The 45,442-nt window shown below is 66.2% G+C and carries 45 protein-coding genes; 26 read left to right on the forward strand and 19 right to left on the reverse strand.

The annotated features are described in order from the left end of the window. The 3 genes from BMZ69_RS28175 to xth all read left to right on the forward strand — a co-directional run. On the forward strand, nt 1–189 hold a 189-nt coding region (locus BMZ69_RS28175; protein WP_139219260.1), incomplete at its 5' end, for a DNA translocase FtsK. Nucleotides 190–346: 157 nt separating this feature from the next. Then, nucleotides 347–1,192: an outer-membrane lipoprotein carrier protein LolA gene (locus BMZ69_RS31925; protein WP_092163230.1), complete on the forward strand. Its 846-nt coding sequence runs from the start codon at nt 347–349 to the stop codon at nt 1,190–1,192. A gap of 205 nt (nt 1,193–1,397) precedes the next feature. Beyond that, nucleotides 1,398–2,213, forward strand: coding sequence for an exodeoxyribonuclease III (gene xth / locus BMZ69_RS28185; RefSeq protein ID WP_092163231.1), 816 nt, complete (start codon nt 1,398–1,400; stop codon nt 2,211–2,213). Nucleotides 2,214–2,237: 24 nt separating this feature from the next. Here the strand turns inward: xth and BMZ69_RS28190 are convergent, their stop codons facing one another. Further along, nucleotides 2,238–2,702, reverse strand: coding sequence for a cyclic nucleotide-binding domain-containing protein (locus tag BMZ69_RS28190; protein ID WP_092163232.1), 465 nt, complete (start codon nt 2,700–2,702; stop codon nt 2,238–2,240). Nucleotides 2,703–2,708: 6 nt separating this feature from the next. Continuing rightward, the gene (locus BMZ69_RS28195; RefSeq protein WP_092163233.1) at nt 2,709–3,395 is read right to left on the reverse strand and encodes a response regulator transcription factor; all 687 of its coding nucleotides are present in this window, start codon (nt 3,393–3,395) and stop codon (nt 2,709–2,711) included. 195 nt (nt 3,396–3,590) lie between these two features. Between BMZ69_RS28195 and BMZ69_RS28200 the strand changes: the two genes are divergently transcribed. The 3 genes from BMZ69_RS28200 to BMZ69_RS28210 all read left to right on the forward strand — a co-directional run bounded on the left by BMZ69_RS28200 (nt 3,591) and on the right by BMZ69_RS28210 (nt 6,559). Next, complete coding sequence (locus BMZ69_RS28200; RefSeq protein ID WP_092163234.1) at nt 3,591–4,145, forward strand: L,D-transpeptidase family protein; 555 nt, start codon at nt 3,591–3,593, stop codon at nt 4,143–4,145. Between the two features lie 130 nt (nt 4,146–4,275). After that, a complete protein-coding gene (locus BMZ69_RS28205; protein ID WP_092163235.1) occupies nt 4,276–4,653 on the forward strand; it encodes a VOC family protein in 378 nt (125 codons plus the stop codon). Nucleotides 4,654–4,789: 136 nt separating this feature from the next. Then, complete coding sequence (locus BMZ69_RS28210; protein WP_244543591.1) at nt 4,790–6,559, forward strand: sensor domain-containing diguanylate cyclase; 1,770 nt, start codon at nt 4,790–4,792, stop codon at nt 6,557–6,559. Nucleotides 6,560–6,567: 8 nt separating this feature from the next. On the opposite strand, the gene BMZ69_RS28215 is transcribed toward BMZ69_RS28210, so the two are convergent. Further along, complete coding sequence (locus tag BMZ69_RS28215; RefSeq protein ID WP_092163240.1) at nt 6,568–7,233, reverse strand: YggS family pyridoxal phosphate-dependent enzyme; 666 nt, start codon at nt 7,231–7,233, stop codon at nt 6,568–6,570. 115 nt (nt 7,234–7,348) lie between these two features. Here BMZ69_RS28215 and leuS point away from each other — a divergent pair, with 115 nt between their 5' ends. The 3 genes from leuS to holA are packed head-to-tail and all read left to right on the forward strand — an operon-like array spanning nt 7,349 to nt 11,526. After that, nucleotides 7,349–9,973, forward strand: coding sequence for a leucine--tRNA ligase (leuS, locus tag BMZ69_RS28220; protein ID WP_092163241.1), 2,625 nt, complete (start codon nt 7,349–7,351; stop codon nt 9,971–9,973). Continuing rightward, complete coding sequence (lptE, locus tag BMZ69_RS28225) at nt 9,960–10,499, forward strand: LPS assembly lipoprotein LptE (RefSeq protein ID WP_092163242.1); 540 nt, start codon at nt 9,960–9,962, stop codon at nt 10,497–10,499. Before leuS ends, lptE begins: the two co-directional genes overlap by 14 nt. A gap of 4 nt (nt 10,500–10,503) precedes the next feature. Then, entirely contained in the window at nt 10,504–11,526 is a 1,023-nt protein-coding gene (gene holA / locus BMZ69_RS28230; RefSeq protein ID WP_175507020.1) for a DNA polymerase III subunit delta, read from the forward strand. On the opposite strand, the gene BMZ69_RS28235 is transcribed toward holA, so the two are convergent. The 5 genes from BMZ69_RS28235 to mnmE are packed head-to-tail and all read right to left on the reverse strand — an operon-like array spanning nt 11,527 to nt 17,180. After that, nucleotides 11,527–12,411: a ParB/RepB/Spo0J family partition protein gene (locus BMZ69_RS28235; protein WP_092163244.1), complete on the reverse strand. Its 885-nt coding sequence runs from the start codon at nt 12,409–12,411 to the stop codon at nt 11,527–11,529. It abuts the gene before it with no gap. A gap of 31 nt (nt 12,412–12,442) precedes the next feature. Then, nucleotides 12,443–13,273, reverse strand: a complete 831-nt coding sequence (locus BMZ69_RS28240) for a ParA family protein (protein WP_092163245.1) — start codon at nt 13,271–13,273, stop codon at nt 12,443–12,445. Further along, a complete protein-coding gene (rsmG, locus tag BMZ69_RS28245) occupies nt 13,273–13,926 on the reverse strand; it encodes a 16S rRNA (guanine(527)-N(7))-methyltransferase RsmG (protein ID WP_092163252.1) in 654 nt (217 codons plus the stop codon). Before rsmG ends, BMZ69_RS28240 begins: the two co-directional genes overlap by 1 nt. A 4-nt stretch (nt 13,927–13,930) precedes the next feature. Next, complete coding sequence (gene mnmG / locus BMZ69_RS28250; RefSeq protein WP_092163254.1) at nt 13,931–15,826, reverse strand: tRNA uridine-5-carboxymethylaminomethyl(34) synthesis enzyme MnmG; 1,896 nt, start codon at nt 15,824–15,826, stop codon at nt 13,931–13,933. A gap of 46 nt (nt 15,827–15,872) precedes the next feature. Further along, nucleotides 15,873–17,180, reverse strand: a complete 1,308-nt coding sequence (gene mnmE, locus BMZ69_RS28255; protein ID WP_092163255.1) for a tRNA uridine-5-carboxymethylaminomethyl(34) synthesis GTPase MnmE — start codon at nt 17,178–17,180, stop codon at nt 15,873–15,875. 29 nt (nt 17,181–17,209) lie between these two features. On the opposite strand from mnmE, the gene BMZ69_RS28260 reads away from it, so the two are divergent. Then, a complete protein-coding gene (locus BMZ69_RS28260; RefSeq protein ID WP_092163257.1) occupies nt 17,210–19,207 on the forward strand; it encodes a thioredoxin domain-containing protein in 1,998 nt (665 codons plus the stop codon). A gap of 82 nt (nt 19,208–19,289) precedes the next feature. Here the strand turns inward: BMZ69_RS28260 and rho are convergent, their stop codons facing one another. From rho to hemE, 3 genes are all read right to left on the reverse strand, one after another. Further along, on the reverse strand, nt 19,290–20,555 hold the full coding sequence (rho, locus tag BMZ69_RS28265; protein WP_091835939.1) for a transcription termination factor Rho: 1,266 nt from the start codon (nt 20,553–20,555) through the stop codon (nt 19,290–19,292). 218 nt (nt 20,556–20,773) lie between these two features. Continuing rightward, on the reverse strand, nt 20,774–21,199 hold the full coding sequence (gene hemJ, locus BMZ69_RS28270; RefSeq protein ID WP_092163258.1) for a protoporphyrinogen oxidase HemJ: 426 nt from the start codon (nt 21,197–21,199) through the stop codon (nt 20,774–20,776). Nucleotides 21,200–21,211: 12 nt separating this feature from the next. After that, on the reverse strand, nt 21,212–22,237 hold the full coding sequence (gene hemE / locus BMZ69_RS28275; RefSeq protein WP_092163295.1) for a uroporphyrinogen decarboxylase: 1,026 nt from the start codon (nt 22,235–22,237) through the stop codon (nt 21,212–21,214). 469 nt (nt 22,238–22,706) lie between these two features. On the opposite strand from hemE, the gene BMZ69_RS28280 reads away from it, so the two are divergent. Genes BMZ69_RS28280 through dnaQ form a run of 5 tightly spaced genes read left to right on the forward strand, consistent with a single transcriptional unit; the run spans nt 22,707 to nt 26,350 of the window. After that, complete coding sequence (locus BMZ69_RS28280) at nt 22,707–23,537, forward strand: pyruvate, water dikinase regulatory protein (protein ID WP_092163259.1); 831 nt, start codon at nt 22,707–22,709, stop codon at nt 23,535–23,537. After that, the gene (locus BMZ69_RS28285; RefSeq protein ID WP_092163260.1) at nt 23,534–24,157 is read left to right on the forward strand and encodes a Maf family protein; all 624 of its coding nucleotides are present in this window, start codon (nt 23,534–23,536) and stop codon (nt 24,155–24,157) included. Before BMZ69_RS28280 ends, BMZ69_RS28285 begins: the two co-directional genes overlap by 4 nt. A 16-nt stretch (nt 24,158–24,173) precedes the next feature. Then, nucleotides 24,174–25,007 carry a shikimate dehydrogenase gene (locus BMZ69_RS28290; protein WP_092163267.1) on the forward strand — a complete coding sequence of 278 codons (834 nt, stop codon included), beginning with the start codon at nt 24,174–24,176 and terminating at the stop codon, nt 25,005–25,007. Nucleotides 25,008–25,029: 22 nt separating this feature from the next. Beyond that, the gene (gene coaE, locus BMZ69_RS28295) at nt 25,030–25,641 is read left to right on the forward strand and encodes a dephospho-CoA kinase (RefSeq protein WP_092163269.1); all 612 of its coding nucleotides are present in this window, start codon (nt 25,030–25,032) and stop codon (nt 25,639–25,641) included. Nucleotide 25,642: 1 nt separating this feature from the next. Further along, a complete protein-coding gene (gene dnaQ / locus BMZ69_RS28300; RefSeq protein WP_092163297.1) occupies nt 25,643–26,350 on the forward strand; it encodes a DNA polymerase III subunit epsilon in 708 nt (235 codons plus the stop codon). Nucleotides 26,351–26,443: 93 nt separating this feature from the next. On the opposite strand, the gene BMZ69_RS28305 is transcribed toward dnaQ, so the two are convergent. Then, complete coding sequence (locus BMZ69_RS28305; RefSeq protein ID WP_092163270.1) at nt 26,444–27,187, reverse strand: TerC family protein; 744 nt, start codon at nt 27,185–27,187, stop codon at nt 26,444–26,446. Between the two features lie 151 nt (nt 27,188–27,338). After that, on the reverse strand, nt 27,339–27,833 hold the full coding sequence (secB, locus tag BMZ69_RS28310) for a protein-export chaperone SecB (protein ID WP_244543593.1): 495 nt from the start codon (nt 27,831–27,833) through the stop codon (nt 27,339–27,341). 252 nt (nt 27,834–28,085) lie between these two features. On the opposite strand from secB, the gene BMZ69_RS28315 reads away from it, so the two are divergent. Genes BMZ69_RS28315 through BMZ69_RS28335 form a run of 5 tightly spaced genes read left to right on the forward strand, consistent with a single transcriptional unit; the run spans nt 28,086 to nt 31,958 of the window. Continuing rightward, complete coding sequence (locus BMZ69_RS28315) at nt 28,086–28,811, forward strand: Tim44/TimA family putative adaptor protein (protein ID WP_092163273.1); 726 nt, start codon at nt 28,086–28,088, stop codon at nt 28,809–28,811. Beyond that, nucleotides 28,808–29,968, forward strand: coding sequence for a murein transglycosylase A (locus BMZ69_RS28320; RefSeq protein ID WP_244543594.1), 1,161 nt, complete (start codon nt 28,808–28,810; stop codon nt 29,966–29,968). The genes BMZ69_RS28315 and BMZ69_RS28320 overlap by 4 nt, the downstream gene beginning before the upstream one ends. 3 nt (nt 29,969–29,971) lie before the next feature. Next, the gene (locus BMZ69_RS28325; RefSeq protein ID WP_092163275.1) at nt 29,972–30,529 is read left to right on the forward strand and encodes a Smr/MutS family protein; all 558 of its coding nucleotides are present in this window, start codon (nt 29,972–29,974) and stop codon (nt 30,527–30,529) included. Next, nucleotides 30,529–30,903 (forward strand): helix-turn-helix domain-containing protein, encoded by a 375-nt coding sequence (locus BMZ69_RS28330; RefSeq protein WP_092163276.1) that lies wholly within the window; start codon nt 30,529–30,531, stop codon nt 30,901–30,903. The genes BMZ69_RS28325 and BMZ69_RS28330 overlap by 1 nt, the downstream gene beginning before the upstream one ends. Before the next feature lie 56 nt (nt 30,904–30,959). Beyond that, a complete protein-coding gene (locus BMZ69_RS28335) occupies nt 30,960–31,958 on the forward strand; it encodes an adenosine kinase (protein ID WP_092163277.1) in 999 nt (332 codons plus the stop codon). An 18-nt stretch (nt 31,959–31,976) separates the two neighbouring features. Here the strand turns inward: BMZ69_RS28335 and hemA are convergent, their stop codons facing one another. Continuing rightward, nucleotides 31,977–33,188 carry a 5-aminolevulinate synthase gene (gene hemA / locus BMZ69_RS28340; protein ID WP_092163279.1) on the reverse strand — a complete coding sequence of 404 codons (1,212 nt, stop codon included), beginning with the start codon at nt 33,186–33,188 and terminating at the stop codon, nt 31,977–31,979. Between the two features lie 207 nt (nt 33,189–33,395). On the opposite strand from hemA, the gene BMZ69_RS28345 reads away from it, so the two are divergent. Beyond that, complete coding sequence (locus tag BMZ69_RS28345; RefSeq protein WP_092163280.1) at nt 33,396–35,027, forward strand: HAL/PAL/TAL family ammonia-lyase; 1,632 nt, start codon at nt 33,396–33,398, stop codon at nt 35,025–35,027. A gap of 134 nt (nt 35,028–35,161) precedes the next feature. Here the strand turns inward: BMZ69_RS28345 and BMZ69_RS28350 are convergent, their stop codons facing one another. The 3 genes from BMZ69_RS28350 to rpsO all read right to left on the reverse strand — a co-directional run bounded on the left by BMZ69_RS28350 (nt 35,162) and on the right by rpsO (nt 38,645). Next, on the reverse strand, nt 35,162–35,794 hold the full coding sequence (locus BMZ69_RS28350; protein WP_092163282.1) for a pyridoxamine 5'-phosphate oxidase family protein: 633 nt from the start codon (nt 35,792–35,794) through the stop codon (nt 35,162–35,164). A gap of 127 nt (nt 35,795–35,921) precedes the next feature. Beyond that, nucleotides 35,922–38,093, reverse strand: a complete 2,172-nt coding sequence (gene pnp / locus BMZ69_RS28355) for a polyribonucleotide nucleotidyltransferase (RefSeq protein WP_092163284.1) — start codon at nt 38,091–38,093, stop codon at nt 35,922–35,924. 282 nt (nt 38,094–38,375) lie between these two features. Then, nucleotides 38,376–38,645, reverse strand: coding sequence for a 30S ribosomal protein S15 (rpsO, locus tag BMZ69_RS28360; protein ID WP_092163299.1), 270 nt, complete (start codon nt 38,643–38,645; stop codon nt 38,376–38,378). A 253-nt stretch (nt 38,646–38,898) separates the two neighbouring features. Between rpsO and BMZ69_RS28365 the strand changes: the two genes are divergently transcribed. The 3 genes from BMZ69_RS28365 to ligD are packed head-to-tail and all read left to right on the forward strand — an operon-like array spanning nt 38,899 to nt 42,587. After that, nucleotides 38,899–39,141, forward strand: coding sequence for a hypothetical protein (locus tag BMZ69_RS28365; RefSeq protein WP_092163300.1), 243 nt, complete (start codon nt 38,899–38,901; stop codon nt 39,139–39,141). Continuing rightward, nucleotides 39,141–40,019, forward strand: coding sequence for a non-homologous end joining protein Ku (locus BMZ69_RS28370; protein WP_092163286.1), 879 nt, complete (start codon nt 39,141–39,143; stop codon nt 40,017–40,019). The genes BMZ69_RS28365 and BMZ69_RS28370 overlap by 1 nt, the downstream gene beginning before the upstream one ends. Before the next feature lie 18 nt (nt 40,020–40,037). Then, a complete protein-coding gene (gene ligD, locus BMZ69_RS28375; protein WP_092163288.1) occupies nt 40,038–42,587 on the forward strand; it encodes a DNA ligase D in 2,550 nt (849 codons plus the stop codon). Here the strand turns inward: ligD and BMZ69_RS28380 are convergent, their stop codons facing one another. After that, the gene (locus tag BMZ69_RS28380) at nt 42,588–42,959 is read right to left on the reverse strand and encodes a winged helix-turn-helix transcriptional regulator (protein ID WP_175507021.1); all 372 of its coding nucleotides are present in this window, start codon (nt 42,957–42,959) and stop codon (nt 42,588–42,590) included. It lies immediately after the preceding gene. Nucleotides 42,960–43,077: 118 nt separating this feature from the next. On the opposite strand from BMZ69_RS28380, the gene BMZ69_RS28385 reads away from it, so the two are divergent. Further along, nucleotides 43,078–43,689, forward strand: coding sequence for an NAD(P)-dependent oxidoreductase (locus BMZ69_RS28385; RefSeq protein ID WP_092163289.1), 612 nt, complete (start codon nt 43,078–43,080; stop codon nt 43,687–43,689). Nucleotides 43,690–43,726: 37 nt separating this feature from the next. On the opposite strand, the gene BMZ69_RS28390 is transcribed toward BMZ69_RS28385, so the two are convergent. Next, nucleotides 43,727–44,113 (reverse strand): Atu4866 domain-containing protein, encoded by a 387-nt coding sequence (locus tag BMZ69_RS28390; RefSeq protein ID WP_092163291.1) that lies wholly within the window; start codon nt 44,111–44,113, stop codon nt 43,727–43,729. 287 nt (nt 44,114–44,400) lie between these two features. Here BMZ69_RS28390 and BMZ69_RS28395 point away from each other — a divergent pair, with 287 nt between their 5' ends. After that, nucleotides 44,401–45,300 carry an AraC family transcriptional regulator gene (locus BMZ69_RS28395; RefSeq protein WP_092163292.1) on the forward strand — a complete coding sequence of 300 codons (900 nt, stop codon included), beginning with the start codon at nt 44,401–44,403 and terminating at the stop codon, nt 45,298–45,300. Nucleotides 45,301–45,442 lie beyond the last annotated feature (142 nt).

The raw sequence follows: 45,442 nt of genomic DNA on the forward strand, positions 1-45,442 counted from the left end.
GTCGCGGTCGTGCTGCGCGACAAGAAGGCCTCGACTTCTTATATCCAGCGCCGCCTGCAGATCGGCTACAACCGCGCCGCCTCGATCATGGAGCGCATGGAGAACGAGGGCATCGTCGGACCCGCCAACCACGCCGGAAAACGCGAGATCCTCGTCGAGACAGGTAGAGCCAGGGAAGACGAGGATTGAGGGCGACGGCCGCTGCGGCCTCATGGCGCGAAACCGGTCCTGAAAATGCCATCAGCCCGGTGCAACCTCGTCGCCGACTGACGCGTTGAACCCTTGCCGGCCAGCCTGGGCGGCACGATATTCCGCCAGAAGGCCGCCAACCGGACATCGGAGCCCCATGACCCATCTTTCGCCCATGCCAGCTCTCGCAGCCGCCGCCCTGGCGCTCGCGCTGGCCGCGGGCCAGGTCTCGGCCCAACCGCTTGACATCAAGCCCAGTGGCCAGCCGGCCGCTGCGGCTCGCCCGGCCCAGCGCGCGATTCCGCTGCCGCCGATCCGCCCGCCGGGTCTCGGCATGCCGCGCACCGACGCTGTGCAGGCTACCGCGACGAGCTCTGCGCCAGCCGCTCCGGCTCCCGCACCGGTCGTCACCGCCAACAATGAGCCGCGTGCAGCGACGCCTGCGAAATCAGCGCGCCCGAGCACGCCGTTGTCGAAGGCCGAGGCCGTCGAGCGGCTAAACGCCTATTTCAACGGCTTTTCGACCTTGCAAGGCGACTTCATCCAGTTCGCCGCCGATGGCCGCCGCTTCGAGGGCAAGCTCTATGTCCTGCGTCCAGGCAAGATGCGCTTCGAATATCGCCCGCCTGTGACCATGGAGGTCGTCGCCGACGGCACCTCGGTCGCGATCCGCGATCGCAAGCTCGCGACCCAGGACCTCTATTCGATCGGCCAGACCCCGCTGAAGTTCCTGCTCAAGGACCAGATCAGCCTGGAGCGCGACACCACCGTCACCGGCGTCAGCACCAAAGGGGACATCCTGTCGCTCAAGCTCGAGGACCGCTCGACGCTGGGCGGCACCTCGAAGATCACGCTGAACTTCGACCTCGCCGCCAACACGCTGCGGCAATGGGTGGTGATCGATCCGCAGGGTTACGAGACCTCGGTTTCGCTCTACAATCTCGACACCCAGCGCCGGCCCGACCAGAAGAACTTCGTGATCGACTATCAGCGCGTGCTTTGAGTTTCGTCATTGCGAGCCCCCGGGTCTTGCCGTCGGCAACCCCGAGGACTGGCTCCGCGAAGCAATCCAGGGGCGACAGCGCCCTGCACCCTTCTGGATTGCTTCGTCGCTTCGCTCCTCGCAATGACGGGCGGCTACCGCGGCGCTTGCTTTTCGCTGCCTGACGACCCAGTTTCCGGCTTCCCCTTCCGCCGGAATCCCCTGCGTGCAGCTCACCGTCACCACCTGGAACATCAATTCGGTGCGCCTGCGCATCGGCATGGTCACGCAGTTCCTCAGAGACCATCAGCCCGATGTCCTCTGCCTGCAGGAGACCAAGACGCCGGATGAGCAGTTCCCGGCCAAGGCCTTCAGCGAGGCCGGCTATGTCCACCACGCCTTCATCGGCAACAAGGGCTATAACGGCGTCGCCATCGTCTCGAAGCTGCCCTTCCAGGAGAAGGAAGCGATGGCGATGTGCGAGCGCAACGACGCCCGCCACATGACCGTCGTGCTCGACGAGGGCGCCGGCGCGGCAGCCGGCATCGCGATCCATAATTTCTACATCCCGGCCGGCGGCGACATCGCCGATCCCGAGGCCAATCCGAAATTCGCCCACAAGCTGCAGTTCCTCGACGCCGTCGGCGCCTGGGGCGTCGCGCGCAACCCAGCCGGGCGGCCGAGCATCCTGGTCGGCGATCTCAACATCGCTCCCTATGAGCACGATGTCTGGAGCCACAAGCAATTGCTCGACGTCGTCAGCCACACCCCGATCGAGACCACGACATTGGAGAAGCTGCGCAGCGAGCTCGGCTGGACCGACGCCGCCCGCACGCTGCGGCCGGAGCCCGAGAAGCTCTACAGCTGGTGGAGCTACCGCGCCGCCGACTGGCAGGCCTCGAATCGCGGCCGCCGGCTCGATCATATCTGGCTCTCGGACGCCCTGAAGCCGACGCTGCGCGACCTCACCTTCCTGAGCGAGGCGCGCGGCTGGGAGCGGCCTTCGGATCACGTCCCGGTGACAGTACAGCTGGAGCTGTGAGCCGCCCCGTCATGGTGAGAAGCGTCAGCGCACGTCGATCGCCCTGAGCGCCGCCCCGACCGCAGCCAGCTCGCTGTTGAACGCATGCAGCCGCTCCGCGACGGCCGCTGCGATCGCCTGCGCCGAATCGGGCGATTCACCGAGCACGCGCCGCATCACGCTGCGCGCCAGCCGCATCACCTGTGTCGGCTCGCGCGCGATCGCCGTCACCGGCCGCTCCAGCGCCGTGAACAAGGCGAGCTCGCCGAGCAGCGTGCCCGGCCCGACGACCTCGTCGGCCGGGCGGCCGTCATCCTCGCGCTTCAGCGCCACCGCGCCGGAAATGACGAGAAAAGCGCCGTCCGAGCCCTCGCCGCGCCGGAACAGCACGTCGCCGGCGCGCAGGGACCGCGTCTCTGCGGCGAAGGCGACGAGGCGCAGCGCATCGCGATCCATCAGGCCCAGCAGCGGCTGACGCGCCAGGAGGGCGATGTCGTCGTTGAGCGACATTCAGGACTACGGATTCAGCCGGTAGCCACCGGCATCGGTGACGAGCAGCCGCGCATTGGCGGGGTCCGGCTCGATCTTCTGGCGCAGGCGGTAGATATGGGTCTCGAGCGTGTGCGTCGTGACCTGCGAATTATAGCCCCAGACCTCCTGCAGCAGCGTCTCGCGCGCGATCGGCTTTCGGCCGGCGCGGTAGAGGAAGCGCAGGATCGCCGTCTCCTTCTCGGTGAGCTTGGTCTTCGAGCCCTTGGCGCTGACCAGCAGCTTGGAGCCGGGGTGGAAGGTGTAGGGCCCGACCTGGAAGATCGCGTCCTCGCTCGCCTCGTATTGCCTTAAGTGCGCGCGGATGCGCGCCAGCAGCACGGCGAATTTGAACGGCTTCACGACATAGTCGTTGGCGCCGGCTTCGAGCCCGAGCACGGTGTCGGCGTCCGAACCCTGCCCGGTCAGCATGACCACAGGGCCCTTGAAGCCGCCCTTGCGCATCAGCTTCACCGCTTCGCGGCCATCCATGTCGGGCAGGCCGACATCCATAACCACAAGGTCGATGCGCTCGGCCTGCACGGCCTTCAGGCTCGCCGTCGCGTTCGGCGCCGCCGAGACCTTGAATTCGTCATAGAGCGCGAGCTGCTCGGCGAGCGCGTCGCGCAGCATCTGGTCGTCATCGACCAGCAGGATATGGTGAGTTGCAGACATGAAGGCGAGTCAGCCCATTTGCGTTGATGCAATAGTAGAGCATGTTCGGCTGAAGTGGGAGCCACCTTTGCGAACGGCTCATGCTCCAACATATTGAGTTGAGCGCAGATTCTGACTGGACGGAGCAAGCCGGTCAAACGGAAAGCACGCCGGACGACAGCAAACGGACGGCAGATCACGCAAGATGGATGGCCTGTGAGAAAACGTGATGATCGCGCCGCGGCCGGCCGGCGGCTGACGAAGCTGGTGGTGGTGCGCTCGGTGAATGATCGCCGCAAGGGCTTCCTGATCGCCGGCTCCGCCGCCTTTCCCTGTGCGCTCGGCCGCTCCGGCATCATCGTCGCCAAGCGCGAGGGCGATGGCGGCACGCCGCGGGCGAAGCTGCCGCTGCGCCGGGTGTTCTATCGTGCCGACCGGCTGCCGCGCCCGTCGAGCCTCTTGCCGGTCCGCGCCATCACGCTGCGGGACGCCTGGTGCGACGACCAGACCGACCGGCGCTACAACCGACTGATCGACCGTCCGCCCGGCGAGGCCGAGGAGCGGCTCGCCCGCGCCGACAATCTCTATGACGTCATCGTCGAGCTCGGCTGGAACGATGCTCCGGTCCGTCGTGGCCGCGGCAGCGCGATCTTCTGGCATCTTGCGCGGCCCGGCTTCACGCCCACCGCCGGCTGCGTCGCCGTCACCGGCGGCATCTTCGCCAAGGTCCTGCCCAGACTGGCGCGGCGCTGCGCGATCATCGTGCGCTAAGGGCTTGTAGGCTGATCCGGGCTGGGGATACTGGCGCCCGAGCACCGTCTCGCCGATCGATATCAGGAGCGCCATGCTGCGCGGGCACCGCCCCGTTCAACGTGACCAGCTCCCAGCAAGAGACTGTGCCATGACTGATTCGCCTATGACCGAGATCGGCTTCGGCCGCGTCGCCGCGATGTTCCCTGTCAGGGATATGGAGCGCGCCTGCGCCTTCTATGTCGGCGTCCTCGGCTTCACGAAAACCTTCGAGAACGGCCAGCCGGTCGGCTTCATAATCCTCAAGAAGGGCAAGGCCGAAATCCACCTGACCCTGCAGAGGGACCATAAGGCAGCGCCGTTCAACATCGCCCATTTGATGGTCGATGATGTCGACGCTTTTCACGAGCTCTGCCGGTCGTATGGGCTGCGCATCGTCAAAGGGCTGCGCGACCAGGATTACGGCCTGCGCGCCTTCGTCTTCGAGGACCCTGACGGCAACCGCATCGACGTCGGCCAGCCGATCTAGGCGTCGCGCCGCAACCGAGCGCATTCGCCTCTCGCGGTTCACCGGATGAAAACCATCGTTCTCGGTGATTTTCATCCGTTAACAGACGATTCGGCCAGATTAACAATCCTCTCCGGCGGTCTTGCCGGAGAGGATCATGCAAAAGCGCCTGTCACTGGTCGGTCTCGCCGACCGCCTGACGCTGCGGGAGCAGACCGCAGCCATGGCCGGCCTGCTCTGCATCGTCGTCGTCGCCGTATCGGCAGCCGGCGCCGCCTGGCTGGCGCGGCGGGACGCCGTGCAGGAAGCCAATCTCGAGCTGGTCGCGCTCGCCCGAACCATGTCGGACCGGCTCGACCAGAACATGTTCGAGCGCTATCGCGAGATCAGGAATCTCGCCAGGCTGGAGCCGCTGCGCGGCCTTTGGCAGGACAATCCGGCTCGGGCCCGGGCCGTGCTCATGCAATTGCAGGACGGGCTAAGCGACTATGCCTGGCTCGGCCTCGCCGAGCTCAACGGCAATGTCCGCGCTGCGACGCGCAGCATGCTCGAAGGCGTTTCGGTCGCGCAACGACCTTGGTTCATCAATGGTCTCGCCGGCCCGACCGTGGAAGACGTCCATGACGCCAAGCTGCTCGACGGCCTGCTTCGCAAGAGCCCGGACGAGGCGCCCTTCCGCTTCGTCGACGTCGCCATGCCGGTCTTCGGGCCGACCGGCGCCAAGGTCGGCGTCCTCGGTGCGCATCTGAGCTGGAACTGGGCCGGCAATCTGCGCGACAACGTCCTGCGCAATCACGACCCCGCGCTCGCCTCGGAGCTCTGGATTATCGGCCGCGACGGCTCGGTTCTGCTCGGCCCGAAGGACGCCAAGCCCTTCGACGGCGCGCAGATCGCCGCCGCCCGCCACGGCATCTCCTTCGTCGACCGCTCCGGCGATCAGGCGATGTTGACTGCGCTCGCTGCGACCAAGGGCCAGGACGATTATCCAGGCCTGGGCTGGGTGGTCGCCGCCCGCCGTCCCCTCGATGTCGCCCTCGCGCCCGCCAATCGCCTCGCTACCGTCATCGCCCTGCTCGGTCTCGCGGTCGCCGCCATCGGCGCCGCCCTGGCCTGGTTCCTCGCCGGCACGGTGACCAGCCCGCTGATGCGGCTCTGCCGTTCGGTCGACCTCATCGGCCGCGATCCTGGTGCCGCCGGCATCCAGCGCCAGCATGGCTCGCGCGACATCCTCCATCTCTCTGCCGCGCTGCGCTCGCTGCTGCGCCGGCTGGGGAGCGCCGAGAAGGGCGCCCGCGACGCCGCCGCGGCCATCCGCGATGTCCAGGCCAAGGCCGACAAGCAGGCACGCGAGGCCGAGGAGAAGACCCGTCGCCTCGGCTCGGACCTGCATACCCTGCAAATCCTCGCCGATACCGATCCGCTCACCAGCCTGCTCAATCGCCGCGCCTTCCTGCCCTTCGCCGAGGACGCGATGAACTATTACAGGCGCTACCGGCGCAATCTCGGCGTCCTGATGTTCGACATCGATCATTTCAAGCGCATCAACGACAGCTTCGGCCATGCCGCCGGCGACGAGGTCATCCGCGCCGTCGCAAAGATCATCGCCGGCCAGATCCGCACGACCGACAAGGTTGCGCGCTTCGGCGGCGAGGAATTCGTCGTGCTGCTGCGCGAGACCGATGCGCAGGGAGCCGAGAACCTGGCCAACCGCATCCGCGAATCGGTCGGCGCGACCGTAGTGACGCAGGGGCTCGCCCAGATCGAGCTCACCATCAGCGTCGGCGCCGCGATCGTCCGCGAGCAGGACCGCGACATCGAGGATGTGATCGAGAGGGCCGACAAGGCGCTTTATGTGGCGAAGTCGTCCGGCCGCAACCGGGTCGTCTTGTCGGAAGCCGAGCGAACTCCCGCCCCGACCTCGACCTGAACGATCCCTCAGCCTCGCGCGCCAAAAATCGCGCTGCCGACCCTGACATGGGTGGCGCCGAGCTGGATCGCCGCCTCGTAATCGGCACTCATGCCCATCGACAGGATCGCAAGGCCATTGCGCCTCGCGATCTTGCCGAGCAGGGCGAAATGCGGCGAGGGCGGGTCCTCGGCCGGGGGAATGCACATCAGTCCCGAGATCGCGAGACCATAGCGGCTCCGGCACAGCTCCAGGAAGGCGTCGGCCTCGCCGGGCAGCACACCACCTTTCTGCGGCTCGGCCCCGGTGTTGACCTGAACGATCAGCTCGGGCGCCTTGCCGGCGCGCTCGATCTCGCGCGCCAATTCCCTGGCGAGGCTCTCGCGGTCGAGCGACTGGATCACGTCGAACAGCGTCACCGCATCGCGCGCCTTGTTCGACTGCAACGGCCCGATCATGTGCAGCCGAGCTTTCGGGAAGCGCTCGCGCAGGGCCGGCCACTTCTCCTTGGCCTCCTGGACATAGTTCTCGCCAAAGTCGACCTGGCCGGCTTCCAGCACCGGCACGATCATCTCCGCCGGCTTGGTCTTGGAAACCGCGACCAGCATCACGCTGTCCGGCTTGCGGCCGACATCGCGTGCGGCGCGGGCGATCGCATTCCGCGTTTCCTGAAGTCTCGCCACGACATCCGACATTTCGATCCGTCCTCGCCTCGTGCGCCCCTGCCAAGCCGTTCCGAACATTGACCCGGGGGCTGCGATGGTGTCCTAGTCCGGCCCAGTCCGCTCACGCAAGAATGACACGATCAGCATGGCCGTCGAACGCTACAATCCGAAGGAAGCCGAGCCGAAATGGCGCCAGGTCTGGAATGAGCGCAAGCTCTTCGAGACCCGCAACGACGATACGCGGCCGCCTTATTACGTGCTCGAGATGTTCCCCTATCCGTCGGGGCGCATCCATATGGGCCATGTCCGCAATTATGCGATGGGCGACGTCGTCGCGCGCTACAAGCGCGCCAAGGGTTTTTCGGTGCTCCACCCGATGGGCTGGGACGCCTTCGGCCTGCCGGCGGAGAACGCGGCCAAGGCCAACAAGGTCCATCCGCGCGACTGGACATACGCCAATATCGCGACCATGCGCGGCCAGCTGCAGTCGATGGGCCTGTCGCTCGACTGGAGCCGCGAACTCGCCACCTGCGACCCCAGCTACTACAAGCACCAGCAGAAGCTCTTCCTCGACTTCCTGAAGGCCGGGCTGGTCGACCGCAAGACCGCCAAGGTCAACTGGGACCCGGTCGACGAGACCGTGCTCGCCAATGAGCAGGTCATCGACGGCCGCGGCTGGCGCTCCGGCGCCCCCGTCGAGATCCGGGAGCTGACGCAGTGGTTCTTCAAGATCACCGCCTTCGGCCAGGAGCTGAACGACGCGCTGGAGGGCCTGACCCACTGGCCGGACAAGGTCCGGCTGATGCAGAAGAACTGGATCAGTCGTTCGGAGGGCCTGCTGGTTCGTTTCGCTCTCGAATCGAATGCCCTGGGCCAGAGCGAGGTCGAGGTTTACACGACCCGGCCCGACACGCTGTTCGGCGCCAAGTTTCTGGCTGTCGCGCCGGATCATCCGCTGGCCAAGGCCGCCGCCGAAACGAATCCGTCACTGCAGGACTTCATCGCCGAGTGCAAGAAGACCGGCACGGCGCAGGAGAACATCGACAAGGCCGAGAAACAGGGCTTCGACACCGGCCTGCGCGCCGCCCATCCCTTTGATCCCGCATGGACTTTGCCGGTCTATGTCGCGAACTTCATCCTGATGGAATACGGCACCGGCGCGATCTTCGGCTGCCCGGCGCATGACCAGCGCGATCTCGACTTCGTCAATAAATATGGCCTCGGCAACATCCCCGTGGTCTGCCCGGAAGGTGTCGACCCCGCGAGCTTCGTCATCACCGACACCGCCTATGATGGCGAGGGGCGGATGATCAATTCCCGCTTCCTCGACGGCATGACCATTCCGGAGGCGAAAGAAGAGGTCGCCAGGCGCCTGGAGGCCGAGAGCCTCGGCAATCGCCCGGTCGCCCAGCGCAAGGTCAATTTCCGCCTGCGCGACTGGGGCATCTCGCGCCAGCGCTATTGGGGCTGCCCGATCCCGATCGTGCATTGCCAGGATTGCGGCATCGTGCCGGTGCCGGAGCAGGACCTGCCGGTCAAGCTCCCGGACGACGTCTCCTTCGACAAGCCCGGCAATCCGCTCGACCATCATCCGAGCTGGAAGCATGTCGCCTGCCCGCAATGCGGCAAGCCGGCCCGGCGCGAAACCGACACCATGGACACCTTCGTCGATTCGAGCTGGTATTTCGCCCGCTTCACCGACCCGTGGCGGACGGACAGCCCGACGGACCGCAAGGCCGTCGACCGCTTCCTGCCGGTCGACCAGTATATCGGCGGCGTCGAGCATGCGATCCTGCACCTGCTCTATTCGCGCTTCTTCACCCGCGCGATGAAGGCGACCGGCCATACCGGGCTCGACGAGCCCTTCGACGGCATGTTCACGCAGGGCATGGTCGTGCACGAGACCTACCGGGCTGAAGACGGCGCCTGGGTCGAGCCCGGCAATGTCCGGATCGAGACGGTCGGCAACGAACGCCTCGGCTTCAACGTCGACACCGGAGCCCCGATCGAGATCGGCTCGATCGAGAAGATGTCGAAGTCGAAGAAGAATGTCGTGGATCCCGACGACATCATCGCCTCCTACGGCGCCGACACCGCCCGCTGGTTCATGCTCTCCGATTCGCCGCCCGATCGCGACGTGATCTGGAGCGACGAAGGCGTCCAGGGCGCAGCCCGCTTCGTGCAGCGGCTCTGGCGCCTCGTCGCCGAGATCGGCGAACGCACCGGCGGCCAGCCCGCACGCCCCGCAAGCTTCTCGGAGCCGGCCCTCACTTTGCGCAAGGCCAGTCACCGGGCCTTGCACGCTGTCGGCGCCGATATCGAGCGGCTCGCCTTCAACCGCTGCGTCGCCCATGTCTACACCTTGGCCAATGCCATCGGCAAAGCGCTCGACGGCGCCGCCGAGTCGGCCGATATCCCGGCCGACATGGCCTTCGCCCTGCATGAATCCGCCATGATCGCCACGCAGCTTGTCGCCCCGATGATGCCGCATCTGGCTGAGGAATGCTGGCAGGCGCTCGGGCTGCCGGGCCTCGCCGGCGAAGCCGACTGGCCGCAGACCGAAACGGATTTGTTACAGGACGACAGCAAGATCCTGCCGGTACAGGTCAACGGCAAGAAGCGGGCGGAGGTGACGGTGCCCGCCGATGCCGATACGGTGGCGGTCGAGGCGATCGTGCGCGCCTCCGAGGCTGTCGCCAAAGCTCTGGAGAACCGGCCGATCCGCAAGGTGATCGTGGTGCCGGGGAGGATCGTGAATGTCGTCGTCTGAGGCCATGACACGCCGCCGCCCGCTGGCGCTCGCAGCCGCGCTGGCGCTCGCTGCGCTCGCCGGCGGCTGCTTCCAGCCGCTCTATGGCGAGGGCACGGTCAGCAAGGTCGGCGGCAATGTCCGCAACGCGATGCTCGGCATCGATGTGCCTGAGATCAAGGGTCTGGTCGGACATTACCTGCGCAACGAGCTCGTGTTCGAATTCGACGGCGGTGGCGCCCCCGATCGACAGAAGATCCTGAAGCTCACCGCGAGCACCTCCGAATCGCTCGAGGTCATCACGGTCGACTATGCCAACGGCCGCGCCGATTCGGCCATTCTGGTTGCGACCGCCGACTGGCAGCTCGTCCGCGCCGGCTCGAACGAGGTCGTCGCCTCCGGTCAGAGCGTCGTCCGGGCGCCCTATGAGCGCTCGCAGCAGCGCTTCGCCGCGTTGCGCGCCGCACGCGACGCGCAAATTCGCGCTGCCAAGGAGCTTGCCCAGCAGATCAAAGCCCGGGTCGCAGCGGCGCTCGTCGCCGGCTGAAGCTATGGTGACGGTCAAGGCGCATGAGGCGGATCGCGCGCTTTCTCGCCCCGATCCTGCCTGGCGCCTGTTCCTGTTCTACGGCCCCGATGCAGGCCTGATCTCCGAGCGGGCCGCGGCCTTGGCCCGCGGCAGCGTCGACGATCCCCAGGACGCCTTCCAGCTGATCCGCATGGACGGTGACGAGATCGCCTCCGATCCGCTGAAGCTGGTCGACGAGGCCAACACCATCGGCCTGTTCGGCGGACGCCGCGCGATCCGCGTCTCGCCGACCTCTCGCCCCCTCGTCGCCGCCGTTGAGCCTTTGCTGGCGACGCCGTCGCAGGATGCGATCGTGATCGTCGAGGCCGGCGACCTGCAGAAGACGAACCCGCTGCGCACCGCCTGCGAGCGCGCCAGGTCGGCGGTCGCGGTGCCCTGTTACGGCGACGCGGCGCGCGATCTCGGCACCATCGTTGACGAAATGGCGCGGGCGGCGGGCAAGAGCATCGACCGAAGCACGCGTGACGTGTTGACCAGCCTGCTCGGCGGCGACCGCCGGACCTCGCGCCAGGAGATCGACAAGCTGATTCTCTATGCCGGCAGCGACGCCGCCCTCACCGCGGCGCATGTCGAGGCTGTTGTCGGCGACACCGCCCAGCGCGAGCAGGCGGGGGTGGTCGATGCCGTCTTCGCCGGGCGACTGCCGAGCCTTGACCTCGCCCTGACCAAGCTCGCCGGCGAGGGGCTCGACCAGGGCGTGCTGCTCGGCGCAGTCCTGCGCCACACTCTGGCCCTGCTGAAAGCAAAACTCGCCATAGAGGGCGGCAAGCCGATGCGCGAGGCGGTCGGCGCGATGCGCCTGCCCTATCCGCGCATCGCCGCTGCAGAAGCTGCCCTCAACGCCTGGCCCGCGGCCAAACTGCGCGACGCCGTGACCATCCTAGGCACGGCGATGCTGGCTGTTCGCCGCGACGGCGACATGGGCAAGCCGATCGCTGCCCGTGCGCTCTGGACCCTCAGCCGGATGGGCGGCGGGGGGCGCTGATCAGGCCTTCAGCCGCCGGCAGAGCGCATCGAGCTGCTCCAGCGTCTTGTAGCTGATCTTCATCTCGCCGCCGCCGCTGGCGCGATGCTGGATCGAGACCCCGAGGCCGAGCGCTTCCTCCAGCGCTTTCTCGACCGCACGCGTATCCGGATCCTTCTCCGGCTTCGGCACTGCTGCGGCTCTGACGGGCTTGTTTTCGCTACGCGCTTCGTCCTGGCCTAGCCGCTCGACGTCACGGACCGTAAGTCCTTGCTCTACAACGCGTTTCGCGACCTGTTCCGGGTCCGAAACAGCAAGCAGAGCGCGCGCATGCCCCGCCGAGACCGCGCCGTCGCTGACCAGTTGCTTGACCGGCTCCGGCAGCTTGCTCAGGCGCAACGTGTTCGCCACATGCGAGCGGCTCTTGCCGATCACCTTGGCGAGATCGTTTTGCGTATAGTCGAATTCGGCGATCAGCCGCTCATAGCCTGCCGCCTCTTCCATCGCGTTGAGATCGGCGCGCTGAACGTTTTCGACAATCGCGATCTCGAGCGCTTCGCGATCATTGGCCTCCACCAGGATGACCGGAACGTCATGCAATTCGGCGCGTTGCGCTGCCCGCCAGCGCCGCTCGCCGGCGATGATCTCATAGGCGTCGATCATGCCCGGAATCGCGCGCACGATGATCGGCTGCAGAATGCCGCGCTCGCGCACCGAGGCCGCCAGATCTTCCAGCTCGGCTTCGGCAAAGGCCTTGCGCGGGTTGCGCGCATTGGGACGCAGGAATTCGACCGGAACCTTGCGCTGCCCGCGCGCCCGCTCGATCGCGCCGATCTCCTCGCCGACATCGCCGATCAGCGCAGCCAGCCCGCGGCCAAGACGCGAACGCCCCTGTTCCTCGACCATTGCCATTCCTCTTGAACCTTTTCCTGTCTGATCAGGCGGCGCGCAGGGTGCGCTCGCGCTTGATCACCTCCGAGGCCAGCTTCAGATAGGCCTGCGAACCGGCGCAGCGCAGATCGTAGAGCAGCGCCGGTTTGCCATAGGACGGTGCCTCCGAGATCCGCACATTGCGCGGAATCACGGTCTCGTAGACCTTGTCGCCGAGAAAATGGCGGACATCGGCCATGACCTGGCCGGAGAGGTTGTTGCGCGGATCGTACATGGTCAGCACCACACCCTGGATGATCAGGCGCGGGTTGAGGCCGGCACGGACCTGCTCGACCGTCTTCAGCAGCTGGCTCAGACCCTCCAGCGCGAAGAACTCGCATTGCAGCGGCACCAGCACCGCATCCGCCGCCGTCATAGCGTTGATGGTGATCAGGCTGAGGGACGGTGGGCAATCGATCAGGATATAGGTCAGGTCGCTGCAGCGCTGGTCGTCGACCAGCTCGTCGATCGCCTTCTTCAGGCGTGCTGCGCGGTCCTTGGCGCTGGCGATCTCAAGCTCGACGCCAAGCAGGTCGAGCGTCGACGGCGCCAGGAACAGATTAGGAACAGCGGTGGCTTGCATCGCCATGCCGAGCCCAATATCGCCGCAGAGCACGTCATAAGTCGAGGCCTTGCGGCTCTTGCGGTCGACGCCGAGCCCGGTTGAAGCATTGCCCTGGGGGTCGAGATCGATGATCAGCACTTTCTCGCCGATGGCGGCGAGGGCAGTACCGAGATTGATCGCGGTCGTGGTCTTGCCGACCCCGCCCTTCTGATTAGCGAGCGCCAGCACACGCGGCCGCGCGGCAGGAAGTGTGATAGGACGAGAATCGGTCATCAATCCGCCCGTTTCTCGGCGCCGCTGATCACCAGGATGGCGGCCGCCGAATCCGTCAAGGATGGAAACGTTGTGGCCTGAATCTTCCAATATTTAGCCGCCGCGGTCAATTCCGCCTCTAGATGTTGTCCCTTGGGAAAGACTCCCGTCACCCCGGTTCTCAACAGCTCTTTGCACCAGTCCAGCAGCAGCGGCAGCGGCGCCAGCGCGCGGGCCGTAACCGCCTCAACTTTGCCGACGAAGCCGTCGACGACATCCTCGATCCGGGCATTGTGGACTGTGACGGGGGAGCCCGTCAGCCGCGCGGCATGGCGCAGGAAGGCGCATTTGCGGGCATTGCTCTCGACCAGATCGATATGACCGCCCAGTTCAGCAAGCCGAATGCCGAGCACCAGGCCCGGAAAGCCGCCGCCCGAGCCGAGATCGAGCCAGCGTCGCGCCTGCGGCGCATGGTTGAGCAATTGCAGGGAATCGGCGATATGCCGCGTCCAGACCGCGTCGAGGGTCGTGCCCGAGACCAGATTTTTTGCCTGCTGCCAGCGCTTGAGCTCCGCCACCAGGATTGCGAGGCGCTCCTCTGTTTCACGTGAAACAGGCGTCAAGCGAAAAGCACGCTGCCTATCGGGGTTATCCGCCTTATCAACAGAACTCACAGGGTCAAGCCTCGGCACCCGCCGCCATGCTTATGGCCTGATGCTTACGCGCATGCGCGGCCAGCAAGGTCAAGGCGGCTGGCGTCATGCCTTCGATCCGGCCGGCCTGCGCCAGATTGCTCGGCCACGCCGCGCGCAGCTTCAATCGCAATTCGTTCGACAGGCCGGAGATGCCGTCGAGATCGAGATCGACGGGGAGTACCAGTGCCTGGTCCCGCTGATAGGACTCGATCTCGGCCGCCTGCCGGTCGAGATAGACCGCATAGGTCGCGTCCGCAGCGACGCGAGCCCGCACCGTCTCGGAAAAGCCGGCGAGGTCAGGCCAGACCCGCACCAGGGCGTCGAAATCGACAGCCGGATAGGACAGGATCTGGAAAGCCGAGCGCCTGATCCCGTCGCGATTGAGCTCCAATCCTGCAGCCGCCGCTTGATTCGGCGACAGAGTTCGGTCGCGTAAGAGTTCGGTAAGCTTAACGATTTCTGACTGCCGCTGCTCGAAGCGCTCCTTCCGAGCCTTGCCGACGATGCCGAGCCCAATCCCGAGGGCGGTGAGCCGTTCGTCGGCATTGTCGACCCGCAGCGACAGCCGGAACTCGGCGCGCGAGGTGAACATTCGATACGGCTCCGTAACGCCGCGCGTCACCAGATCGTCGACCATCACGCCGATATAGGATTGCGTGCGATCGAGGCCGACCGGCTCGCTGCCTCCGGCCCGGCGCGCGGCGTTGAGACCGGCGAGCAGGCCTTGCGCCGCCGCCTCCTCATAGCCGGTCGTGCCGTTGATCTGGCCGGCCAGGAAGAGACCGCTGACGGCCCGGGTCTCCAGCGTCGACTTCAGCGCACGCGGATCGACATAATCATATTCGATCGCATAACCCGGCCGCAGCATGACGGCGTGTTCCAGGCCGGGAATCGTCTTGAGGAGGCCGAGCTGGACATCCTCCGGCAGCGAGGTCGAGATCCCGTTCGGATAGACCGTGGGATCGTCGAGGCCCTCAGGTTCCAGGAAGATCTGATGGCCGTCGCGATCGCCGAAACGGCCGACCTTGTCCTCGATCGACGGGCAATAGCGCGGTCCCCGCCCCTCGATCTGACCGGAGAACATCGGCGCCCGGTGCAAATTGGCGCGGATCAACTCATGCGTTGCCAATGTCGTCCGGGTCACGCCGCAGCTGATCTGAGGCGTGGTGATCGCCTCCGTCATCGCCGAGAACGGCTCCGGCGGCTCGTCGCCCGGCTGCATCTCCAGGCTGGCCCAGTCGATCGTGCGGCCGTCGAGACGCGGCGGCGTCCCGGTCTTCAGCCGGCCGAGGGGAAAGCCATGCCGTTCCAGCGTGGCGGAAAGGCCGAGCGACGGCGCCTCGCCGACACGGCCAGCCGGAATTTTCGTTTCGCCGATATGGATCAGGCCACGTAGGAAGGTGCCGGTGGTGAGCACCACCGTTCCGCAGGCGAATCGGCGTCCATCCGCCAGCACGAGGCCGGCGACCTGGCCGGCGACGACATCCAAGTCGAAGGCCTCGCCCTCGATCAAGGTGAGGCCGGCCTGGCCAGCAAGCGCAGCCTGTACCGCCTCGCGGTAGAGCTTGCGGTCGGCCTGGGCGCGCGGCCCGCGCACGGCCGGCCCCTTGCGCCGGTTGAGCATGCGGAACTGGATGCCGCCCTGATCGGCGCAGCGGGCCATGATCCCGTCGAGCGCGTCGATCTCGCGCACGAGATGGCCTTTGCCGAGCCCACCGATCGCCGGGTTGCACGACATCGCACCAACCGTGGCGATCTGTTGAGTGATCAAGGCAGTCCTGGCGCCGGCGCGCGCCGCCGCGGCCGCGGCTTCCGCCCCGGCATGGCCGCCGCCCACCACGACGACATCGTAGTGCCCGTTCGCCTGTGCATTCGACATGGCTAGTTCGCTAGCCAAGCCCAGCCGCGAGGTCAATGAAAACCGGCTATTTGCCGATGCAGAAGCCGGAGAACAGGCTGTCGAGCACATCCTCGACGTCGACCTTGCCGATCAGGCGCTCCAAGCCCCTGACCGCGAGCCGCAGCTCCTCTGCCATCAGTTCGGGGTGGTCATGCGACAGCAGCGCGGCACGTTCGATCGCAGCGGCTGCGTCAGCTAAGGCGACACGCTGGCGCTCCCGGGTGACGAGCGCCGGCTCCGTCTGGCCGAGTTTACCCAACCGAGACGCAATCAGCTCGATCAGTTCCGGTAGTCCTACCCCGGTCATCGCGGACACACCGATCTCTCCGGGACGAGCACGACCGCCAAGGTCGAGCTTCGTCGCGACACTGATCTCGGTAGCGCCGCTCTCCTCTCGTTCCGGTACCGAATCGGGCGGCCGCAGCCGCAGCACCAGGTCGGCCTGGGCTGCTTTCTGGCGGGCGCGCCGCACGCCTTCTGCCTCGATCTCGTCGACGCTGTCGCGCAACCCCGCTGTATCGACCAGCAGGACGGGAATACCGCCCAGATCCAGCCTGACCTCGATGGCATCCCGGGTCGTACCGGCGATCGGCGAGACGATCGCGACATCGCGCCGAGCCAGCGCATTGAGCAGGCTGGACTTACCCGCATTGGGCGGTCCGGCCAGCACCACGACGAAGCCCTCGCGAACCCGCTCGCCCGCCGAGAAACTACCGAGCGCTACCTGCAGACTGCCGAGGACGCCCTGCGCCCGGGCCACCGCTTCGACGATCAGTGGGCCGCTGACATCGCCTTCGTCGGAGAAATCGATCTCGGCCTCGAGCAGCATCATCGCCTCGATCAGCCCGCTGCGCCAGGCCGCGGCGGCCTGCCCGAGCGCGCCTTCCATCTGCCGCAGAGCCTGCTTGCGCTGCCATTCCGTCTCCGAATCGATCAGATCGGCGAGGCCTTCGACGACGGCGAGGTCGAGCTTTCCGGCTTCGAACGCCCGCCGGGTGAACTCGCCGGGCTCGGCCAGACGCAAACCGGGCAGGGCCGTGAGCACTGAGAGCAGCCGCGACAGCACCGCGCGGGAGCCGTGGATATGGAATTCGGCGACATCCTCGCCCGTAAAGCTCGCAGGCGCTGGAAAGAACAGGACCAGCCCATGATCGATGACCGCCCCTTCAGGATCACGCAGAGCGCGATAGGCAGCCTTGCGCGCCTCGGGCACCGATCCCGCAATCGTTTCGACAGCGAATCGGACACGCTCGCCGGAGACCCGGACGACCGCGACACCAGCCCGCCCGGCGCCGGAGGACAGCGCCACAATCGTCGGATAGGCTTTCGTCATATGTCGTCGCCAGGGCTGGAGTTCCGCCAATGAACCGCCTGAAACACGCCGCCAGTCCTTATTTGCTGCAGCACCAGGACAACCCCGTCGACTGGTGGGAATGGAGCGAGCAGGCCTTCGCGGAAGCACGCGCCAGCAATCGCCCGGTCCTGCTCTCCGTCGGCTATGCCGCCTGTCATTGGTGCCATGTCATGGCGCATGAAAGCTTCGAGAACCCTGCCATTGCCGCGGTGATGAACGAGCTCTTCGTGAACATCAAGGTCGATCGCGAGGAGCGGCCCGACATCGACCATGTCTATATGAGCGCTCTTCATACGCTGGGAGAGCAGGGCGGCTGGCCGCTGACCATGTTCCTCGACAGCGAGGGCGCACCGTTCTGGGGCGGCACCTATTTCCCGCCGACCTCGCGCTATGGCCGGCCAGGCTTCATCGACGTGCTCCGGCAAATTGCTGGCATCTATCGCAGTGACCGCGAGCGCGTCGGTCGCAATGCTCAGGCGATCGGCGACGCCCTGCAACAAAGCCTCCAGCGAATTGCCGAGGCTGACGAACCCGATCTCAGCCACCTCGCCAGCCAGATCGCTCGTCGCTTCGATCGCGACCATGGCGGGCTCGGCGGCGCGCCGAAATTCCCGAACCCAGGACTGATCGAACTGCTCTGGCGCCATGGCAGCCGCGCCGGCAATGATGCCTCGCGCGAAGCTGCAAATCGCACGCTGGTGCAGATGGCGCGCGGCGGCATCCATGATCATCTCGGCGGCGGCTTCGCTCGCTATGCCGTCGACGAGCGCTGGCTCGTGCCGCATTTCGAGAAGATGCTCTACGACAACGCTCAATTGCTGCCCCTCTATGCGCTCGAGGCGGCGCGGACCGGCGACCCCCTTCTGCTGGAAGCTGCAAACGGGATCGTCGCCTGGTTGAAGCGCGACATGCTCCTGCCTGACGGCGCCTTCGCCGCCAGCCTCGATGCCGACTCGGACGGCGAGGAGGGCAAGTTCTATGTCTGGACGCTGGCCGAGCTGGCGGCGGCTCTCGGGCCGGAAGGCGCCGCGCTCTTCGCCCGCCACTACGACGTGACCGCCGACGGCAATTGGGAAGGCCATGTCATCCTCAACCGGCTGGATACGCCCGATCCCACTCCGGAGATCGCCGACAGGCTGTCGGCGCTCCGCACGCAATTGCTGGCCGTGCGCAGCCGGCGCGTTCCGCCCGGCCGTGACGACAAGATCCTCGCCGACTGGAACGGGCTGATGATCTCCGGCCTCGCCCGAGCCGCAGGCCTTCTCGGCCGCGACGATTGGATTAAGCTCGCCGCCAACGCCTTTCGTTTCGTTACCGAATCAATGACTGATGACGGCGGCCTCGCCCATTCCTACCGCGCTGGTCGCCTGATCGCGCCGGGCTTCGCGCTCGATCACGCGGCCATGGCGGAAGCCGCGATCGCGTTGCACGATGCCACCGGCGAGCAGCACTACTTCGAGCTCGCCCGGCGCTGGAGCAATCATCTCGATCGGCACTACGGCGAGGCCGACTCGGGACTCCTGCGGATGACTCGGGCCGACTCGGCGGCGCTCCCTGTCATACCCAGACCGACTCACGACGATGCCGTGCCCAACGCCAACGGCCTGCATGCCGCCAACCTGCTGCGGATCGCAGCGCAGACCGGCCAGCCCGACGATCGCGCGCTGGCTGACCAATTTCTCGCAGTCGTACTCGCAGCAGCAGCCCATGCGCCGATGGCGCATGGCTCGGTCCTCAACGCCTATGATCTCGCCCGCAACGGCGTCGAGATCGTACTCGCTGGTCCTACTCGAGAATCCTTCAGGCGGACCGCTCTGGCACTACCTCATCTGACGACGATGCTGGTCGATTGTCCCGACCCGGACGGATTGCCGCCGCAGCACCCGGCTCATGCCTATGCCAAGCAAGCCGGAAACGGCGCCACTTTCGTCTGCCTGCACGGTCGCTGCCTGCCGCCCGTCACGGAGCCGAATCGATTGGCGGAAGCGGTCGCTGGAGCCGGCTGAATCCCGCGCAGGGCAGCGCCAAAGAAAAAGGCCTCGGCGCAATGCCGAGGCCCTTCCATCTCGCTGCGGCGGCGGTCGCTGCTCAGGTGTTCATCGAGTCGAAGAACTCGGAGTTCTGCTTGGTCTGGCGCAGCTTGTCCAAGAGGAACTCGATCGCATCCTGAGGGCCCATCGGATTGAGGATGCGGCGCAGCACATAGGTCTTCTGCAGGTCGGAGCGCGGCGTGATGAGCTCTTCCTTGCGGGTGCCGGACTTGATGATGTCGATCGCCGGGAAGATGCGCTTGTCGGCCACCTTGCGGTCAAGGATGATTTCCGAGTTACCGGTGCCCTTGAACTCTTCGAAGATGACTTCGTCCATGCGGCTGCCGGTATCGATCAGCGCGGTCGCGACGATGGTCAGCGAGCCGCCTTCCTCGATATTGCGGGCCGCACCGAAGAAGCGCTTCGGGCGCTGCAGGGCGTTGGCGTCGACACCGCCGGTCAGCACCTTGCCGGAGGACGGCACCACCGTGTTGTAGGCGCGGCCGAGGCGGGTGATCGAATCGAGCAGGATGACCACGTCGCGGCCATGCTCGACCAGGCGCTTGGCCTTCTCGATCACCATCTCGGCGACCTGGACGTGGCGGGTCGCCGGCTCGTCGAAGGTCGAGGACACCACCTCGCCCTTCACCGAGCGCTGCATGTCGGTGACCTCCTCGGGCCGCTCGTCGATCAGCAGCACGATCAGATAGCACTCGGGATGGTTGGTCGTGATCGACTGAGCGATGTTCTGCAGCAGCACGGTCTTGCCGGTGCGCGGCGGCGCCACGATCAAGGCACGCTGGCCCTTGCCGATCGGTGCGACGATGTCGATGACGCGCGGCGAGAAATCCTTCTTGGTCGGGTCCTGCACCTCGAGCCGGAGCCGCTCGTCGGGATAGAGCGGCGTCAGGTTGTCGAAGTGGATCTTGTGCTTGATCTTCTCCGGATCCTCGAAGTTGATCGTGTTGACCTTGAGCAGGGCGAAATAGCGCTCGCCATCCTTGGGGCCGCGGATCGGACCCTCGACGGTGTCGCCGGTGCGCAGGCCGAACTTCCGGATCTGCGAGGGCGAGACATAGATGTCGTCGGGGCCCGGCAGATAATTGGAATCGGAGGAGCGCAGGAAGCCGAAGCCGTCCTGCAGCACCTCGACGACCCCTTCCCCGAGGATTTCGGTTTCCTGGGAAGCAAGCTGCTTCAGGATCGCGAACATGAGCTCCTGCTTGCGCATGGTGCTCGCGTTCTCGACCTCCATGCCTTCGGCGAAGGTGAGCAGCTCGGTCGGCGACTTCGCCTTGAGTTCGTGGAGTTTGATTTCCCGCATGGGGTACCCGGAGTAACGGGCCCGCGATCAGGCAGGCCGGACGGCAGTGGAGGGATCGACGGGACGAAAGGCCTGAAGGCCCACTTGTCAGGACGTCGTGTCGGCCGAGAAAGCAGCCGCGGCACGAGCCGTCGACGATAAGGAAGGACGCGTACGAAAAGCGCAGAGGCTTGATAACCGCTTTCCCTGGATCGCTCAAGCGGGAAACCGCGGCGATATCAGAACGGCTTGACGATCACCAGGATGACGATGGCCGCCATCAGCAGCGCCGGAACCTCGTTGAGGATGCGATAGAACCGCGCCGGCTTGTCGTTGCGGTCCTCGGCGAAGGCCCTGACCCTGCCGCTGAGATAGCCATGGATGCCCGAAAGGACAAGTACCAGCGCGATCTTGCCGTGCAGCCAGCCGCCCTTGAAGCCGAAGCCGCTCCAGGCCAGGTAGAGCCCGAGCACCCAGGTTGCGATCATCGCGGGGTTGATGATCCCTTTGAGCAGCCGGCGCTCCATGATCTTGAAGGTCTCGGACTGGATCGAGCCGGCCTGCGCCTCGGCATGATAGACCATCAGCCGCGGCAGATAGAGCATCCCAGCCATCCAGGCGATCACCGCCATGACGTGGAAAGCCTTGATCCATTCGTAAGCCATGGCGGGAGTCCTTTAGGCACGCACCAGCTCGACCAGCCGCTCGACATGAGCGATCGGCGTGTCCGGCAGGATGCCATGCCCGAGATTGAAGACGAACGCCCTATCGCCGAATGCCGCACGGATGGCGGCGATCTCGCGGTCGAGCTCGATCCCACCCGCCCGCAGCAGCTCCGGATCGAGATGGCCCTGCACCGGGACCAATGGCTGGATCGCCTCGCGCACGAAACTCCGGTCGATCTCGGTCTCGAGCCCGACGGCGTCGATACCGGTCGCGCGAACATAATCCGGGATGCCGGCACCGGCTCCGCGCGGAAAACCGATGATCTTCGCCTGCGGGTGCCGCGCCCGGACCAAATCGACGATCCGCCTGGTCGGCTCGATGCACCAACGCCCGAAATCCTCCGGCCCGAGTGAACCCGCCCAGCTGTCGAAGATCTGCACGGCATCGACCCCGGCATCGATCTGCGCATTGAGATAGGCGGCGGAGTTGACGACCAGCCTGTCGATCAGCCTGGCGAACAGAGAGGGGTCGCGCCGGAACAGCTCCTTGGCCGGCCCCTTGTCCGGGGTCCCGCGCCCGGCCACCATGTAGGTTGCAACGGTCCAGGGCGCACCGCAGAAGCCGATCAGCGCAGTCTCCACGGGGAGGGCTGCCTTCACTCGCCGCACAGTCTCGTACACCGGCGCCAGCACATCTTGATCGATCTCTTCGCGGATCTCGCCGAACCGGGCTTCATCGGCAACCGGCTCAAGCCTCGGCCCTTCGCCCTGTGCAAACCAGAGCTTCTGGCCGAGCGCATGCGGGATCACCAGGATGTCGGAGAACAGGATCGCGGCATCAAACCCGAAGCGCCTGATCGGCTGCAAGGTAACCTCGGCTGCCCATTCCGGATTGTAGCAGAGATCGAGGAAGCCACCGGCCTTGGCGCGGAGCGCGCGATACTCCGGCAGATACCGGCCAGCCTGACGCATCAGCCAGAGCGGAGGCTTCGGGAGTGTCTCGCCGGAGAGAGCACGGAGGAAAAGGCTTTGGGTCATGAAGCGCACCGGGCTATCCGCCCATCGTCCTAAAAAGATTCTTCTCTAAGAGAGTCTTCTGTTTTGACTCTTGGATGGGGGCACATAGCCCGCCCCAAGATTGTCCACAACCGGTCCACAGGTCGCACTCCGGCCGGCTGGCAGCCTCTTATCGCGCCGATCGGCCCTTAAGAGTTTCTTAACGAATTGGATTTTGATCGTTGGCGCGGTTCGCCGCCGCATCCAAAAATGATTCACGTGAAACATCCCGATTCCGCCCACAGGTCGATGCCTGTTTAGTCCTGAGCTGGGTTGTCCCAGCCCGCCGGGACAGGCCTTCGGAAAAGCCGGTTTATCCCCAGCGGTCCCCGGCCCTGTGAATCGCCGCCCCTTCCCCCTCCCTCTCCATCGAATCGAAAAGGGATTCCCAGGCTGGCGGAACCACTCTAGAGCTGAATCAGAGAAAAGGCCGGCGGGGGCGACGGTAGCCGTGGCGCGCAATTATTTTCACCTGCACCTGGTCTCCGACGCGACCGGCGAGACCCTGATCGCGGTCAGCCGCGCCGCTGCGGCGCAATACGAAGCGGTCTCGGCGATCGAGCATGTCTATCCGCTGGTCCGGTCCGAGAACCAGCTCTCGCGGGTGCTCGCCGAGATCGAGACCTCTCCGGGTGTGGTGCTCTACACGCTGGTCGAGCCGGAATGGGCGGAGCGGCTCGAAGCCTTCTGCCGGGATATCGGCTGTCCGTGCCTGTCGGTGCTGCAGCCGGTGCTGTCGCTGTTCCAGTCCTATCTCGGCCAGGCCTCGGCCCCGCGCCCCGGCGCGCAGCATATGCTCAACGCCGAGTATTTTCGCCGCATCGACGCGATGAATTACACGCTGATGCATGATGATGGGCAGCTCGGCGGTGATCTCGAAAGCGCCGACGTCATTCTCGTCGGCATCAGTCGGACATCGAAGACGCCAACCAGCATTTATCTCGCCAACCGCGGCATCAAGACCGCCAACATCCCATTGGTGCCGAACGTGCCGTTGCCGGTTGAGCTCGATGGCCTGAAGAAACCCTTGGTCGTCGGCCTCGTCGCCAGTGCCGAGCGCATCATCCAGATCCGGCAGAACCGGCTTCTCTCGCTGAAGGCAGATGACGAGACGCCTTATGTCGATCCAGATGCGGTCGCCGAGGAGATCACCCAGTCGCGTCGTCTCTGCTCCCGCAGGGGCTGGCCGGTCATCGACGTCACTCGTCGTTCGATCGAGGAGACGGCGGCCGCGATCCTCGACCTGCTGCGCGATCATCGCATGAAGTTCATCGCGACGTGAGCGGGCAGGCGACATTCTGGCGCGGCGATGCGCCGCTCATCCTCGCCTCCGGGAGCGCGACGCGCTTGCAGCTGCTGGAGGCGGCAGGGCTCCCGGTCGAGGTGATCAGGCCCGATGTCGACGAGCGCGCGGTTGAAGCGGAATTTATCGCCATGGGCTGTCCGCCTGCCGGCGTTGCCGCGGCACTGGCGGAAGCCAAGGCCTTGTCGGTCTCGCCTCGCTATTCCGGTCGGATCGTCCTGGCCGCCGACCAGATGCTGATCTGCGAAGGCCGGCCGTTCCACAAGCCCGAGGACGCCGCTGCTGCCATCCGGCAGGTCGCCATGCTCGCGGGCCGCAGCCATGAGCTCACTTCGGCCTTTGCGTTGGCCCGCAATGGCCAGATCGTCGGTCGTGGGAGCAGCAGCGCGACGCTCGCCATGCGGCCGCTGACGCCGGAGTTCATCGAGGGCTATGTCACGGCGGCTGGTCCTGCCGCGACGAGCAGTGTCGGGGGGTATCAGCTCGAAGGCCTCGGCATCCATCTGTTCGAGGCGATAGAGGGTGACCATTCCACCATCCTCGGCCTGCCGATGCTGACTCTACTCGCCGCATTGCGCAGCCTCGACCTCGCGAGATGACCTTCGTTTCGAGATCATGACCAGACGCTGCTTCATCATCGGCCATCCGGTCGCGCATTCCCGTTCGCCGCTGATCCATGGTCACTGGCTCGTCGAGCATGGCCTTGCCGGCAGCTATGAGCGTGTCGATGTCGCGCCAGCCGAGATGGCGGGTTTCATCGCGAGGCTGCGCGCTGGAGAGTTCGTCGGCGGCAACGTCACGGTGCCGAACAAGGAAGTCGTGTTGCCCTTGCTCGACGAGATCAGCCAGACCGCGCGCGCGATGGGCGCGGCCAACACGCTGTGGCTGGAGGACGGTAGGCTGCACGGTGATAATACCGACGCCTATGGCTTCCTTGCTCATCTCGACGCCTGCGTACCAGGCTGGGCGCAGCAGAGCGTAGCGGCGCTGGTTCTCGGCGCCGGCGGCGCGGCGCGCGCTGTGATCCACGGCCTCGTCGCTCGCGGCCTGCGTCGCATCCTGCTGGTCAACCGTAGTCCCGAGCGCGCGCTCGAGCTGGCAGAGGCGTTTCCGAAGGTGGTCGAGGCGCGTGCTTGGCAAGAGGTCGCCGCGCTCGTCGGCGAGAGCAGTCTGATCGTCAACACGACCTCGCTCGGCATGCATGGCCAGCCGCAGCTGGAGATCGACCTCTCGGCCTTGCGCCCCGGCACGATCGTCGACGACATCGTCTATGTGCCGCTGGAGACATCGTTGCTCGCTGAGGCCAGGCGCCGCGGCGGTATTCCGGTCGATGGCCTCGGCATGCTGCTGCATCAGGCAGTACCCGGTTTCGAGCGTTGGTTCGGCGTCCGCCCGCAGGTGACGGCGGCGCTGCGCGCTAAGCTCGAAGCCGATATTCCCGGCGCATGAGCCCGATGGCGGAGACGCTGCGATGACCTTCCTGCTCGGCCTCACCGGCTCGATCGGCATGGGCAAATCGACGACATCGGCGATGTTCCGCGCCGCTGGCGTACCCGTCCATGACGCCGACCAGGCGGTGCATGACCTCTATGCCGGCGCTGCAGCACCGCAGATCGAGGCGGCCTTCCCAGGATCGACGACCAATGGCGTTGTCGACCGGGCCAGGCTTTCCGCCGCCGTGCTCGGCCGCCCCGAAGCGCTGACGAAGCTCGAGGCCATCGTCCATCCGCTGGTCCGTGCCAAGGAACAGGCCTTTTTGGCCGAGGCTCGCAGGAGTGGCGCGACCGTTGCGGTGCTCGACATACCGCTTCTGCTGGAGACCGGTGCGGAGGGGCGTTACGACGCGGTCGTCGTCGTCACCGCGCCGGCCGAGGTCCAGCGCAAGCGCGTCCTCGGCCGACCCGGCATGACGGAAGAGAAATTCGCAGCGATCCTCGCCCGCCAGATGCCTGACGCGGAGAAGCGGCGCCGGGCCCACTTCCTTGTGGACACCTCGCATGGGCTCATGGCCGCCGAGCGCCAGGTCCGCTCTATCCTCAATGCCGTCGCCGGCCGCTTCGGCCGGCCGCAAAGGGCGGGCTGACATGCGCGAGATCGTTCTCGATACCGAGACCACCGGCGTCGAAGCCCTGAAAGGCGATCGCATCGTCGAAATCGGTTGCGTCGAGCTGCTCAACCATTGCCCGACGGGCCGCAATTATCACGTCTACATCAATCCTGAGCGGGACATGCCGGAGGGCGCCTTCAAGGTGCACGGGCTGTCCGAAGCCTTCCTCTCCGACAAGCCGGTCTTCGCCGCGATCGCCAGCGACTTCGCCGCCTTCATCGCCGATGCCAAGCTCGTCATCCACAACGCGGCCTTCGATGTCGGCTTCATCAACATGGAGTTCGGCCGGCTCGGCTTGCCGCCGATCGTGCCGGCGCTGGTGGTCGACACGCTCGCCCTGGCCCGGCGCAAGCACCCCGGCGCCAGCAACAGCCTCGACGCGCTCTGCTCGCGCTATGGCATCGACAACAGCCGTCGCACCAAGCACGGCGCGCTGCTCGACTCCGAGATCCTGGCCGAGGTCTATATCGAGCTGATCGGCGGCAAGCAGACCAGCCTCGGCTTCGGCAGCGCCGTCGCCGGCAAGGCGGGCGCGGGGCTTGCGGCGGCAATCGAACGTCCGGTCCGCCAGCGCCCGCTCGCGGCGCGGCTGACGGCGGAAGAGCGAGCGGCCCATGAGGCCTTCGTGCTGAAGCTCAAGGGGCCGCTCTGGCGTGGCTATCTCGGGGTACCCGAGGAGGCGTAGCTTCAAGCGTCATTCTCGGGCGACTCGCAGCGACGACCCGAGAATCTCCTGGTTGAGATGCTCGGGACAAGCCCGAGCATGACCGGCGGATTACTACCCGCCCCGCTTCCGGCTCGCCCGGCGCGACATCATGTTCAGCCCCTCGATCAGGGCCGAGAACGCCATGGCGGCATAGATGTAGCCCTTCGGGATATGCGCGCCGAAGCCCTCGCCGATCAGCGTGCCGCCGATCATCAGGAGGAAACCGAGCGCCAGCATCACGATCGTCGGGTTCTTGTCGATGAAGCGCGCCAGCGGGTCGGCCGCGAGCAGCATCACCAGCACGGCGACGATGACGGCGATCACCATCACCGGGATGTGCTCGGTCATACCGACGGCGGTGATGATGCTGTCGATCGAGAAGACGAGGTCGAGCAACAGGATCTGGAAGATCACGCCGCCGAAGGTCACGGCTGCGGCTGCGCCGCCGTCGAACATGTCGGGCCCGTGATCGGGATCGACCTTGTGATGGATCTCCTTGGTCGCCTTCCAGACCAGGAACAGGCCGCCGGCGATCAGGATGAGATCACGCCAGGAGAAGGCTTTTCCGAAGACCGAGAACACCGGCGCGGTGAGCTGCACGATGAAGGCGACGGTCGAGAGCAGGCCGAGGCGCAGGATCAGCGCCAGGCCGATGCCGATCCGCCGGCCGCGCGCGCGCTGGTGCTCGGGCAGCTTGTTGGTCAGGATCGAGATGAAGATGAGGTTGTCGATACCGAGGACGACCTCCATGGCGATCAGGGCGCCGAGCGCCGCCCAGACTGCCGGGTCGGCGGCGAGCGTCATAAGGGCATCCATGGAGTCGTGAACCTCGCGGGTACGGCGCGCCGGTATGGCGGCCTCTGGCCCGCGGGAGATGGAAACGCTCCGGCGATTTACAACCGCCTCGCCAACAAAAAAGAGCCCCGAAGGGCTCTTGATCTGTCGCATTCGCGATGTCGGTCGCCGATCAGGCGTTAGGCACGCCCTGCTGCGCCTGCATCTCTTCGACGCGCTGGCGGTAGAGCGAAGCGAAGTCGATCGGGTCGATATAGAGCGGCGGGAAGCCGCCATTGCGCACGGCTTCGGCCACGATCGCACGAGCGAAGGGGAAAAGCAGGCGCGGGCAGTCGATCATCACGACAGCGTGCATCTGCTCCGGCGGCACGCCGAGGATGCGGAAGACGCCGGCATAGCTCAGCTCGAAGGCGAACAGCGTCTCGTCGTTCAGCGTCGCCTTGCCTTCGAGCGTCAGGATCGTCTCGACGTCGTTGTCGCCGAGCGCATTGGCGTGGACGTTGACCTGGAGGCCGATCTGCGGCCCGCTCTGTTGCTGCTGCTGGATCAGCGAGCGCGGGGCGTTAGGGTTCTCGAAGGAGAAATCCTTGATGTACTGGACCAGCGTGTTGAGGCTGGGCCCCTGCTGGTCGGCGGCGCCGGCGCCGTTGCCGTTTTCGTTGGCCATCGGTCCCATCATGTCTTCTAGAAAATCCTCGGGAAATTCCGTGCCGTGGCCGGAATTGCCCGGCGAGGCAGCGACGCCGGGCCCGCGTCGGCTATCATGGCGGCGGGGCCGGCACAAGCGAAGCGCGCTTTAGCGCCCTTGTCGCGCCCCGGGGGTGGATGTTACGAGCCTTCCACACCATATCCGTTCGATGACGGGCCGCAGCAGCGCGCCCGCGCGGGAACGAGTTTTCGAGGTTCGGATCAGCCGGCGATGCAGAATTTCGATATGACGACCCTGGTCTTCCTGGCCCTGGCCGTTTTCGTCGCCTGGAAACTGCGCTCCGTGCTGGGCCAGAAGACCGGGCACGAGAAGCCGCCTGCGGACCCGTTTGCGCGGCGCGAGACGCCGCCGCTGCGGCCCGATCAGCCGTCGAATGGCGAGCGACGCGACAATGTCGTCCGCCTGCCCGGTGCCGCCAACGATGCCGCGGCTGCCCCGGCGGCCGATGCCGAGCGCTGGAAGGATATCGCGGAGCCCGGCTCGCCGATCGCCGTCGGTCTCGATGCCATCGTCCGTCAGGAGCCGCGTTTCGAGCCCCAGGGTTTCCTCGTCGGCGCGAAATCGGCCTATGAGACCATCGTCACCGCCTTTGCCCGCGGCGACCGCAAGACCCTGAAGGGCCTGCTCGCCAAGGAAGTCTATGACGGTTTCGAGCAGGCGATCGCCGAGCGCGAGAAGCGCGGCGAGAAGGCCGAGTCCAATTTCGTCTCGATCGACAAGGCTGAGATCGTCGCCGTCGACGTCAAGGGCAAGGTCGGGCAAGTCACGATCGCCTTCGTCTCGCAGCTGATCAGCGCGGTCCGCGACGCGCAGGGCAACGTCGTCGATGGCAGCGCCGATGCGGTCTCGGAGGTCAACGACGTCTGGACCTTCTCGCGACAGCTCGGCAGCCGCGACCCGAACTGGCTGCTGGTCGCCACCGAATCGGCCGCGTGATCCGTGCGACCGGTCTCGTTCTGGGGCTGCTGGCCGCAGCGATCTCGATGACCGGCGCGGACGCTTCCCCTCCACCTCTACCGACGGGCGCCCGGGCTGAACCCGTGGCGCCCGCTGCGCTCGCCGGCTGGAGCACCGACGATCAGCTCGCGGTTTTGCGCCTGTTCGCACAGGGCTGCGAGACCGATCCGCCGCTGCGGCAAGGCGCCGTTCCGCCACCGGCCCTGCCGGCCTTATGCGCGAAGGCGGCAGCTCTGCTCGCTGCCGATGCATCCGCCGCTGCGGCCCGCCGCTTCTTCGCCGACAATTTCGCCTTCTGGCGCATCCGTCCGGCCGGTGCCGAACGTGGCTTCATGACCGGTTATTTCGAGCCGGAATTCGAGGGCTCGCTGACCCGCTCCGATGCCTTCCCGACGCCGCTCTATGGCCGCCCGGCCGACCTCGTGACCAAGATGCCGGGTGACGACTGGCCCGGCCTCGACCCGGCCCTGACCTCGGCGCGCCGGACGGCGAAGGGGCTGGAGGCCTTCCCGGATCGCGCGGCGATCGAGCAGGGCGCGCTCGCCGGCCAGGAGCTCGAGATCCTCTGGATGCGCGATCCCGTCGATCGCTTCGTGCTGCAGGTCCAGGGTTCCGGTCGCATCCGCCTGCCGGACGGCAAGGTGACGCGCCTCGTCTATTCCGGCCGCAACGGCCACCCCTATACCTCGCTCGGGCGCGAGCTCAGCCGGCGCGAGAACATTCCGCCCGAGCAGATGACGATGGACAAGCTGATCGCCCGGCTGAAGGCCGATGCCGGCTTCGCCCGTGACCTCATCCGGCTCAACCGCTCCTTCGTTTTCTTCGCCCGGAATGACGATCTTCCGCCTGAGTCCGGTCCGATAGGCGGGGCCGGTCTGCCGCTGACCCCGCTCCGGAGCGTCGCGGTCGACCGTTCGCTCTGGCCCTATGGCATGCCGGCCTGGATCGAGACCGAGATCCCGGACGGCAAGGGCGGCAGCGAGAAGCTCGCCAGGCTGATGCTGGCCCAGGATACCGGCACCGCGATCGTCGGCCCGGCCCGGATCGACCTCTTCGTCGGCTCGGGCGCGGAAGCCGGCCATCGTGCTGGCCTGATCCGGCATCCCGTCGATTTCGTCGTGCTCTGGCCGCGCTGAGCCATGCGCCGGCGCGGCAAGCTCCTCTCCGAGGCGGAACTCGCGCTCTGGCGCCAGGTCGCGCGCACAGTGAAGCCGTTACCGGGCCGTTCGCCGGTCGAGCCTGAACCGGAAGCAGCACAGGCCAAGCCCGCCCCGATTGTGGAGAACGCTTCGCCTCCAGCCATGTTGGCACCAGCCCGGCCCACCAAGCCCGTGCCGCCGCCTTTGGTGCCGCTGGAGCGGCGCATGCGCACGCAATTGCGCCGCGGCCAGCAGGGCGTCGAGGCGGTAATCGACCTGCACGGCCTGCGTCAGGAGGAGGCGCATTCGGCGCTGCGCGGCTTCCTGCGCCTGCAGCAGCAGCGTGGCGCCAAGCTCGTGCTGGTGGTGACCGGCAAGGGCATCGCCGGCGATGTTCCTTACGGCGAGGAACGCGGCATCCTGCGCCGCAACGTGCCGCATTGGCTGCGCCTGCCCGATCTGCGGCCGCTGGTGCTCGGTTTCGACGAGGCCGAGCAGCGCCATGGCGGCGCCGGGGCGCTCTATATTCGCCTGCGCCGCAGCCGGGAGACAGGCTGATGACGCCCTTCGGCCGCCGCGTCCGCGAATTGCGCGCCGCCCGCGGCGTCACCCTGGCGCAGATGGCGCAGGCGCTCGGTGTCACTCCGGCCTATCTCTCGGCTCTGGAGCACGGCAAGCGCGGCCAGCCGACCTTCACCCTGATCCAGGGCGCTATCCATCATCTCGGCGTGATCTGGGACGAGGCCGATGAACTGATCCGCCTCGCCGAACTCTCGCATCCGCGCATCGTGATCGACACCGCCGGCCTCGAACCGGAGGCGACCTTGTTCGCCAACCGCCTCGCCCATGAGGTGCAATGGCTCGGCCCGTCCGACCTCGCGGCGCTGACCTCGATCCTTGATGGCGCAGCCCGGCGCCGCGGCAGCGCTTGACCTGACCTGTCGTCAATGCAACACGCCGCCATCCTCCCGCCATCACGGATCGTTTCATGACCTCCAAGCGCTATGACGTGCTCGCCTTGGGCAATGCCATCGTCGACGTCTTCGCCTCGGCGGAGGAAGATTTTCTGGCGAAATACGAGCTGGTCAAAGGCTCGATGGCGCTGATCGACGAGCCACGGGCCGAGCTGCTCTATGGCGCGATGGGCCCGGGCAAGGTGGTCTCGGGCGGCTCGGCCGCCAACACCATCGCCGGCCTCGCCTCCTTCGGCGGCAAGGGCGCCTTCATCGGCAAGGTCAAGGCCGACGAGCTCGGCCAGCTCTACCGCCACGACCTGACCTCGCTCGGCGTCGCCTTCGACACCGCGGCGGCGACCGGAGGGCCGGCGACGGCGCGCTCCTTCATCATCGTCACGCCCGATGGCGAGCGCACGATGAACACCTATCTCGGCGCCTGCCAGGGCCTGTCGCCGGCCGATGTCGATCCCGCCACGGTCGAGAACGCCGATATCGTCTATCTAGAAGGCTATCTCTGGGATCCGCCGGCGGCCAAGGACGCCTTCCGCAAGGCCTCCGAGATCGCCCACAAGGCCGGCGGCCGCGTCGCCATCACCCTCTCGGATTCCTTCTGCGTCGACCGCTATCGCGACGAGTTCCTCGGCCTGATTCGCAATGGCCTGGTGGACCTCGTCTTCGCCAATGAGCACGAGCTGAAGAGCCTCTACCAGAGCGCGGATTTCGACACGGCGCTGGCAGCGATGCGGGCGGAGAACATCCTCGCGGTCATCACCCGCTCCGAGAACGGCGCGCTCGCGCTGACGCCGGACGGCATCGTCGCCGAGCCGGTCTTCCCGATCGAGCGCGTCGTCGATGCGACCGGCGCCGGCGATCTCTTCGCCGCCGGCTTCCTGCACGGCCTGACCTCGGGCCGAGAAGCCCGCGACTGCCTGCGGCTCGGCGCGCTCGCTGCCGCCGAGGTCATCAGCCATGTCGGCGCGCGCCCGGACGTCAGCCTGAAGACGCTCGCCGGCAATAACGGCCTGCTCTGAGGAAAAGGGTCGGGCGGCTCAGGCCGCCCGCTTCAATCCCGTAGCGCTCCAGATCTCGCTGAGCGCGACGACCAGGGTGGCGATATCCTCGTCGCCATGCAGCGGCGTCGGCGTGATCCGCAGGCGCTCGGTACCGCGTGCCACGGTCGGGTAGTTGATCGGCTGGACGTAGATCGCAAAGCGCTCCAGCAACTCGTCGCTGATCCGCTTGCACAGCCCGGCATCGCCGACCATCACCGGCACGATATGGCTGGGGTTGGCCAGATGCGGGATGCCGGCCTGATCGAGCTGGCCACGGAGCTTGCGCACCCGGTCCTGCTGGCCCTCGCGCTCGGCCGAGCTCGTCTTGAGATGTCGGATCGCGGCGAGCGCGCCGGCGGCGAGCGCCGGCGGCAGCGAGCTCGAGAAGATGAAGCCGGAGGCGAAGCTGCGGATGAAGTCGCAGAGATCAGCCGAGCCGGTGACATAGCCGCCCATCACGCCGAAGGATTTGGCCAGCGTGCCCTCGATCAGATCGAGCCGGTGGCTCAAGCCTTCGCGCTCGCTGACGCCGCCGCCGCGCGGTCCGTAGAGCCCGACGGCATGGACCTCGTCGATATAGGTCAAGGCCCCGAATTCCTCGGCGAGATCGCAGAATTCGGCGATCGGCGCGATGTCGCCATCCATTGAATAGACCGATTCGAAGGCGATCAGCTTCGGCCGGGCAGGATTGATGCTCGCGAGCTTGCGGCGCAGATCCTGCGGGTCGTTATGGGCGAAGATCAGCTTCTCGGCCCGCGAATGCCGGATGCCCTCGATCATCGAGGCATGGTTGGCGGCGTCGGTCAGTACGACGCAGCCGGGAATGCGCGCGGCCAGCGTCGAGAGCGAGGCCCAGTTCGACATATAGCCGGAGTTGAACAGCAGCGCGGCGTCCTTGCCGTGCAGGTCGGCGAGCTCGCGCTCCAGCAGGACATGGTAGTGGTTGGTGCCGGCGATGTTGCGGGTGCCGCCGGCGCCGGCACCGCAAGCATCGAGTGCTTCGCGCATCGCGGCGAGCACGGCCGGGTGCTGGCCCATGCCGAGATAGTCGTTCGAGCACCACACGGTGACCTCGCGCGGCCCGTTCGGACCGTGGAAGGCGGCGCGCGGAAAGCGGCCGGCACGGCGCTCGAGATCGGCAAAGACGCGGTAGCGACCTTCGGCCTTGAGGCCGTCGAGCTCGCTGCGGAAAAAGGCTTCGAAATCCATGAGTGACGCTCCTGGCGGCACCTTTGAGGGATTCCAGGCACGCGGTAAAGGCGCGCCAATGTCGCGCCGCAGCAAGGCCACGGTGGCCTATTCTAGCGCAAGCTGCGGCGCATCGTACAAGGTGCTTTTCGTTTCGCGGCGGGAATGGGCCTTTCCCTTTGGCGTGCCGGCCAGTTAGATCGGCGGCAAAGCTGGGAAGGACAGGCCATGGCGGTAACGATCGACGGACGGACCCTGAAGGGCAAGCAGGTGCTGCGTGTGGCCCGGCCCGGGCCCTCCGGCCGCTATGAGAAGGCGACGCTGGCCAGGTCCGCCCGTGACGCGATCGCGGCGACACGGGCTCATATCGACGCCAATTTCATGAACGACGAAGCTCCGTTCATGTACTCCTTCAACACCGGCGTCGGCCTGTTCAAGGACCAGCGCGTGCTGATGTCGGAGATGGCCGAGTATCAGCGCAAGAGCGTCTACGCCCATGCCACCGGCATCGGCGAGCCCTTTCCGGAGGATGTGACGCGCGCCACCATGCTGCTGCGCGCCAATGCCTTCGCCTCGAACTATTCCGGCCCGCAGGTCGCCTTGGTCGAGCGCTTGCTCGCCTGCCTCAATGCCGGCGTCCATCCGGTGATCCCGCAAAAGGGCTCGGTCGGCGCCTCCGGCGATCTTGCGCCGCTCGCGCATATGTCGGCGGCGGTCTGCGGCTTCGAGGAGGGCGAAGCGGTCTACAAGGGCAAGCGGATGAAGGCCCGCGAGGCCCTCGCCAGGGCTGGGCTGGAGCCGGACTTCAAGCTCGGCGCCAAGGATGCCTCGGCCCTGATCAACGGCTCGACGGTGTCGCTGGCGCTCGGCGTGCTCGCCACCGAGGACGCCAGGCGCCTGATCAAGGCCGCCGATATCGGCCTTGCGCTTTCTCTCGAAGCTATGCGCGGCGAGCTCGCCGCTTTCGATCCGCGCGTCCATGCCGCCCGCCCTCATCCCGGTCAGGCGCTGGTGGCGCGCAATCTTCTGAAGATCACGCAGGGCTCGAAGCGCTGCTCGGCCTCGGCCCGCGAGACGATCTATCCCGACGAGATCGGCCGCACGCCGGGCAAGCCGCCGGCGCCGCGCGTGCAGGACGTCTATTCGCTGCGCTGCGCCCCGCAGGTGCATGGTCCCGCCCGCGAGGCGCTGGATTATGTCAGCCGCATCATCGCGACCGAGACCAATTCGGCGACCGACAATCCGCTGATCTTCCCCGAGGATGACGGCTACCGCGTCATCTCCGGCGGCCATTTCCACGGTCAGTATGTCGCGCAGGCGATGGACCTGCTCGCCATCGCCATGACCGATCTCGGCTCGATCTGCGAGCGCCGCCTCGCCCGCCTCGTCGATCCGACGCTGAGCTACGGCCTGCCGCGCAACCTGCTCGCCGGCAAGCGCGGCCTCAACACCGGCTTTGCCACGGTGCAGTGCTCGATGTCGGCGCTGGTGATGGAGAACCGTACGCTGTCCTCGCCGGGTTCGGTCGATTCGATCCCCGGCAAGTCCAACGCCGAGGACCATGTCTCGAACTCGACCTGGTGCGGCCGCAAGGCGCGCACCGTGGTCGAGAATGTCGAGATGATCATTGCCGCCGAGATACTGATGGCCTGCCAGGCGCTCTCGCTGATCGCCGAGACGGCCAAGGCCCACCCGCTCGGCAAGGGCACGCAGGCGGCGCTGGATGCGCTGCGCGAGACGATCCCGCCGGCGCTGGACGGCGACCGCTGGTACGCCGCCGAGATGAACCAGGCGACGGCTTTGGTCCGCTCCGGCGCGATCGTCGACGCGGTCGAGGCCGCGGTGGGAGCGTTGGAGTAGGGCGGAAGCATCGCCTTCCTCGTCATGGTCGGGCTTGTCCCGACCATCCACGTCTTCCTTCGGGCAGGACGGTGTTCAAGACGTGGATGCTCGCGACAAGGGCGAGCATGACGGTTGAGCGTGTCAGACGCCTCTCAATATAACGTCGCCCTGACCCGCTCCGGCAGCGCCTTGTCATAGGCCTCGCCATCGAACGCTTCCGTCGCCGCCCGCGCCGAGATCTCGCGCAGGATCGTGCCGGCGCTCGGCAGCGAGCGCTTGTCAATCTGCGCCGCCGGGTTCCAGAGGTCGGCGCGCACCACCGCCCGCGAGCACTGGAAGTAGGCGGCCTCGACGGTGACCACGATCACGCAGGCCGGCAGTTTTCCGGCCATCTCGAAGCGCGCGCACAGCTCCGGGTCGGTCGAGAGCACCGCGGTGCCGTTCACACGCAGCGTTTCGCCGTAACCGGGGATCAAAAAGAGCATTCCGATTCGACTGTCGGACAGAAGATTCTTCAATGAATCCAGTCTGTTATTGCCTCTTCGGTCCGGAATCAGCAGCGTTTTCGCGTCGCTGACCGTGACAAAGCCCGGCAAATCTCCGCGCGGTGAGCAATCCAGCCCGTCCGGACCATTGGTCGCCAGCACGAAAAACGGCGAGGCGGCGATCAGCGCGCCGTAATTGGCGTCGATGTGATCGATCTCCTTGATGACCGAAGCCGGCGCGATCGGGTTGGGATAGAGCGCCGCGAGCTGATCAAGCGACGTAATCTGGTGCGCGGTCATGCTGGCCTCCAAAGGAATAAGTCTAGACTATTCGACTTCGTTGCAGCGCACCAGAGGGTGGTCAAAAGAAAACGCCCCGCACCTTTCGATGCGGGGCGTCGGATTCACGTGAAACGCTGATAGCGTATCAGTCGTCGGCGTTCTGGCGCTCGCGGGACTTCTCGGCCTCGCGCTCGGCTTTCAGCTTCTCGGTGATGTCCTCGCCTGTGGCCTGGTCGACCACCTTCATCGACAGCCGCACCTTGCCGCGCTCGTCCATGCCGAGGAACTTGACCTTGACCTTGTCGCCTTCCTTGACGACGTCCTGCACCTTCTGGACCCGCTTGGGAGCGAGCTCGGAGATGTGGACGAGGCCGTCCTTCGCGCCAAAGAAGTTCACGAAGGCGCCGAACTCCATGACCTTCACGACGGTGCCGTCATAGATCATGCCCGGCTCCGCCTCGGAGACGATCGACTTGATCCACTTGATCGCCGCTTCGATCGACTTGCCGTCGGCCGAGGCGATCTTGATGGTGCCGTCGTCCTCGATGTTGACCTTGGCGCCGGTCTTCTCGACGATCTCGCGGATCACCTTGCCGCCCGAACCGATGACTTCGCGGATCTTGTCGACCGGGATCTTCATCGTCTCGATGCGCGGCGCATATTCGCCGAGCTGGCTGCGCGAGGCGGACAGCGCCTTGCTCATCTCGCCCAAAATGTGCTCGCGACCGCCCTTGGCCTGGCCGAGGGCGACCTTCATGATCTCCTCGGTGATGCCGGCGATCTTGATGTCCATCTGCAGCGAGGTGATGCCCGCGGCGGTGCCGGCCACCTTGAAGTCCATGTCGCCGAGATGGTCCTCGTCGCCGAGGATGTCGGAGAGCACGGCGAAGCGCTCACCCTCGAGGATCAGGCCCATAGCGATGCCGGCGACCGGCGACTTCAGCGGCACGCCCGCATCCATCAGCGCCAGCGAGGTGCCGCAGACGGTGGCCATCGAGGAGGAGCCGTTCGACTCGGTGATCTCCGAGACGACGCGGATCGTGTAGGGGAACTCCGACTTCGCCGGCAGCATCGGGCGGATGGCGCGCCAGGCGAGCTTGCCGTGGCCGATCTCGCGGCGGCCGGGCGAACCCATGCGGCCGGTCTCGCCGACCGAATAGGGCGGGAAGTTGTAGTGCAGCAGGAAGGTCTCCTTGTAGGTGCCTTCCAGCGAGTCGATGAACTGCTCGTCATCGCCGGTGCCGAGCGTGGTCACGACCAGCGCCTGGGTCTCGCCGCGGGTGAACAGCGAGGAGCCGTGGGTGCGCGGCAGGATGCCCGCTTCCGCCACGATCTTGCGGACCGTCTTGACGTCGCGGCCGTCGATGCGGACGCCGTCGTCGAGGATGGTCCAGCGCACGACCTTGGCCTGGGCTTCCTTGAACTGGCCGGCGACCTGCTCCTTGGTGAAGGTGGTCTTGCCGTCCGGCTCGGCCGAGACCAGCGCCTGGACCTTGGCCTTGGCGGCGTCGATCGCCTTGTAGCGCTCGGCCTTGGTGGTGATCTTGTAGGCGGCGCGGAGATCCGCATCGACCAGCTTGAGAACGGCGTCGAGCACGACCGAGTTGTCGGCCGGCACGTAGTCGCGCGGCTCCTTGGCGGCCTTCTCGGCGAGGCGGATGATCGCGTCGATCACCGGCTGGAAGTGCTTGTGGCCGAACATCACGGCGCCGAGCATGACCTCCTCGGTCAGCTCCTTGGCCTCGGACTCGACCATCAGCACGGCGTCCTGGGTGCCGGCGACGACGAGATCGAGCGCCGATTCCTTCACTTCGTCGATCAGCGGGTTGAGCTTGTAGGCGCCGTCGATATAGCCGACGCGGGCCGCGCCGACCGGGCCCATGAAGGGCACGCCCGAGAGCGTCAGGGCGGCGGAGGCGGCGACCATGGCGACGATGTCGGGATCATTCTCGAGATCGTGCTGCAGCACGGTCACGATCACCTGGGTGTCGTTCTTGTAGCCTTCGGCGAAGAGCGGACGGATCGGCCGGTCGATCAGGCGCGAGACCAGCGTCTCCTTCTCGGTCGGGCGTCCCTCGCGCTTGAAATAGCCGCCAGGAATGCGGCCGGCGGCGAAGGTCTTCTCCTGGTAATTCACGGTCAGGGGGAAGAAGTCGAAGCCCGGCTTCGGCTCCTTGGCCGAGACGATGGTGGCGAGCACGACGGTCTCGCCATAGGTGGCGAGCACGGCGCCATCGGCCTGGCGGGCGATCTTGCCGGTTTCGAGCACGAGCTTGCGCCCGCCCCAGATCAGCTCTTCGGTTTGAACATCGAACATAGGATTGTCTTTCGGTCGGATGCGATCCGTCCGGCGTCGATCGTGCCCATGGGCAAGACGGCTAAACGTCCGGGGTGAGCTTGCAGGAAGCGCGCCCGGGCGCTCGGCGATCCTGCCATGGACGTCACTGACGCCGGCGGATCATGCGGAAAGCCGCCCCATGCGGTTGCCGCATTGAAGGGGGAACGTCGCCTCATTGCGGCGCTCCCGGAGCGAGGCCATAGGCTGGCCCCTCGTAGAACCGCCCGGAGCAGCGAGGCACCGGGCGGGAATTCGGTCCGATCAGCGGCGGATGCCGAGCTTCTCGATCAGGGTCTTGTAGCGCGCTTCTTCCTTGCCCTTCAGGTAGTCGAGCAGAGAGCGGCGCTGCGAGACCAGCTTGAGCAGGCCGCGACGCGAATGGTTGTCCTTGGTGTGGGACTTGAAGTGGCCGGTCAGGTTGTTGATGCGCTCGGTGAGGATCGCGACCTGGACTTCCGGCGAGCCGGTGTCGTTCGGCTTGGTGGCATGTTCCTTGATGAGCGCGTTCTTGCGCTCGGCAGTGATCGACATCGTCATGTCCTTTGGTTCGGTGTTGATCTGGCGGGCCAGGCCGGGATGTCGTCCAGCAAGGTCCGAAGCCCGCATCCGCCTCATCGCGGAAGGGATGCGCAGCCGGCTGTGCGGCCGGTTGACCGGGCATATACACGAAATCCAAGGAAACGCTAGGGTGCTGCGTTGCAGCATGGAGAAAGCGCAGCTCCCGGAACCTCTGACGGCTCCGCAGGTTGACTTGCCGCAGGTTTCCAAACCGGGGTCGCGTATCATGCCCGCCATGCCGAAGGACCGCCTCATCGCCGCGCTCGGCGCCCAGCTTCGGGCCGAGCGCGAGACCCGCGATGCACTCGCCGAGGTGATCGCCAATGGTCAGCTCGACCGCGAGGTCCTGCTGGCGATCCTGTCCGATCCCGTACCCGTCGTGACCCGCGACGAGATCGTGCGGGCCGAGGCCTGGCTGCGCGGGTTGCCGCCGGCCTTCCCGGCCCGGCCGAAGCTGAGGGCAGCCTGATGGCGCCCCGGCCGGCCTGGAAGGGCTATCTCAAGCTCTCGCTGGTCTCCTGCGCCGTCGAATTGACCTCGGCGACCGACCATAGCGAGAAGGTTTCCTTCCGCGTCATCAACCGCAAGACCGGCAATACCGTCCGGCGCCAATATATCGACAGCGTCAGCGGCAAGCCGGTCGATCCCGACGACGAGGTCAAGGGCTACGAGATCGGCGGCGACGAATACCTGCTGATCGAGGAGGACGAGATCGACGCGGTCCAGATCGAGAGCTCGCACACGCTCTCGATCGAGCAGTTCGTCGACCGCGCCGCGATCCCGCAGATCTATTTCGACCAGCCCTATTATCTCAGCCCCTCCGATGAAGTTTCTGAGGAGGCCTTCGCCGTGATCCGCGAGGCGATGGCGAAGCAGAAGAAGGCCGGCATCGCACGCATCGTGCTCTATCGCCGCGAGCGGCCGGTAATGATCGAGCCCTTCGACAAGGGCTTGCTCCTGACGACGTTGCGCTATGACAAGACCGTGCGCCAGCCGGACGAAATCTTCGACGGCCTGAAGAAGGGCAAGCTCGACGCGGAACTGGTCGAGCTCGCTACCCATATCATCGACAAGAAGGAGGCGAAGTTCGATCCGAGCGGCTTCGAGGACCGTTACGAGGAGGCGCTGCTCGAGCTGATCGCGGCCAAGCGCAAGGGCAAGAAGCCGCCGGTCGCCAAACCGGCCGAGCGCCCGTCCAATGTCGTCAACCTGTTCGAGGCCCTGAAGAAGAGCCTGGGTGAGGAGAGTGGTTCATCGGGAAAATCCTCATCCGGCGGCAAGAAGCCTGCGAGCGCGCGCAAGCCGACGAAGAAGACCACTGCCGGCAAGGCCAGGACGAGCGCCTGACGCGCGTCGGAGGGCGCCATGGCTAATCTCGACCTCTATCGCTCGAAGCGCGATTTCTCCCGCACAAGTGAGCCGAAAGGCGCTGCTGCACGCCGTCGGAAGGCCGCAGCGGCCGGCGGCGCCTTCGTGATCCACAAGCATGCCGCCCGCCGGCTGCATTACGATCTCAGGCTCGAGCATGACGGCGTGCTCTGGTCCTGGGCAGTGACGCGGGGCCCAAGCCTCGATCCGGCTGAGAAGCGGCTCGCCGTCCATGTCGAGGACCACCCGCTCGAATACGGCGCCTTCGAAGGCACCATTCCCGAGGGCGAGTACGGCGCCGGCTCGGTCGTCATCTGGGACGAGGGCAAGTGGATTCCAGAGGGCGATCCCGCGCGCGGCATGGAGAAGGGTCATCTCGCTTTCGCGCTCGAAGGCCACAAGCTCGGCGGCCGCTGGCATCTGGTCAGGCTGAAGCCCCGCCGCGGCGAGAAGCGTGACAATTGGCTGCTGATCAAGGTCGACGACGATTTCGCCCGAGACGACGAGGACATTCTGGAGGCCGCGCCGGATTCGGTGAAATCCGGAAAAAGCGTTGAGGAAGTCGGCGAAGACCCCGCAGGTGACGTCTGGTCGACTGACGAAAAGCCCGCGACAGGTCGCAAGCCCAAGGCGGCCAAGGCCAAAGCTGCCGCTGCAAAGCCAGCGAAGACCAAGCCGGCCAGACGCTCGGCGAAGACAGACAGCGAGCCGCTGCCGCGCTTTGTCGAGCCTTGCCTTGCGACCCTGCAGGAGAAACCGCCGGCGGGCGATGCCTGGCTGCACGAAGTCAAGTTCGACGGCTACCGGCTGCAAGCGCGGATCTCCGCCGGCAAGGTCAAGCTGCTGACCCGGACCGGGCTTGACTGGACCGAGCGCTTCGGCGACCGGATCGGCGATGCGCTCGCGGCGCTGCCTTGCGAGGCGGCCTTGATCGACGGCGAAGTGGTGGCGCTGGGCGAGAACGGCATCTCCTCCTTCTCGGCGCTCCAGGCGGCGCTGTCGGAGGGGAAGACCGAGAATCTCGTCTTCTATGCCTTCGACCTGCTCCATCTCGACGGCGAGAACCTGCAGCCGGAGCCGCTGCTGGCCCGCAAGGAGCGGCTGGAGGATCTGCTGAGTTCCGCAGGTCAGGATACGCCCCTGCGCTATTCCGAGCATTTCATCGAGCCGGGCCAGACCATGCTGCGCCATGCCTGCCGCATGGGGCTGGAAGGCGTGATCTCCAAGCGCGCCGGGGCGCCCTATCGCAGTGGCCGCGGCCGCGACTGGATCAAGTCGAAATGCACGCAGCGCCAGGAATTCGTCATCGCCGGCTATGTCCCGTCGAAAGCCGCGCGCAACCAGCTCGGCTCGCTCGTCCTGGGCTATCACGAGGGCGATGAGCTGAAGCCGGCCGGCCGCGTCGGTACCGGTTTCACCCGCAACTCCGCCACGGCGCTGAAGAAGACGCTCGACACCATCGCCACAAAGGCCTCGCCGTTCAGCGGCGAAGCCGGGCGTGAGCGTGGTATCGTCTGGGTGAGGCCCGAGCTCGTCGCCGAGATCGCCTTCGGCTCCTGGACGGCTTCGAAGACGTTGCGGCACGCGTCCTTCCTCGGCCTGCGTGAGGACAAGCCGGCTGAAGCGGTCGTCGAGGAGAAGCCGGCCAAGCCCGAAACGAAGAAGGTTCAGCGCACAACGAAGGCCCGGCGCAAGGCCGGCCCGGAGACGACCGTGACGCTCAGCAATCCCGACAAGCCGCTCTGGCCCGATATCGGTTTCACCAAGCAGGACCTGCTCGACTACTACGCCAGCGTCTGGGAGCGCATGGCGCCTTTCGTAACCGAGCGTCCCCTGAGCCTGTTGCGGGCGCCCGATGGCGTCGGCGGGCAGGTCTTCTTCCAGAAGCATGCCGGCGCCGGCCTGCACAAATCCGTCTTGCGGATGAAGGACAAGGATGGCGAGGAACTGCTCTTCATCCGCGATTTCGACGGGCTCGCCGCCCTCGTCCAGCTCGGCACGGTCGAAGTCCATGTCTGGGGGGCCAAAGTCGACGCGATCGAGACACCCGATCAGGTCATCTTCGATCTCGATCCTGATCCGGGCGTGCCGGTCGAACGCGTGCGCGAGGCGGCGCTGACGGTCCGCCAGCGGCTGGAGGAGCTCGGCTTCGAGAGTTTCCTCAAGACCTCCGGCGGCAAGGGCTTCCATGTCGTGCTGCCGCTGAAGCCGAAGGCGGATTGGGACGAGGTCAAGGGTTTCGCCCGCGACTTCGCCAAGGCGATGGAGCAGGCCGAGCCGAAGCTTTACACCGCGACCTTGTCGAAGAAGGCGCGCAAGGGCCGCATTTTCATCGACTATCTCAGGAACGGGCGCGGCTCGACCGCGATCGCCCCGTTCTCGACGCGGGCCCGTCCCGGCGCCGCGGTCGCCATGCCGGTCGCCTGGGAGCTGCTGGAGAAGGATCTGGCGCCGGACGCCTTCAGGGCGCCTGAGATCACGAAAAAGGGCCCTCCTGACGATGCCTGGCACGCCTTCTTCAAGCCGAAGCGAGCGCTGAAACGCTGATCAGGCGGCGACCTCGCCACGGTCATAGCGGCGCTGGGCTTCCTCGACCTCGCCGATATGGGCCTCGGCCCATTGCGTCAGCGCCGCGACCGTGCCGGCAAGCGTGCGCCCGAGCGGCGTCAGCGAATATTCGACCGTGACGGGAACGGTCGGGAAAGCACGGCGGGAGATGAGCCCGTCGCGCTCCAGGCTCTTCAGCGTCTGCGACAGCATTTTTTGCGAGATGCTGTCGATGCGCCGGCGCAGTTCGTTGAAGCGCAAAGTCTCCTGCTCGAGCAGGATCAGCACCAGCACCGCCCATTTGTCGCCGATGCGGTCGAGCACCTGCCGCGTCGGGCACCGGGCATTGAACGGGTCGGGGCGATGCAGCATGGCGGTTTCCGGCAGGTGACCTTGTGGCGTGAAAGTGCCTTCTTGAGAGAAAATCGCATGACTGCCATCTGGTGTCCATTGGGATGTTGGTTCCCAACAGATACCAGGGATAATCACCATGAAGATTGCTCTCATCGGCGCCACCGGCTTCATCGGCTCGCGCCTGCTCGCCGAACTCATCAGCCGCGGCCATCAGGTCATCGCCATCGTCCGCAATCCCGAGAAGGTGCCGCCGGGCGCGGGGATCACTGCACTGAAAGGCGATGTCTACGACAAGGACGGGCTCGCCGCCTTGCTCGCCGGTCATGATGCGGTAATCAGCGCCGTGCACTTCACCGCCAGCGATCCGGCGACGCTGCTGGCGGCGGTGAAGCAGTCCGGCGTGAAGCGCTATCTGGTGGTCGGCGGCGCCGGCAGCCTCGAGGTCGCGCCCGGCGTGAAGCTGTTTGACACCAAGGAATTCCCGGCGATCTATCTCGACGAAGCCCGGAAGGGCGGCGCCTTCCTCGATCTGCTGAAGGGCGAGGGTGGCCTCGACTGGACCTTCCTCTCGCCTTCCGCCTTGATCGAGCCGGGCGAGCGCACAGGCACTTTCCGCCTCGGCCAGGACCAGCTTCTGGTCGACGATAACGGCCAAAGCCGGATCTCGGCCGAGGACTACGCCATTGCCCTGGTCGACGAACTGGAAAAGCCGGCGCATTCGCGCCAGCGTTTTACAATCGGCTATTGAGGCGGAGCACGAGGCTCCGCCGCAACGCTGTTGGTCTTTACCGGTCGGATCGGATCAATCCGACCGGATCCAGCTGCAGGGTCCGGCGAAAACGCTTCTCGCCAAAGGCGAGCTGGCCGCGGCGCAATTCGCCGCTCCAGACATGGCCGGCGTCGCTCTCGAAATAGAGCTGCGACGCATCGACCTCGTAGCGGCCGCCATGGCCCGGCGCCTGGTCGCGCTGCTTGCCGAAGCGGCCATTGGGCCGAAGATCAAGCCGGATGGCGCCGTCTTCGCTGACCCAGCGGCCGAGCACCGCGAGCTCGGCCTTGGTCAGCGGCTCGGGAAGCTCGAGATCGATCTCGAGCGGGCGAACCGACGGCTTGGCCGGGACAATGATCGACGCGATCGCGCCAAGCGACTGGAAGACCTGGCTGAAGGGCATGATGATCTCCTTTCGTTCAGGTTGTTGGGCGGTGCAGATAGCGCCGCCTTTGACAGGAATATGTCAGTAGCAACCGGCTCGGGGCGCCAGGGCGCTTCGCCCTTGGGTCCGTTGGTCGACGACGCTGCCGGTATGGCGGGACAATGCACCGGCGGGAGCTGGGAGTGGTAGATCGATCCGCCGCGATCATTGCCTGATCCTCCAGCGCGTCAGCTCGATGCTCGCAAAACCCCGGTCTTTCCTTATATGAAAGTCCGAAGCCGAAGCTGTCCGCAAAGGAGATCAGCATGCGTCAGATCGAGGAACTCGCTGCGCTGATCGCGCGCTTCGCGCCGACCGACGGCGTCCACGAGACAGCGATCCCACGCTTGAAGGTAGTGCGCCTGTCGCAGCCGAGCGAGCCGATGCACGGCCTGCACGAGCCGGCGCTCTGCATCATCGCCCAGGGTGCCAAGCAGGTGATTTTGGGCGACCAGATCTATCGCTATGACGCGGCTCATTGCCTGATCGTTTCCCTCGACCTGCCGGTCATCGGCCAGGTGATCGAGGCGACGCCGGACAAGCCCTATCTCTGCGTCAAGCTCGAACTCGACCCTGCCGCCATCGGCGCGCTGATGCTGGAAGCCGCGTCGCTCGCCGAGCCGGAACCAATGACGGGTCCCGGGATGGCGGTCAGTCCGATGACGCCGGCCTTGCTCGATGCCGCGATACGCCTGACGGGCCTGCTCGCCACTCCCGCCGACATCTCGGTGCTCGCGCCGCTGGCCGAGCGTGAGATTCTCTATCGGCTGCTCACCGGGGAGCAGGCGGCGCGCCTGCGCCAGATCGCGGTGGCTGAGAGCAAGCTGCAGCAGGTCAATCGCGCCATCGGCTGGATCAAGCGCAATTACCGCAAGCCCTTCAGCGTCGAGATCGTCGCGGCGGAGGCTCGGATGAGCCCGTCGGCGCTGCACCAGCATTTCAAGGCGGTGACGGCGATGAGCCCGCTGCAATACCAGAAGCAACTGCGCCTGCAGGAGGCGCGCCGGCTGATCCTGGCCAAGGCGCATGACGCTGCCTCGGCCGGATTCCAGGTTGGCTATGAGAGCCCCTCGCAGTTCAGCCGCGAATATAGCCGCCTGTTCGGAGCCCCGCCCCTGCGCGACGTCGCGCGCTTGCGCGGCGGTGAGTCGGCCTATAGCGGCTGACCAGCTTTCCTCAGAACTCCTCCCAGCCCGCATCGTCCGCGCGGCCGTTGGCGGCCTTGCGGGCTGGTGCAGGCGCGGCCTTGCTCTGGGCGAAGGCGGCCTCGGCGAGCTGGCGCAGGCGCTCCGGCTCGGAGTCGCGACC

The organism is Allobosea sp. CRIB-10 (genome assembly GCF_900112185.1).
Classification (GTDB): Bacteria; Pseudomonadota; Alphaproteobacteria; order Rhizobiales; family Beijerinckiaceae; genus Allobosea.

What these genes read in the sequence shown, in the direction of transcription:
- BMZ69_RS31925 (WP_092163230.1), top strand. Translation starts at nt 347, where the DNA reads ATGACCCATCTTTCGCCCATGCCAGCTCTCGCAGCCGCCGCCCTGGCG.
- BMZ69_RS28210 (WP_244543591.1), top strand. Translation starts at nt 4,790, where the DNA reads ATGCAAAAGCGCCTGTCACTGGTCGGTCTCGCCGACCGCCTGACGCTG.
- BMZ69_RS28385 (WP_092163289.1), top strand. Translation starts at nt 43,078, where the DNA reads ATGAAGATTGCTCTCATCGGCGCCACCGGCTTCATCGGCTCGCGCCTG.
- BMZ69_RS28305 (WP_092163270.1), bottom strand. Translation starts at nt 27,187, where the DNA reads ATGGATGCCCTTATGACGCTCGCCGCCGACCCGGCAGTCTGGGCGGCG.
- BMZ69_RS28330 (WP_092163276.1), top strand. Translation starts at nt 30,529, where the DNA reads ATGACGCCCTTCGGCCGCCGCGTCCGCGAATTGCGCGCCGCCCGCGGC.
- lptE (WP_092163242.1), top strand. Translation starts at nt 9,960, where the DNA reads ATGTCGTCGTCTGAGGCCATGACACGCCGCCGCCCGCTGGCGCTCGCA.
- BMZ69_RS28325 (WP_092163275.1), top strand. Translation starts at nt 29,972, where the DNA reads ATGCGCCGGCGCGGCAAGCTCCTCTCCGAGGCGGAACTCGCGCTCTGG.
- BMZ69_RS28190 (WP_092163232.1), bottom strand. Translation starts at nt 2,702, where the DNA reads ATGTCGCTCAACGACGACATCGCCCTCCTGGCGCGTCAGCCGCTGCTG.
- secB (WP_244543593.1), bottom strand. Translation starts at nt 27,833, where the DNA reads ATGGCCAACGAAAACGGCAACGGCGCCGGCGCCGCCGACCAGCAGGGG.
- BMZ69_RS28205 (WP_092163235.1), top strand. Translation starts at nt 4,276, where the DNA reads ATGACTGATTCGCCTATGACCGAGATCGGCTTCGGCCGCGTCGCCGCG.
- BMZ69_RS28380 (WP_175507021.1), bottom strand. Translation starts at nt 42,959, where the DNA reads ATGCTGCATCGCCCCGACCCGTTCAATGCCCGGTGCCCGACGCGGCAG.
- holA (WP_175507020.1), top strand. Translation starts at nt 10,504, where the DNA reads ATGGTGACGGTCAAGGCGCATGAGGCGGATCGCGCGCTTTCTCGCCCC.
- BMZ69_RS28345 (WP_092163280.1), top strand. Translation starts at nt 33,396, where the DNA reads ATGGCGGTAACGATCGACGGACGGACCCTGAAGGGCAAGCAGGTGCTG.
- BMZ69_RS28370 (WP_092163286.1), top strand. Translation starts at nt 39,141, where the DNA reads ATGGCGCCCCGGCCGGCCTGGAAGGGCTATCTCAAGCTCTCGCTGGTC.
- ligD (WP_092163288.1), top strand. Translation starts at nt 40,038, where the DNA reads ATGGCTAATCTCGACCTCTATCGCTCGAAGCGCGATTTCTCCCGCACA.
- coaE (WP_092163269.1), top strand. Translation starts at nt 25,030, where the DNA reads ATGACCTTCCTGCTCGGCCTCACCGGCTCGATCGGCATGGGCAAATCG.
- hemA (WP_092163279.1), bottom strand. Translation starts at nt 33,188, where the DNA reads ATGGATTTCGAAGCCTTTTTCCGCAGCGAGCTCGACGGCCTCAAGGCC.
- BMZ69_RS28260 (WP_092163257.1), top strand. Translation starts at nt 17,210, where the DNA reads ATGAACCGCCTGAAACACGCCGCCAGTCCTTATTTGCTGCAGCACCAG.
- leuS (WP_092163241.1), top strand. Translation starts at nt 7,349, where the DNA reads ATGGCCGTCGAACGCTACAATCCGAAGGAAGCCGAGCCGAAATGGCGC.
- BMZ69_RS28195 (WP_092163233.1), bottom strand. Translation starts at nt 3,395, where the DNA reads ATGTCTGCAACTCACCATATCCTGCTGGTCGATGACGACCAGATGCTG.
- BMZ69_RS28395 (WP_092163292.1), top strand. Translation starts at nt 44,401, where the DNA reads ATGCGTCAGATCGAGGAACTCGCTGCGCTGATCGCGCGCTTCGCGCCG.
- BMZ69_RS28335 (WP_092163277.1), top strand. Translation starts at nt 30,960, where the DNA reads ATGACCTCCAAGCGCTATGACGTGCTCGCCTTGGGCAATGCCATCGTC.
- BMZ69_RS28315 (WP_092163273.1), top strand. Translation starts at nt 28,086, where the DNA reads ATGCAGAATTTCGATATGACGACCCTGGTCTTCCTGGCCCTGGCCGTT.
- pnp (WP_092163284.1), bottom strand. Translation starts at nt 38,093, where the DNA reads ATGTTCGATGTTCAAACCGAAGAGCTGATCTGGGGCGGGCGCAAGCTC.
- BMZ69_RS28350 (WP_092163282.1), bottom strand. Translation starts at nt 35,794, where the DNA reads ATGACCGCGCACCAGATTACGTCGCTTGATCAGCTCGCGGCGCTCTAT.
- BMZ69_RS28390 (WP_092163291.1), bottom strand. Translation starts at nt 44,113, where the DNA reads ATGCCCTTCAGCCAGGTCTTCCAGTCGCTTGGCGCGATCGCGTCGATC.
- dnaQ (WP_092163297.1), top strand. Translation starts at nt 25,643, where the DNA reads ATGCGCGAGATCGTTCTCGATACCGAGACCACCGGCGTCGAAGCCCTG.
- rpsO (WP_092163299.1), bottom strand. Translation starts at nt 38,645, where the DNA reads ATGTCGATCACTGCCGAGCGCAAGAACGCGCTCATCAAGGAACATGCC.
- BMZ69_RS28215 (WP_092163240.1), bottom strand. Translation starts at nt 7,233, where the DNA reads ATGTCGGATGTCGTGGCGAGACTTCAGGAAACGCGGAATGCGATCGCC.
- mnmE (WP_092163255.1), bottom strand. Translation starts at nt 17,180, where the DNA reads ATGACGAAAGCCTATCCGACGATTGTGGCGCTGTCCTCCGGCGCCGGG.
- BMZ69_RS28365 (WP_092163300.1), top strand. Translation starts at nt 38,899, where the DNA reads ATGCCCGCCATGCCGAAGGACCGCCTCATCGCCGCGCTCGGCGCCCAG.
- BMZ69_RS28240 (WP_092163245.1), bottom strand. Translation starts at nt 13,273, where the DNA reads ATGACCGATTCTCGTCCTATCACACTTCCTGCCGCGCGGCCGCGTGTG.
- rho (WP_091835939.1), bottom strand. Translation starts at nt 20,555, where the DNA reads ATGCGGGAAATCAAACTCCACGAACTCAAGGCGAAGTCGCCGACCGAG.
- hemE (WP_092163295.1), bottom strand. Translation starts at nt 22,237, where the DNA reads ATGACCCAAAGCCTTTTCCTCCGTGCTCTCTCCGGCGAGACACTCCCG.
- BMZ69_RS28235 (WP_092163244.1), bottom strand. Translation starts at nt 12,411, where the DNA reads ATGGTCGAGGAACAGGGGCGTTCGCGTCTTGGCCGCGGGCTGGCTGCG.
- mnmG (WP_092163254.1), bottom strand. Translation starts at nt 15,826, where the DNA reads ATGTCGAATGCACAGGCGAACGGGCACTACGATGTCGTCGTGGTGGGC.
- hemJ (WP_092163258.1), bottom strand. Translation starts at nt 21,199, where the DNA reads ATGGCTTACGAATGGATCAAGGCTTTCCACGTCATGGCGGTGATCGCC.
- BMZ69_RS28290 (WP_092163267.1), top strand. Translation starts at nt 24,174, where the DNA reads ATGACCAGACGCTGCTTCATCATCGGCCATCCGGTCGCGCATTCCCGT.